Source organism: Mucilaginibacter pankratovii (genome assembly GCF_014773265.1).
Taxonomy (GTDB): Bacteria; Bacteroidota; Bacteroidia; order Sphingobacteriales; family Sphingobacteriaceae; genus Mucilaginibacter; species Mucilaginibacter pankratovii.
Map to the genome: position 1 here is coordinate 115,343 of NZ_JACWMY010000007.1, position 57,671 is coordinate 173,013.

The 57,671-nt window shown below is 47.1% G+C and carries 42 protein-coding genes and 3 tRNA genes (2 of these 45 running past the window's edge); 34 read left to right on the top strand and 11 right to left on the bottom strand.

The genetic code is table 11. From position 1 onward, the window contains the following. Window positions 1–403: the 5' portion of an NUDIX hydrolase gene (locus tag IDJ77_RS14765; RefSeq protein WP_191189741.1), read on the bottom strand. It extends 305 nt beyond the left edge of the window; 403 of the gene's 708 nt are visible here — the first part of the coding sequence; it begins with the start codon at window positions 401–403; its stop codon lies off the left edge, out of view. Between the two features lie 367 nt (window positions 404–770). On the opposite strand from IDJ77_RS14765, the gene IDJ77_RS14770 reads away from it, so the two are divergent. The 10 genes from IDJ77_RS14770 to IDJ77_RS14815 all read left to right on the top strand — a co-directional run bounded on the left by IDJ77_RS14770 (window position 771) and on the right by IDJ77_RS14815 (window position 17,026). Continuing rightward, window positions 771–1,946: an aldose epimerase family protein gene (locus tag IDJ77_RS14770; RefSeq protein ID WP_191189742.1), complete on the top strand. Its 1,176-nt coding sequence runs from the start codon at window positions 771–773 to the stop codon at window positions 1,944–1,946. 22 nt (window positions 1,947–1,968) lie between these two features. Beyond that, complete coding sequence (locus IDJ77_RS14775; RefSeq protein ID WP_191189743.1) at window positions 1,969–2,550, top strand: RNA polymerase sigma-70 factor; 582 nt, start codon at window positions 1,969–1,971, stop codon at window positions 2,548–2,550. A gap of 82 nt (window positions 2,551–2,632) precedes the next feature. Further along, on the top strand, window positions 2,633–4,351 hold the full coding sequence (locus IDJ77_RS14780; RefSeq protein WP_191189744.1) for a tetratricopeptide repeat protein: 1,719 nt from the start codon (window positions 2,633–2,635) through the stop codon (window positions 4,349–4,351). 405 nt (window positions 4,352–4,756) lie between these two features. Next, the gene (locus IDJ77_RS14785) at window positions 4,757–5,842 is read left to right on the top strand and encodes a FecR family protein (RefSeq protein ID WP_191189745.1); all 1,086 of its coding nucleotides are present in this window, start codon (window positions 4,757–4,759) and stop codon (window positions 5,840–5,842) included. A 155-nt stretch (window positions 5,843–5,997) separates the two neighbouring features. After that, window positions 5,998–9,357: a TonB-dependent receptor gene (locus IDJ77_RS14790; protein WP_191189746.1), complete on the top strand. Its 3,360-nt coding sequence runs from the start codon at window positions 5,998–6,000 to the stop codon at window positions 9,355–9,357. 31 nt (window positions 9,358–9,388) lie between these two features. Continuing rightward, window positions 9,389–10,954, top strand: coding sequence for a RagB/SusD family nutrient uptake outer membrane protein (locus IDJ77_RS14795; protein ID WP_191189747.1), 1,566 nt, complete (start codon window positions 9,389–9,391; stop codon window positions 10,952–10,954). A 112-nt stretch (window positions 10,955–11,066) separates the two neighbouring features. After that, window positions 11,067–12,557 carry an arabinan endo-1,5-alpha-L-arabinosidase gene (locus tag IDJ77_RS14800; protein ID WP_191189748.1) on the top strand — a complete coding sequence of 497 codons (1,491 nt, stop codon included), beginning with the start codon at window positions 11,067–11,069 and terminating at the stop codon, window positions 12,555–12,557. A gap of 67 nt (window positions 12,558–12,624) precedes the next feature. Beyond that, the gene (locus IDJ77_RS14805; RefSeq protein WP_191189749.1) at window positions 12,625–14,601 is read left to right on the top strand and encodes an alpha-L-arabinofuranosidase C-terminal domain-containing protein; all 1,977 of its coding nucleotides are present in this window, start codon (window positions 12,625–12,627) and stop codon (window positions 14,599–14,601) included. A 417-nt stretch (window positions 14,602–15,018) separates the two neighbouring features. Next, complete coding sequence (locus tag IDJ77_RS14810; protein ID WP_191189750.1) at window positions 15,019–16,053, top strand: family 43 glycosylhydrolase; 1,035 nt, start codon at window positions 15,019–15,021, stop codon at window positions 16,051–16,053. Window position 16,054: 1 nt separating this feature from the next. Further along, the gene (locus IDJ77_RS14815) at window positions 16,055–17,026 is read left to right on the top strand and encodes a glycoside hydrolase family 43 protein (RefSeq protein WP_191189751.1); all 972 of its coding nucleotides are present in this window, start codon (window positions 16,055–16,057) and stop codon (window positions 17,024–17,026) included. Between the two features lie 54 nt (window positions 17,027–17,080). Here the strand turns inward: IDJ77_RS14815 and IDJ77_RS14820 are convergent, their stop codons facing one another. Further along, complete coding sequence (locus IDJ77_RS14820) at window positions 17,081–17,335, bottom strand: hypothetical protein (protein ID WP_191189752.1); 255 nt, start codon at window positions 17,333–17,335, stop codon at window positions 17,081–17,083. A 68-nt stretch (window positions 17,336–17,403) separates the two neighbouring features. After that, window positions 17,404–18,204, bottom strand: a complete 801-nt coding sequence (locus IDJ77_RS14825; protein ID WP_191189753.1) for an NIPSNAP family protein — start codon at window positions 18,202–18,204, stop codon at window positions 17,404–17,406. A gap of 127 nt (window positions 18,205–18,331) precedes the next feature. Here IDJ77_RS14825 and IDJ77_RS14830 point away from each other — a divergent pair, with 127 nt between their 5' ends. Beyond that, entirely contained in the window at window positions 18,332–18,622 is a 291-nt protein-coding gene (locus IDJ77_RS14830; protein ID WP_191189754.1) for a hypothetical protein, read from the top strand. A 211-nt stretch (window positions 18,623–18,833) separates the two neighbouring features. On the opposite strand, the gene IDJ77_RS14835 is transcribed toward IDJ77_RS14830, so the two are convergent. Beyond that, window positions 18,834–19,640 (bottom strand): methyltransferase domain-containing protein, encoded by an 807-nt coding sequence (locus tag IDJ77_RS14835; protein ID WP_191189755.1) that lies wholly within the window; start codon window positions 19,638–19,640, stop codon window positions 18,834–18,836. 192 nt (window positions 19,641–19,832) lie between these two features. On the opposite strand from IDJ77_RS14835, the gene IDJ77_RS14840 reads away from it, so the two are divergent. After that, complete coding sequence (locus IDJ77_RS14840) at window positions 19,833–20,141, top strand: hypothetical protein (RefSeq protein WP_191189756.1); 309 nt, start codon at window positions 19,833–19,835, stop codon at window positions 20,139–20,141. Window positions 20,142–20,208: 67 nt separating this feature from the next. On the opposite strand, the gene IDJ77_RS14845 is transcribed toward IDJ77_RS14840, so the two are convergent. Together IDJ77_RS14845 and IDJ77_RS14850 are read right to left on the bottom strand one after the other, a co-directional pair. Then, window positions 20,209–21,300: an NHL repeat-containing protein gene (locus IDJ77_RS14845; RefSeq protein WP_191189757.1), complete on the bottom strand. Its 1,092-nt coding sequence runs from the start codon at window positions 21,298–21,300 to the stop codon at window positions 20,209–20,211. Between the two features lie 43 nt (window positions 21,301–21,343). After that, a complete protein-coding gene (locus IDJ77_RS14850) occupies window positions 21,344–21,625 on the bottom strand; it encodes a hypothetical protein (protein WP_191189758.1) in 282 nt (93 codons plus the stop codon). Window positions 21,626–21,637: 12 nt separating this feature from the next. Here IDJ77_RS14850 and IDJ77_RS14855 point away from each other — a divergent pair, with 12 nt between their 5' ends. The 13 genes from IDJ77_RS14855 (at window position 21,638) to IDJ77_RS14915 (ending at window position 34,392) form a co-directional block, all read left to right on the top strand. Further along, the gene (locus IDJ77_RS14855) at window positions 21,638–22,369 is read left to right on the top strand and encodes a DUF4386 domain-containing protein (RefSeq protein WP_224751110.1); all 732 of its coding nucleotides are present in this window, start codon (window positions 21,638–21,640) and stop codon (window positions 22,367–22,369) included. 7 nt (window positions 22,370–22,376) lie between these two features. Then, window positions 22,377–22,811 (top strand): DUF6326 family protein, encoded by a 435-nt coding sequence (locus IDJ77_RS14860; protein WP_191189759.1) that lies wholly within the window; start codon window positions 22,377–22,379, stop codon window positions 22,809–22,811. Between the two features lie 119 nt (window positions 22,812–22,930). Further along, window positions 22,931–23,617 carry a MarR family winged helix-turn-helix transcriptional regulator gene (locus tag IDJ77_RS14865; RefSeq protein WP_191189760.1) on the top strand — a complete coding sequence of 229 codons (687 nt, stop codon included), beginning with the start codon at window positions 22,931–22,933 and terminating at the stop codon, window positions 23,615–23,617. A 63-nt stretch (window positions 23,618–23,680) separates the two neighbouring features. After that, window positions 23,681–24,526 (top strand): 4-hydroxy-3-methylbut-2-enyl diphosphate reductase, encoded by an 846-nt coding sequence (locus tag IDJ77_RS14870; protein WP_191189761.1) that lies wholly within the window; start codon window positions 23,681–23,683, stop codon window positions 24,524–24,526. A 43-nt stretch (window positions 24,527–24,569) separates the two neighbouring features. Beyond that, window positions 24,570–26,933 (top strand): TonB-dependent receptor, encoded by a 2,364-nt coding sequence (locus IDJ77_RS14875; RefSeq protein ID WP_191189762.1) that lies wholly within the window; start codon window positions 24,570–24,572, stop codon window positions 26,931–26,933. Window positions 26,934–27,254: 321 nt separating this feature from the next. Next, window positions 27,255–27,893 carry an OmpA family protein gene (locus tag IDJ77_RS14880; protein ID WP_191189763.1) on the top strand — a complete coding sequence of 213 codons (639 nt, stop codon included), beginning with the start codon at window positions 27,255–27,257 and terminating at the stop codon, window positions 27,891–27,893. Between the two features lie 28 nt (window positions 27,894–27,921). Then, the gene (locus IDJ77_RS14885) at window positions 27,922–28,536 is read left to right on the top strand and encodes a PRC-barrel domain-containing protein (RefSeq protein WP_191189764.1); all 615 of its coding nucleotides are present in this window, start codon (window positions 27,922–27,924) and stop codon (window positions 28,534–28,536) included. 298 nt (window positions 28,537–28,834) lie between these two features. Next, the gene (locus IDJ77_RS14890) at window positions 28,835–30,280 is read left to right on the top strand and encodes a hypothetical protein (protein ID WP_191189765.1); all 1,446 of its coding nucleotides are present in this window, start codon (window positions 28,835–28,837) and stop codon (window positions 30,278–30,280) included. Between the two features lie 242 nt (window positions 30,281–30,522). After that, the gene (locus IDJ77_RS14895; protein WP_191189766.1) at window positions 30,523–31,383 is read left to right on the top strand and encodes an STAS domain-containing protein; all 861 of its coding nucleotides are present in this window, start codon (window positions 30,523–30,525) and stop codon (window positions 31,381–31,383) included. Between the two features lie 6 nt (window positions 31,384–31,389). Beyond that, window positions 31,390–31,803, top strand: a complete 414-nt coding sequence (locus IDJ77_RS14900) for an STAS domain-containing protein (RefSeq protein ID WP_191189767.1) — start codon at window positions 31,390–31,392, stop codon at window positions 31,801–31,803. Further along, window positions 31,763–32,197, top strand: a complete 435-nt coding sequence (locus tag IDJ77_RS14905; RefSeq protein ID WP_224751111.1) for an anti-sigma regulatory factor — start codon at window positions 31,763–31,765, stop codon at window positions 32,195–32,197. The genes IDJ77_RS14900 and IDJ77_RS14905 overlap by 41 nt, the downstream gene beginning before the upstream one ends. Beyond that, complete coding sequence (locus tag IDJ77_RS14910) at window positions 32,190–33,200, top strand: ATP-binding protein (protein ID WP_191189768.1); 1,011 nt, start codon at window positions 32,190–32,192, stop codon at window positions 33,198–33,200. The genes IDJ77_RS14905 and IDJ77_RS14910 overlap by 8 nt, the downstream gene beginning before the upstream one ends. Before the next feature lies 1 nt (window position 33,201). Then, window positions 33,202–34,392, top strand: a complete 1,191-nt coding sequence (locus tag IDJ77_RS14915) for a sensor histidine kinase (protein WP_191189769.1) — start codon at window positions 33,202–33,204, stop codon at window positions 34,390–34,392. A 71-nt stretch (window positions 34,393–34,463) separates the two neighbouring features. Here the strand turns inward: IDJ77_RS14915 and IDJ77_RS14920 are convergent, their stop codons facing one another. Both IDJ77_RS14920 and IDJ77_RS14925 read right to left on the bottom strand, forming a co-directional pair. Then, entirely contained in the window at window positions 34,464–34,829 is a 366-nt protein-coding gene (locus tag IDJ77_RS14920) for a response regulator (protein ID WP_191189770.1), read from the bottom strand. A 97-nt stretch (window positions 34,830–34,926) separates the two neighbouring features. Further along, the gene (locus IDJ77_RS14925) at window positions 34,927–38,127 is read right to left on the bottom strand and encodes a chemotaxis protein CheB (protein WP_191189771.1); all 3,201 of its coding nucleotides are present in this window, start codon (window positions 38,125–38,127) and stop codon (window positions 34,927–34,929) included. 673 nt (window positions 38,128–38,800) lie between these two features. Between IDJ77_RS14925 and IDJ77_RS14930 the strand changes: the two genes are divergently transcribed. The 3 genes from IDJ77_RS14930 (at window position 38,801) to IDJ77_RS14940 (ending at window position 43,582) form a co-directional block, all read left to right on the top strand. Continuing rightward, on the top strand, window positions 38,801–39,862 hold the full coding sequence (locus IDJ77_RS14930) for a hypothetical protein (protein ID WP_191189772.1): 1,062 nt from the start codon (window positions 38,801–38,803) through the stop codon (window positions 39,860–39,862). A 132-nt stretch (window positions 39,863–39,994) separates the two neighbouring features. Beyond that, complete coding sequence (locus IDJ77_RS14935) at window positions 39,995–40,942, top strand: NHL repeat-containing protein (RefSeq protein ID WP_191189773.1); 948 nt, start codon at window positions 39,995–39,997, stop codon at window positions 40,940–40,942. A gap of 651 nt (window positions 40,943–41,593) precedes the next feature. After that, a complete protein-coding gene (locus IDJ77_RS14940; protein WP_191189774.1) occupies window positions 41,594–43,582 on the top strand; it encodes a response regulator in 1,989 nt (662 codons plus the stop codon). 459 nt (window positions 43,583–44,041) lie between these two features. On the opposite strand, the gene IDJ77_RS14945 is transcribed toward IDJ77_RS14940, so the two are convergent. Then, on the bottom strand, window positions 44,042–47,092 hold the full coding sequence (locus IDJ77_RS14945) for a glycoside hydrolase domain-containing protein (protein ID WP_224751112.1): 3,051 nt from the start codon (window positions 47,090–47,092) through the stop codon (window positions 44,042–44,044). Window positions 47,093–47,246: 154 nt separating this feature from the next. On the opposite strand from IDJ77_RS14945, the gene IDJ77_RS14950 reads away from it, so the two are divergent. The 5 genes from IDJ77_RS14950 (at window position 47,247) to IDJ77_RS14970 (ending at window position 52,277) form a co-directional block, all read left to right on the top strand. Then, entirely contained in the window at window positions 47,247–47,843 is a 597-nt protein-coding gene (locus tag IDJ77_RS14950; protein WP_191189775.1) for an HD domain-containing protein, read from the top strand. A gap of 137 nt (window positions 47,844–47,980) precedes the next feature. Further along, window positions 47,981–51,829, top strand: coding sequence for a hybrid sensor histidine kinase/response regulator (locus tag IDJ77_RS14955; protein WP_191189776.1), 3,849 nt, complete (start codon window positions 47,981–47,983; stop codon window positions 51,827–51,829). Between the two features lie 208 nt (window positions 51,830–52,037). Beyond that, window positions 52,038–52,110: transfer RNA gene (locus tag IDJ77_RS14960), tRNA-Pro, on the top strand. Between the two features lie 11 nt (window positions 52,111–52,121). Continuing rightward, window positions 52,122–52,195 (top strand) — tRNA-Ile (locus IDJ77_RS14965). A 5-nt stretch (window positions 52,196–52,200) separates the two neighbouring features. After that, window positions 52,201–52,277, top strand: a tRNA-Asn gene (locus IDJ77_RS14970). Window positions 52,278–52,461: 184 nt separating this feature from the next. Here IDJ77_RS14970 and IDJ77_RS14975 read toward each other — a convergent pair. Together IDJ77_RS14975 and IDJ77_RS14980 are read right to left on the bottom strand one after the other, a co-directional pair. Further along, entirely contained in the window at window positions 52,462–53,868 is a 1,407-nt protein-coding gene (locus IDJ77_RS14975; protein ID WP_191189777.1) for a hypothetical protein, read from the bottom strand. 1,503 nt (window positions 53,869–55,371) lie between these two features. Continuing rightward, on the bottom strand, window positions 55,372–56,952 hold the full coding sequence (locus tag IDJ77_RS14980) for a TROVE domain-containing protein (protein ID WP_191189778.1): 1,581 nt from the start codon (window positions 56,950–56,952) through the stop codon (window positions 55,372–55,374). Between the two features lie 324 nt (window positions 56,953–57,276). Here IDJ77_RS14980 and IDJ77_RS14985 point away from each other — a divergent pair, with 324 nt between their 5' ends. Continuing rightward, on the top strand, window positions 57,277–57,671 hold the beginning of the coding sequence (locus IDJ77_RS14985) for a bestrophin family protein (RefSeq protein WP_191189779.1). Its footprint extends 499 nt past the window's final position; only the first 395 of its 894 coding nucleotides appear in the window; its start codon is at window positions 57,277–57,279; the stop codon falls past the right edge of the window.

Sequence of the window (57,671 nt, forward strand, 5' to 3'; positions counted from 1 at the left end):
CTACCATGTCCTGGTGATCGAAAATGAGCTTGGGGATACGTTTTAAGGGTACCCATTCCGCGTGGAAATCGGTGCTTATTTGTTTTTCGTACTTATGTATATCTACCAGCGCGAAGTAACTTACCGATATGGTTCGCTCTATCGGATCGCGGTTTGTTTCGCCGAAAGAGTACATTTGCTCCAGGTAAACACCCTCTAAACCAGTTAGTTGTTTTAATATGCGGTTAGCCGCTTGGTCCAGGCTTTCGCTGGCCTGCACAAAGCCGCCCATCAGGCTCCACTTATCCTTCTCGGGGTTAAAGCTGCGCTTGATCAGCAATAGTTTTAAGGTTTCTCCATCAAAACCAAAAACAATACAATCTACCGCTACTAAAAACCTGCTTTGTTTAGAATATTTAGTCATGATGGTGCTGGGTGGTTGTATAGTTGTTGCGGGCAAATATAGTTTACGGGAGTTGATAAAAAATAATTTATTTATTTAATGTTAAGAAATCCCCCTTTTTTGGCTATAAAGGCATATAACAATAGTGTATAAATCACACTAATATTTTGAAAATATTTTAAGTGTTTATTTCACAATTAATAAAATTTAATTTTACCTTCGATTTTAAATACACGCAGAAAATAAGAGAAAAACGGTGAAAACCGCCGGCAACAGCCCGAAGTTACTTGCAGAAATCGGCATGTATTTACAAAAAAACACCAATTATAACATAAAAAAGGGTTAAAAAGCGCTACGTTTTTAGCCGCAATTTCAGGAATTATTAGTTATGAGAGCAAAAAATAACACCCTTGTTTTTTTAAGCGGCTGCGCGATATTTTTATTCGCCGCATGCAAAGGCCCGGCCACAGGTACCGCCGATAGTAAGGATAGCGCTGCCGTTACCGCGGTTGCAGGTACCCTTAACCCAAAGAATTTTGAAGCGGTTATCAACGGCAAAAACACCAAATTGTATACACTTACCAATAAAAGCGGTGCCAGTGTTAGTATCACCAATTATGGTGGCAGGGTGGTTAGCCTGCTGGTGCCCGATAAGGCAGGTAAACTGGTTGATGTAGTATTAGGCTACGATAGCGTGCAAACCTATCAGAAAAAAGGGGAGCCTTATTTTGGTGCTATCATTGGCCGCTACGGTAACCGCATTGCCAAAGGCAAGTTTACGGTGGGAGGCAAGGCTTACCAGGCCGATGTGAACGACGGCGTTAATACCCTGCACGGGGGGCTTAAAGGCTTTTTTGGGCAGGTGTTTGATGCCGAGCAAAGCGGCCAAACACTAAACCTTACCTATACCTCGCCCGATGGCGAAGGCGGTTACCCCGGTAAACTAACCGTTAAGGTTACCTATACCCTTACAGATGATAACGCTTTGAAAATAGACTATACCGCCAATACGGATAAGGAAACCATCGTAAACTTAACTAACCACGCTTACTTTAACCTGAACGGCGAGGGCGACAGCACCATCCTGAATAATACGCTGATGATAGCTGCTGATGGCTTCACCCCGGTAAATACCACGCTGATACCGACCGGTAAAATTCAGCCGGTTAAGGGTACACCGTTCGATTTTACTACGGCAAAAGCTATTGGGAAAGACATCGGCGTTACCGACGAGCAGTTAACGAACGGTAAAGGCTACGATCATAATTTTGTACTGAACAAAAACGATGGCACTAAACCGGTTGCTATTGCAAGCAGCCCGGCAACAGGCATTACGATGGAGGTTTATACCGTTGAACCTGGTTTGCAGTTTTACAGTGGTAACTTTTTAACCGGTGCCACGCACGATGGTAAAGGCGGCAAGGCTTACCCGCTGCGCTCGGCATTTTGCCTGGAAACACAGCATTTCCCCGATTCGCCGAACCAGCCTGCGTTCCCCTCAACCGTGTTGAAACCGGGCCAAACTTACCATACCAGCACCACCTACAAGTTTTTAAACAAATAATAAACGGCACAGCCCTACAGCGATGTTGGAAACCGAACTGAAATATCTGCTTAACGATATTGCCGCAAGTAATAGCCGGGCATCTTTTAAAAGGGTGTACCTGTATTATTACGATAAGCTTTTTTGGCTGGCAAAATCGTATGTAAAGGCTGATGAGCTTGCAGAGGAGGTTACCAACGATGTTTTTATGAACCTTTGGACCCAGCGAGCAAGGCTGCCGGAGATCAATAATTTTTCGTACTACTGCTACACCGCTATTAAGAATAAGTCGCTTACTTCGCTCAGCAAAAAGCAGCCCGGGAAAGTTTGCCTGGATGATATGAAGACGGAAATTGCCGACACGGCGACCACCGACGACAGGCTAAACTGTGCCGACCTGAGCCGGGTGATCAGTAACGCAGTGAATAAACTTTCCGACCAATGTAAAGTGGTTTTTAAACTGGTGAAGGAAGATGGCTTGAAATACCGCGAAGTAGCCGACCTGCTGGATATCTCGGTAAAAACGGTAGAGTACCACATGGGTAACGCCCTGAAACAGGTGGCGCAGGCGATAGCAAGGGCGCAGAAACCGGCTATGGCTATAGTGCAGCGGGCGGAAGTGTAATAAATATTCATTGCTGCGGAGCCGGTGAATTTAATTGGGCTTTTTTTAAGTTTAGTTGTTAGCTTTATACAACATTACTGATATGAAAAAAGCCCTTTTTGCTTTTGTAGCGATACCGGTATTTTTTATGCTTGCGGCGACGCCTAAAAATGCTGCATGGCAGTTGCCCGCGCACGATTTAAAAAGCAACGTCGGCCTATGTGGCTCAAGTTCTTCTACGGCCAGCACTGCCCTAAACGGCAAATTTATTCCAATAATTTCGGGCCAGGCGAAGTACAGTTACCCGATACACACCACATCTGATAGTGCTCAGCTATATTTTAACCAGGGGTTGGCTTTTTACTACAGCTATCATTTCCCCGAGGCGCAGGCGTCTTTTAAAGAGGCAGCCCGTTTTGATGCCAGTTGCACTATGGCATATTGGGGCCAGGCGCTTGCTTTAGGGCCTTATTACAATGTTTACAGCTATAAAATGAACAAACAGGTGCCGGGCGTTCTGGCATCCCTGCAAAGAACAAATACCGGGGCGGTACCCAAAGAGAGTGCCCTTATTAACGCCATGATGCAGCGCTATTCGGCAGATACCACTAATGCCGACCGCAACCAGCTCGACCTGAATTACGCAGCTGCGATGAAGAAGCTCGTTACAGCTTATCCAGCCGATAACGACGCGAAAGCTTTATATATTGATGCCGTGATGCTTTGCCATAAATGGGATTTTTGGAATAATGACGGTACGCCAAAACCATGGACAATGGAGCTGGTGAATTTGGCGCAAGGCATTTTAAAGACAAACCCGCAGCATCCGGCAGCGCTTCATTATTATATCCATTTAACAGAGGCATCGCGCAATCCGGCCTCTATGTTAAAGTATGCCGACACCTTAAAAGAAATTATGCCGGGCGTTTCGCACATGGTACATATGGCCACACATGCATACCAGCGTAACGGGTTATTTGCCAAAGGCGTAACGGTTAACCAGGAAGCCAACGAGGTGAACAATAGGGTGGATGCTGCTGCCCCAAACCTTAATTTAGGCAGGGACAACCTTATCCATGTTTTTGCGGTTCAATCATACTGTGCCATGAACGCAGGTATGTACCAAAAAGGGCTGCCGGTTTATAACCGTGCACGGGAACGACTGGTAGCGCAAAGGCCGGCCTTTAAAACCGACCCTTATGCGCAGTTTGTTTACATGTTGCCACAGGTAGCTATGGTGCGGCTGGGTAAATGGCAGGAGGTATTGAGCCAGCCGCGACCCGATACCAATTGGAAGTTTGCCATGGTATTGGATGATTTTGCAAAGGGCATGGCTTATGTACGCAGTAACGACATAAGTAATGCAAAGCAATGCCTTAACGGCCTGCAGCGTAATCTTGCAGACAAGTTGCTTGCTATCCGGCGGCTGCCTTTTAACAAACCCGTACAGCCGGGCCTTATTGCCGCGGCAATATTAAACGGAGAAATATTGTATGCCGAAGGTAAACACGCCGCAGCTGTAGCGATGTTTAACAACGCCGTTGCCGAAGAAGACAGGCTGATCTACCGCGAGCCGCAGGATTGGTTCATCCCTGCGCGCCAGTATTTGGGCCACTACCTGTTAAAAACAAACAAGCCCGCCGACGCGGCAAAAGTTTACAAGGCAGATCTGCTGGCGAACCCAGGCAACGGTTGGTCGTTACGGGGGATGTATAATTGCATGGTAGCATTAAACAAGACCCGCGAGGCTGCTGCCTATAAAATAAAGTATCAAAGTGCTTTTGCGGAAGCAGATAGCGTGCCGGCAGGATCGGTTTTTTAGTGGGATAATGTCCTCGCGGTAAGTTTACTCGCCCCAGCCCCTGTTTACTTCGCAAAGTGGGCAGATCTTTTTTTCAACAGCGCTCGTCCGGGCGTCCACGCCCGGATGCGAAAATTGTAAGCGTCCACGCTTACATACATCAGCGATCTTGCAAAGCGACCTCGTAAGCGTGGACGCTTACAGATTTATATGTTCAGGCGTAGACGCCTGAACAGGCGGTTCCAAAATTTTCTTTTTTTCTCTTCACCCTCTTTGCGGAGCAGAGAGGGTCGAACAGCGGAGCGCATTCGGGGTGAGTAAAATAGCCCAGCAGAAATTATCCCCCCCCCCCCCAAAAAAAAATATTTTCAATCCCCACTGGGGTGTTTCCTTTTTTCATGGTCTTTAGGTGTAGAGGCGTGAATAATGATCAATAACATCTGGATACTTATTGGGAAAAAGCTAAATGGCGAAGCATCTGCAGAAGAACTGCAGGAGCTTGAAGAATTGCTGCAACAGGGCGGGGCAGACCAGTATCCGCTGGATATGCTGGAGCAGGTATGGAAAAACGAGCATCAAACCAAAACCAACGATAAGCTGGAAGCCAAATGGCTTGCATTTGAAAACCAGCTGGATATTGCAGAACAAAACGAAGCGGAGGAAACTGCCGCTGTACAGCAGGTGGCCTCCAAACAAAAAAGAGTAAGGATCATTCGCTTCATTTCAATCGGGATAGCTGCTTGTTTGGTTATCGGCTTTTTTTGGATAAGGGGCGACAGGGCCATCGGCACCGGTAAAGCCAACGAGATAAACGCGCCGAAATACGGCATCAGCAAAGTACAGCTGCCCGATGGTACCAAAGTTTGGCTAAACGGCAGCAGCAAGCTGGCCTACGGGGCCGATTATGGCGGCGAGTTTAGGAAGGTATCCTTAAGCGGCGAGGCCTTTTTTGATGTGGTGAAGGATGCCAAACGCCCCTTCATTGTAACCACACCAACCATCAGTATAAAAGTATTGGGTACCGCGTTCAACGTAAGGGCCTATAACAACGATAAAACCTCCGAAGCATCATTGGTGCGCGGGCGCATCGAACTTACCGTGTTAAAAAACCCGGAAAAGAAGATCATTCTTAAGGCATCCGAAAAGCTAACCGTTATTAATAATGAGCAGCCGGCAGGGAAAGGAGCCATAAGCAGCCAATCGGGTAGTATTACCCAGGAAGAACCGCTGATTGCCTTAAGCCGCATACACCAGGCCCGGCTGGATACTCTTCCATCAGAGGCACTGTGGATAGAGAACAAACTTGCTTTTGACGCCGAAGACTTCGAACGCATTGCCACAAAAATGGAGCGCAGGTACAACGTGCGTATCGAGTTTAAAACTGAGGCATTGAAAAAACTGCGCTTTACCGGCAAATTCCAAAAAGAAACCATTATTGAGGCGCTGAAAGCCTTACAGGGAACAACCTATTTCCATTATAAAACCAACAATCAACACATCCTGATCTATTAACCCAAAAAACCAATCAGCAGCCTATGAAAAAATAACTATGCAACCTGTAGTAAAAAAAGAAACGGGGAAATGTTGACGCATCCCCCCGTGTAATAGTACTACTTAACTACCAGCCCTTTAAAAACCAATTAGTTAAATAACCTTAATGCTAAATTATGAAAAAAAATGCAAACCGCATTACCAAGGTGCGGTTGAACCAATTTTTGAAAGTATTCCTTATGTTAAAATTTATCGTTATCCTCTTAGCAGCCACGTCTTTACAGGCGTTCTCAAAGGGGTATGCGCAGGCTAAAATAAACGTCAGTTTTCAAAATGTGCCGCTTAAAAAGGCATTACGGGAGATAGAGAAAAAGTCGGATTATCATTTTCTGTATAACGATGATGTATTGGCTAAGTATGATGTTGCCGCCAGCCTTAACGTAAGCAATGCCTCGCTTGATGAGGCCATGGCCGCTTTGCTGGCCAATACCAACTTAAGCTTTAGGCTGAGCGATAATAACCTCGTTATCCTGGCAGAAAAAGGCGGAACGGTTTCCTTGCTGAATGTATCGGGTAAAGTGGTGGACGAAACCAACTCGCCCATGCCTGGCGTTACTGTAAAGGTAAAAGGTACCGATATTGGTACCCAAACCGGTTTCGATGGTAAGTTTAGCCTGGGGATACCGGATGCGAACGCCAACAATGTGGTATTGGTGTTTTCGTTTTTAGGTTATGCCACGCAGGAGGTAATGCTAAACGGCAATGCCGATGTAAATGTGCAGCTAAAGGCAACATCCAACAACTTAAATGAGGTGGTTGTGGTGGGCTATGGCTCGGTAAAGCGTAAGGATATCACCGGCTCGGTGGGTATTGTTGACGCAAAGGAAGCCAAAAAGTTATCTACTAACGATCTTTCTCAATTACTGCAGGGCAGGGTGGCTGGTGTAACGGTAAACAGCGACGGGCAGCCCGGCGCGTTCCCTAATGTGCGCATCCGCGGTATCAGTACGTTTGGCGATAATGCGCCATTATATGTTATAGATGGTGTGCCGATGAGCAATTCGCCGCGCGACTTTAACCCGAACGACGTAGAATCGATGCAGGTGCTGAAGGATGCATCGGCTGGTGCTATCTACGGTTCGCGGGCGGCAAACGGCGTAGTGATCATCACTACCAAGCAGGGCAAAAAAGGTGCGCCTTTCAAGATAGAATACAGCGCTTATTACGGCATAGACAAAATATGGCAGAAGATCCCGGTATTAGACCGTGAGCAATATCAAATGATTGCCAACGAGGTAAACACCAATGCAGGTTTACCGCTGATACCGGGTAACGACCCAACTTCGCCGGTGTTTGTGAGCAACGTAAACACCAACTGGCAGCAGGTAGGCGAAAAAGATGGTAGCCGCCAAAACCACAACCTAAATTTTAGCGGTGGTGCCGAGCATTTTGCGTACAACGTATCCTTAGATTACTTTGGTAACAAAGGTACGTTTGTGGGCAAGGGTCCAACTTACGACCGCTACTCCACCCGTATCAACACCACGGGCGAAAAAGGCATCTTCAGGTTTGGCGAATCGGTATTTTACGCCCATTCGCACGAGAACGCTTTAACCTACCGGGGCGATATCCTTACCGGTAACAGGCCGCCGCTGATCATCGACTTGATAGAGGCTGTGCCTACCCAATCCTTATACGACCCTAACAAAGTTGGCGGTTACGGCGGTACCGAATCAAACATCCAAAATGTAATTTCGTTGAACGCAGTGGGCGTAAATTCGCTCATCACCAATTACACCGATGTGGACCGCATCCTGGCCAATGCTTTTGGCGAAATACAACTGTTGAAAACCAACGGGCACAGCTTAAAGTTTAAAACCAGCGTAAGCTACGATAAGGTGGTGGCCAATGATTTCTCGTACCAGCCACCGTTCGACCTGGGGTACTTTTTTAAACAAAGCATCTCCCGTTTAGATAATACCGAGCGCTTGTATACCACCAGTATCAACGAGAATACCTTAACCTATAACAAGGAGTTTGGTAAACACGCTGTTGATCTGTTGCTGGGCCAATCCTTTCAGCAGGACAACTTCCAGGTACTGGGCGGCCATTCCGAAAACGTGGTGGAGCCTTACCTGGTACTGGATAACGGTAACAACAAAACCGTTTCCGGTTCGCGCAGCAAATCAACGCTGGCATCATATTTCGGCAGGTTGAATTATAATTTCGATTCTAAATACTTATTAACCGCAACCCTGCGCCGCGATGGTTCATCCCGCTTTGCGCCCGATAACAGGTTCGGTTACTTTCCGTCTGCCGCAGTGGCCTGGCGTGTTACCAACGAGAAGTTTTTCCCGGTATCAAAAGATATCCTTACCGATCTGAAGATCCGTGCCAGCTACGGCCAGCTGGGTAATCAAAACATCGGTAATTACCTGTATACTTCTTATATCAACCCAAACATTGTTTATAATTTTAACAATACCAAAGTTACAGGCGGGCTGGTTACCAACTTAGTGTCGGAAAATATTAAGTGGGAAACCCGTACCACCACCAACGTTGGTTTCGATGCGGTTTTGTTTAATGGCATGTTCGATCTTACCGCTGAGTATTATAACAGCAAATCGGCAGATGTACTGGTGGGGGTGCCTATCCCGTCCTCAACCGGCTCGGTAAACCAAGCACCAACTATTAATGCCGCAACATTGCGCAACAGCGGGATAGAGATCTCGGTAGGGTACCACAAACGCAGCAAGGATTTTACCTTCGATGTAGCTGCAAACGTAGCCACCGTAAACAACAAAGTACTTGCCCTTGGCGGTAACAATGAGCCTATTTACGGCGTTGGTGCCAAAACAGCCGTAGGCGGCGAAGTAGGCGAGCATTTTGGTTACGTATCCGAAGGCATTTTTCAAACCCAGGCAGAAATAGCAGCACATGCGGTACAGTTCCCGGGTACTGCGCCGGGCGATATCAAGTTTAAAGATCTGGACGGCAATGGCATCATCGATGCAAACGACCGTACCTACCTGGGCAGCGCTATTCCCAAATTAAATTACGGTTTAAACATTACCGCGGCTTACAAAGGTGTCGATCTGTCCATCTTCGCTTCGGGCAGCTCCGGCTTTTTCATCAACAGCCGCATGTACCGCGACCTGATGGTAACTACCGATTACATCAACCGCAGCACCGAGATATTAAACCGCTGGACACCAACCAACACTAATACCGATATCCCGCGTGTGGTTGCCAACGATCCTAACCAAAATCAGCGCGATTCTGACCGTAAGGGATGGCTGCAAAACGGCAGGTATTTAAGAATCAACACCATATCGTTGGGCTACACCTTTAAAAAGAACCTCATCAAAGGCATCTCCAATTTAAGGGTGTACACCACCGCGCAAAACGTTTACTCGTTCCAGGGCTACAAAGGTTTCAACCCCGATTTTACTTCGGGTGTGTTTAACCCGGGTTTTGACGTGGGGTCGTTCCCTAAACCGCGCACATTGTTAGCGGGCGTACAGGTAGGTTTTTAACGAGGTGTTTTATACTATTAAATGAATCGACATGAAAAAAATTAAATATTTAATTATAGTACTCTCAATATCGTTATCATTTTTTGGATGCGATAAACGGTTGGAGCAGCAAAACCCCAACCTTCAAACTTCGGTACAGTATTGGAAAACCGCCGCCGATGCATCGGCAGGTGTGGTAGCTATTTACAACAGCATGATACAGGATGGCAGCTACCAGCGCATGTTCCCGGCCCTTACCGATGGCCGCGGCGACGATTTTAAAGGCGATAGCCCCTGGGGCGACCTGGTGCAGGTGGCCAACTTTACCATCCCAACAACATCCGGCCCTGTACAATGGGTTTGGGCGCAGCATTACCAATGGGTTTACCGCACCAACCAGGTGTTAACCTACGTGCCCGATATTACCATGGATGAGGCTTTGAAAAAACGCCTGCTTGGCCAGGCATACTTTTTAAGAGCGCTGGCTTATTTCAACCTTGCCCGTACTTACAAGCAAGTGCCGCTGATCATATCCTTACCAAAAGACCAGGCGGAGTATTACCCGCCAACCGCTACCGAAGACGAATTATGGAACCAGATCTTTGCCGATTTCCAGAAAGCGGCCGAGATGTTGCCCGTAAACTACAACAGCGTAAGCGGGGCCGACCAGGGCCAGGTAGGGCGTGCCACTAAAGGCGCTGCCGTAGGTTTGCTTGGCAAAGCTTATTTATACCGCCAAAAATGGCAGGAAGCGGCTAACCAGTTCAAGCTGATCATTGATGGTCCGGAATTGAATGTTTACAGCCTTGTGCCTGACTTCAGGGATAACTTTAAGCCAACCAATGAGAATAATACAGAATCGTTGTTCGAGATCCAGTTTGCAGATCCTTCTACTGTTGGCGGCACGGTTGGCAACTACGGCGGCGAGCCAAATGCCAACTGGAAACAGGTAAACTCTATTGGGCATACCTACGCCATGGAAGGTTTCGGCTATTCGGATTTCCTGCCAACCCGCTGGATCTACGATGAATTTAAAAAGGAAAAAACTGTCGACGGTAACCTCGATCCGCGTTTGCTGGCTACTATTGCCTCTTACGAGCCGGGCGTATCTGAGTTGGCCTACTTTGGTCCATGGAACAACCCTAAAACCAATATCTACCCGCGTAAATACACCCACGATGGCATCCCCGGTTTTGTGAACGAGAATAACGGGATAGAGAACTCGGGTATCAACTACCGTGTGCTGCGTTTCTCTGATGTGCTGCTGATGTACGCCGAGGCGCTAAACGAGCTGGGCCAAACCGCAAGCGCTTACCCGTATATCCAAAGGGTACGTAACCGCGCTAAGCTGCCCGACCTGGCAACCACCAAACCCGGTATGAGCCAGGCTGATATGCGCGAGCAGCTGGCCCACGAGCGTGCGCTGGAGTTTGCCATAGAGGCGCAGCGTATTAACGATATTATCCGTTGGGGCTGGTTATACAATGCCGGCAAACTGGCCGAATTAAAAACGCACGACAGCGATTTTAACACCTGGGCACCCGGTAACGAATACTTGCCCATCCCGCAAACAGAGCTGGATGTGAACAAGAACTTAAAGCCAAACCCGGCCAATTAACGGGCGAGATCAGTTGGTTTAAGCTGCACCAGGTTGTGGTGCAGCTTATTTTAAAACATTGATAATATGGGTGAGGCGCCACCAATGGCATTCATCTGCAAAAACATAAACCATGAATTGGAGGGAAGGGGAATATTTGATCATTATTGCGGCTTTTGCGCTGCTGGCATCGGCCTGCAGTAAAAAGGACGTTACGCCGGGCGATATCAAGCCTGTTGATACCACAAAGCCGGTTACCCCCGCTTTTGATATCAACACCATAAATGATACTTATGCCGATGTTGCGCCGTTCACGTTCTTTACAAAATGGACGGTTTATAACGTGCATGATCCATCGGTAAAAAAGTTTGGCGATTACTATTACAGCTACAGCACGGATGTAGGTTATGGGGTAGACGTGCGGCTGGGGCTGCAGATCCGCCGCTCTAAAGACCTGGTGAAATGGGAGTTTGTGGGCTGGGTATTTAACTCGCTGCCGGCGAAAGGGGCACAGTTCATCCAGAATTTGGGCGGTACGCCCTTTAATGCGCTTTGGGCACCTTACGTGTTAAAGGTTGGGTCGGAATATAGGTTATATTATTCGTTATCCTCTGCAGTAGCGCGTTTAAGTGTTATTGGTATGGCAACCGCTTCGTCGCCCGAAGGGCCATGGGTGGAGAAAGATCTGGTTGTAACATCCGCCAATGACGCCGCCGTACAAACCAACGCTATCGACCCTACAGTAGTGGTTACGCCCGCGGGCGAGCAGTACATGTACTACGGCTCGGCTTGGGATGGCATCTATATGCTGAAACTAAACGCTTCAACCGGGCTTGCCGCAGCATCGGGCGATAAGGGTAAAAGGATAGCCAACCGGGGCTTTACCGGCGGTAAATACAACGGCAATATCGAGGGCGCTGAAGTGATCTATAACCCAACGCTCAACAAGTATTTCATTTTTATAGCGTACGATTGGCTGCAAACCAAGTACAATGTGAGGGTGGGCAGGGGCGATAATCCCGAAGGGCCGTTTTACGATTACAACGGGAACGACCTGAACACCAACGAGGACCATGGCCCCATGATACTGGCGCCATACCAGTTTGCCGGCCACGGTGGCTGGCAGGGAACGGCCCATTGTGCCGTGTTTGATGATGGCAACGGCCAGTATTATATGGCCCACCAGGGCAGGCCGGCTGTAAATTCATTTTTTATGGATCTGCATGTGCGTAAAATATCGTTCACGCCGGATGGCTGGCCTGTGGTATCGCCGGAGCGCTATGCCAACGTAACGCAAACCGCTGTAGCGGCAACAGACCTTGCGGGTGATTGGGAAATGATCAACTTAAATTACCACATTGTGCCGGGCTATTCCGCCGAGCAGGTATCGGCAGATCTGCAGAGTTCGGTCGCCATTAAACTAAATACAGGTGGTACTATTACCGGCGCTGTTACAGGTACCTGGGCGTACACCGCGCCCTGGGTAGATATTGCATTAAGCGATGGCAGCACTGCCAAAATAAAAGTAGAGCGCGAGCGCGATTGGGAGAATAAGATAGCAACAACCCTTATATTTACAGGGCTGGATAATCACGGTACGGCCGTGTGGGGCAAAAAGAAATAAGCGTTTGCGGCAGGCAGAGTGAAGTAGATGCCGAACGTTTTAGAATGAAGAGAAACCAAATAGATCCATGATAATTAAAAGAGCAATTTTTACGGCCTGTGCTATGGCGGCCTTAGCAACGGCCCAGGCGCAAACACCCAAGGTTTACACTATCGAGGCTGATAAGGTAAAGGCGCACATCGAGCCAACCATGTACGGTATCTTTTTTGAGGATATTAACCTCGCTGCGGATGGCGGCGTGTATGCCGAACTGGTGAAGAACCGTTCGTTCGAGTTCAACAGTCATTTAGCGGGCTGGCAGGAACGGCAAAAAAATGGCGGCAAAGGCAGCGTGGAGGTAGTTGACCGTACCGCCCAACGCCCCGAGAACGCGCATACCATCAAAGTAAATATAGAAAGCAATACCGGTTCTTTCGGTTTGTCCAACGAGGGTTTCCGCGGAATGGGGATCAAAAAAGGGGAGACGTACAGCTTTACCGTTACCGCCCGCAAACCGGCAGGCAGCCTGATTAAGTTAATTGCCGAACTGCATAATGCAAGCGGCAATGTTATCGGCACAGGGACTTTAACGCCAACATCGGCCAATTGGAAGAAATACAACGTAAAGTTCACGGCTACGGCTACCGAGGATAAGGCATCGCTTTATGTATGGTTAAAGGGTAAAGGCGTGGTAGATCTGGATATGGTATCGCTGTTTCCGCAGCATACCTGGAAAAACCGCCCGGCGGGCCTGCGTGCCGACCTGGTGCAAAAACTGGCCGATATGAAGCCCGGTTTTCTGCGCTTCCCCGGCGGATGTATTGTGGAAGGCCGTGACCTGGTGAACCGTTACCAGTGGAAAAAGAGCATCGGCGATATTGATAAACGCGAAAACATTATCAACCGCTGGAACACGGAGTTCGCTCATCGCCTTACGCCCGATTATTACCAAACTTTTGGCCTGGGCTTTATGGAGTACTTTATGACGGCCGAGGATATCGGTGCATCGCCATTGCCTATTCTTAACTGCGGCATGGCCTGCCAGTTCAACACCGGGCAACTGGTGCCGATGGATCAGCTTGACCCCTATCTGCAGGATGCTTTGGATCTGATTGAGTTTGCCAACGGCGGCCCTAATACCAAATGGGGTAAGCTGCGTGCAAGCCTCGGCCACCCCAAACCATTTAACCTGAAAATGCTGGGTGTAGGTAACGAGCAGTGGGGCGAACAATACATCGAACGCTGGAAGGTGTTCACTAAAGCGATAAAAGATAAATACCCCTCCATCAAAATTATATCCAGCCTTGGCCCTTTTGCCGAGGGCAAAGAGTTTGAATTGCTTGATAAAACCTTCAGGGGTTTAGGCGCTGATATTTTGGATGAGCACTATTACAAGGCCCCGAAATGGTTTTTAGATAACGCCAAACGGTACGATAATTACGACCGCAAAGGCCCTAAGATCTTCGCGGGTGAATATGCGGCACAAAGTGTAGCCACCGGCAGCCCGGAGAATAAAAATAACTGGGAATGCGCATTGGCCGAGGCTGCCTTTATGACCGGCCTGGAACGTAACGCCGATGTGGTAAATATGGCATCCTACGCCCCGCTTTTTGCCCATGTGGATGGCTGGCAATGGACGCCGGATCTGATCTGGTTTGATAACCTGCGCTCGTACGGCACACCCAATTACTATGTGCAGCAGCTATATGCGCTTAATAAAGGTACCGATGTGGTGCCATTGTTGAACGATGGCGCAATGGTAAGCGGTGAGGAAGGTGCTTATGCTACCGCGAGTATCGATAAAAACACCAAAGAACTGATCATCAAATTTGTGAATACCACCGACAAGGCGAAGCCGGTTACTTTCAGTATCAACAGCACATCAACCTACCAAAAAACGGGCACGGTAATTACGCTTGGTAATTATAAAAAGGATGCGGTAAATTCATTGGATACACCAACAGCGGTATCCCCGGTAAAGAGCACGATAGGTTTGAGCGGCAAGTCGGTTACGGTAACCGTTGAGCCGGCTACGTTTAAAGTTATCAGGTTGAAAATGATTTAGCAGAAGATCAGTTCCCCTGTTTGGAGCATAGCCGTCAACTTAAGGTTTTGAATTTAAAAAGAGCCATCGGCTCGATAAATATTGTAGCGGCGGGTTTTAACCCGCCGATGCAGCCGAAAGTTTTGATGAGTGCCGTAGGTACGACCCATATTTGCGATTATATCGGCCGAACCGACGGTTCTTTACGCCGGTGCTATTTTGTGACAACGGATTGAAATCCGTTGCTACAAAATCGGTCGACGCCACGCGTCTGCTTTACTCCTTAAGTCGACGGCTATGCCTCTTGGGAGGGGCGCGCCGGGATTGCAGTAGCAGGGGTGGGTTCGCCGACATGCTGAAAACACACTGCTGCACCCCTCTCAAGAGGGGAATTGCACAAGGCCATCGCTTTTAAGTACAGCATATTTCAAATATCTAATGTTCAAAAAACTATTATTAACCGCCTTTATCCTGTTGCTGGGCTTCCATATAAAAGCCCAGGAACTGAAGACGGATATTTCCGTACACGACCCGGTGATTATAAAGCAGGATAGCGTTTATTATATTTTTTGCACGGGGATGGGGATCGGTAATTGGTCGGGTACCGACAAGGTGCATTGGAAACGCGAAAAGCAAATATTTGCAAAGGCGCCGCAATGGGTGCTTGATTTTTTGCCGGCGTTTAACAACCACATCTGGGCACCTGATATTTCGTACTACAAGGGCACTTATTATCTGTTCTATTCGGTATCGGCCTTCGGCAAAAACACTTCGGCTATCGGATTGGCAACTAATACTACACTGCATCCCAACGCCCCCAATTATAAATGGGTAGACCACGGGCAGATCATCCGTTCTATCCCAAATCAAACCAACTGGAACGCCATCGACCCCAACTTAATAACTGATGATAAAGGCACGCCCTATCTCGCGTTCGGCTCTTTTTGGGACGGGCTGAAACTGGTTAAGCTGAATAACGACAGGATGAGTGTTGCGGAAGATCTTGCAACTATCCCCACCATCGCCAGCCGGAAAAAAGAACCCTCGGCAGAAAATCCCCCGTCGGTAGATGGTAACCCGGCGGATGCAGGGGGCAACGCGATAGAGGCGCCATTTATCTTTAAGCACGATAAATATTACTACCTGTTCGCATCCATAGATTATTGCTGCAAAGGGCCAAAGAGTACTTATAAAATGATCATCGGCCGCGCCAAAAGTATCAAAGGACCATATTTAAATAAAGACGGCATCGCCATGAACCGCAGCGGCGGCAGTATTTTACTGGAAGGGGATAAGGACTGGTACGGTGTGGGCCATAATGGCGTTGGTACCTTTGATGGTGCCGATTACATTGTGTTCCACGGGTACGCTGCTGCCGACAAAGGGATCCCCAAGCTTCGCCTCGCCAAATTGAACTGGATTGATGGCTGGCCGGAAATTAATAAAGACGATCTAACAATCAATAAAAAATAATATGATTACCAAAAAGTACTTATTTGCTTTAGTCGCCTGCTGCCTGTTTGGGCTTGTTAAGGCGCAGGATACCGTTTTCCACGCTAACGGTAACCCCATCATCCGCCATAAATTCACCGCCGACCCGGCTGCAATGGTTTATAACGGCAAAGTGTACCTGTACACCGGGATAGACGAAGCGCCGGCCGGCAAAAACAATTATGTTATGCACCACTGGGCCAGCTTTACCACTACCGATATGAACACCTGGACGGAGCACCCATCGCCCCTGAATGTGAAAGATTTTAGCTGGGCGAAGGCCGATGCGTGGGCATCGCAGGTGATAGAACGCAATGGTAAATTTTACTGGTATGTTGCTGTTGAGCATGCCACCATACCCGGCAAGGCGATAGGGGTGGCGGTTGCTGATAATCCTTTAGGTCCGTTTAAGGATGCACGCGGCAGTGCGATCGTAACCAACGATATGACCAAAGCCGTAAAGCATTCCTGGGATGATATCGACCCCTCGGTAATTATTGATAAGGACGGGCAGGCCTACCTGTTTTGGGGTAACGGCATTTGCTATTACGCCAAACTAAAACCCAACATGACCGAACTGGACGGCCCTATCCAAACCATCACCTTACCGCATTTTACCGAGGCGCCATGGATCCATTACCGCAATGGCTGGTATTACCTGTCATACGCTTATGAGTTCCCCGAGAAAATAGCTTACGCCATGAGCAGGAGCGTTACCGGCCCCTGGGTGTACAAAGGTATTATTAACGAACTGGCGGGCAATTCCAACACCAACCACCAGGCCATTATTGATTTTAGAGGAAAATCGTACTTTATATATCATACAGGCGCATTAGCTGCGGATGCGGGGAGTTTTCACCGCTCGGTTTGTATAGATAGGCTGTATTACGATACGGATGGTACCATCAAACGCGTGGTGATGACCAGCGAAGGGGTGAAGAAGATCGGTAAATAGCAAAAACGGCCGCCGGTTTTATCGGTGGCCGTTTTTACTTGCTATGCATTTTTGTTATTCAAACTCTTCGTCCTCATCTTCTTCTTCGGGCACGTAGTTGGCAATGGCTTGCCCAATTTGGTTAGTTTCGGGGTCATTATCAAACATGGGCATCTCGGTTTCGGGGTTTAGCTTTAGCCAATGGTTTTCGGTGTCTTTTTCTATCTTGCCAAATTCCACCCCGGCTTTAAAAATGGTGTAAACGTTATCCTCCTCGGGGAACACGGAATAAACTATTCCATTCACTAATATGTCAAATGGGTCTTGCATGGGTATTTATGTTGTTGTAGCGGCAAAGCTATCAAAATAACCATTTGCCTGTAAACCGAATCCCCGGATTATATCTGCGAGTAAGCCGTTGGCACCAGTAGGGTTGATGTTATCTTGTTCACCAGCAGGGCGTCGGCATATTCGGGTACGGCGCTTATTTTTTTCCATTGGGCATCATCAACAAAGGCTTTCCAGTGCGCGTCTTTAGCGGCCAGGTCGTCAAAAGTTACCATATAAGTAAGGTTGGGCCGCAGCGGACCGATGATGGTTTCGCCCCAAAACACGGGCTTGAAGCCGAGGCGTTTAAATATGTCTATCTCGCCCTGGTCGTTAAACATTTCTATCTTCTTTTTGCCGGCGGCTTCGCTGGCGCTTTGGTACTGGCGCAGTTCAAATATCCTTGCGGTTTTAGGCGGAGCCACCAGTAGCGGGCTGTGCTTAAAAGCTTTCATCAGCGAGCTTTCTATCCGCTCATAAGCCGGTGCCGAAGCAGGTGCGTTAAGGTAGGCGGCGCCTTGTTTTTTCCATTCGGCATCCTTGCCGATGTTATCTGCAATATGGCTTAAATGGGCCAGTCCGTTGTAAGTGGTGAGCACAAATATTTTGGTTTGCCCTTCGGGTTTTAACTCGGTAAATACACCTACATGCCTTATGCCAATGCGGTTGAGGGCAGGGATTGCGGCATACTGAAAATAATCCTCTACCAGCTTTTGCTGGGTTTCATTCTTCAAAGTATAGGTACGCAGTTCATAGTAATCGGTGCTATGGGCAGGCGGATTATCGGTATCGGCAGCCATGGCTGCGGCAGGTATTATAGCAGCAGCGGCACCGCTTGCCAGGGCCGATTTCACAAAAGAACGTCTTTTCATAAAGGTGATGGTTTTTATAATTCACCCGCAATATAGGGCTTTTGGCTAAATAAATAGGGTGAAAAAGCACCGCCGATAGGGTGCTTCTACCCTGTTTTAGGCTAGGGCGTTTGCGTTACTTTACACCATGCAATTCGCTTTATACTATATGAGTTTATCAGATAACCGGCACATCTCTTTTTACAAGGGCGGCGAAACCTTACTGGTACCTGCCCAAAGCCAGGTAGAGCGCAACAAAGACAAAATAAAGGTGCGTTTCCAGTTTCAGGAAGGTAATGTTGCTACGGAAATAGATGAGGTGATAGCCGATAACGAGCAAGGCTATGTGCGCATGGTTACCTCCAAAGGCAAGGAGTTTAGCGCCGGCCCGCTTTTCGATCAATTGTACGTTTGGTACGATTATATTGTAAAGCGCTAAACTTTAGGCCTTAACACCTTGAGTATTCGAAATCCCTATAGTGTCCTGTCGCCCGCATATTTAACTCACCCCGAATGCACTCCGCTGTTCGACCCTCTCTGCTACGCAAAGAGGGTGAAGAAATAGAAAAAAACTCCCCTCTTTGCGTAGCAGAGAGGGGTTGGGGGTGAGTCAACTCGTGTTGCGGGCATTTGCACTACATTTCGAACACTCAAGCCTTAACACCCCACACCCTAAAGATGCGCGGCAGGCTGATAATGCTTTGTTCATCGGCAGTAAAAGCTGCCAGTTGGGATAAGATCTGCGCTACTTCATCTTCAGTGGCCAGCCCTTGGCTGATGACAGCCTTCTTTATCCTATCCATAGTTATATAGGCCATTTGCTTGCCTGCTCCGCTGCTGAAGGCGGGCTGTATCACATCGAAGCCTACGGCTGTTATCCCCGTCTGCTTAAGCATCCCGAATAGGGCTGGCCCGATCTCCGGGTTTTGCCCGCGTGTGGTGGCAAGTGCCGAGTACAGCTGCAGATACCTTTCAAAAGCCGCGTTGGCAGGGTAGCAAAAATGCCCGCTGAACTGTACATCCTCTACCACTATGCGCCCGCCGGGTTTGGCAGCCCTTACCATGTTTAACAGCACCTCCGCCGGCCGCTGCAGGTGCGAGAGGAGGAAACGCGCGTACACCACATCAAACTCGTTTTGGTTAGCAACATCATAGGCGCTGATGGCATGATACTTAAGGTTACCGATGCCCTGAGCGGCGGCGTCCTGCCGGTTGAGGGCGATAAGCGATTCATCAAAATCGAGGGCGGTAATATAGCCCTGCTTACCAACTATTTCGGCGGCCATGGTGGCTACGTTGCCTCCGCCACAGCCTACATCCAAAAATGCAGAGCCCTCTTTTAATCCATTGGCCAGCAATAAATTGCGGGTGCTGTTTTCCAGCACACTGGCCAGTACGTTCAGCCGGGATTTTCCCGCCTGCCCGCCGCTAATGATGTAATCGCCGGTTGTTGCCATAAGGTTGCATAATTGGTTTGCAGGGTAAAGATAAGGCTTTGCCGGAAGATGCGGAGCACAGCAAAATCGCCTGGAAAAATTGCATTTATTTCCATTTTCTGTCGCAAAAAGCGGTTGTTTGTGGCACTTTTGCCCCTTGCCTGGGAGGGTGTATTTTGGTATTATTGTAATAACCTTTTATCCTATACCACCATGAAAGTTGTACGCGTGCAATACACCACCCGGCCCGAATACGCGCCCATAAACCAGCAGAATATCGCCGCTGTTGTGGCCGAACTGAAAACCCTGAACCACCCCGGCATTAAGTACGGTGCCTGGCTGCTGCCCGATGGCAAAACCTTTATGCATTTCGACCAGCTGGAAAGCGAGGAGGCGCACCAGGAGTTGCAGCAACTCGCGTCCTTCAAAAAATTTGCCGACGAGCTTTGGGCCAGCGGGCTGGAGGTTGAGCCTAAGCTGGAGATATTGAGTTTAGTGGCCAGTACGGAAGCATATTATTAAATAAAAACTGTCAGTGGTCGAAGTTTCTGTTTCGACCACTAAGAGCGCTGGTGCGTAGAGGCGCAGATCAGAGTTTCCTGGAGACCTTACGGATGGCCGAATTGGCATCGGTTAGGTAAATTCCGTTATACACAATGGCAATACCGCTTGGCGCAGCTAATACAGCCTCATCTGCTGGGCCATCCTTGTATTCACCATGGTTATAGGGCACAATGGTTGTTTCTATCTTGCCCGAACTCAGGTGGCTTATTTTATATTCTATCACGCCATCATTTCTGAAATTAGTCGTGATCAGGAAGAAGTTTTCCTTCATCACCGGGTCGAAATTTTTGTCTTTTTTAGCCGGGGCAAAATCAATTATACTGGTTTGATTCCCAATTTTAGTGACCTTAAAAAACGTAGATACGGTGCCATCCGACGTAATCTTCCGGAGCGACTTGCCTGAAATATTCGATAAAGGGTCGGCATCTAACACATACACATTGTTATCTGCAGCGAAACGGATGTTAGTAATCCTTACAAAACGAGCGTTGCCGCCTTTGCCGTCGGCAGTTCCTTTAATGCCGGTTTTGCCTGCTAAAATAGTAGCCACACCGCTTTTTGTTACTTTTACGATACGATTGTTGCCTTCGTCGGCAATGTACAGTGTGCTATCGGGCCCAATGGCTACATCAGAGGGCTTGTTTAGCCCAATGCTTACAGGCACCGGTGTTTTATGGCCAAGCCTGTCTACCTTAACTATTTGGTTGGCATTATATACCGCTACATAAACCGATCCCTCTGCTCCGGCCTTTACACCAATCAGGTTACTCCCGGCCGGGAACGTTGTCAGATCCGACACCACGGCGGTAGTAGAGATTTTATAAACCTTGTTGGTGGCGGCCGACGTGGCGTAGAGGGTATTATCTGCCGACTTGCATAGCCTGAAAAGGTTATCAAGCGCAGGGTAGCCCTGAAAAAACGTGCTTACCTCGTACAGGCTGCTGGCAGAGGGTTCGCTTAAAGCACTTAATGAAATTGCACTTTTGTCGATTTTGTTGGGGGTAACCCTTTCGGCCTTTTGGCAGGCCTGCAACGTAATCAAACTAAAGGTAATGACCGCAATGGCTTTTAAGCCTGCCGGTGCCACCTGCCCAGTAATGGTTGGTTTTGTATTCATAATTACATTATTTAATAACTGGTTAGTTAAAAGTAGGGTATTGCTAAGTGGTTACCAGGCCCAAAGTGAGGTTGTTACCATAATGTGTAAACTGAGAAGATGTATGATAGAGCCTGAACCCCGGCCGGTAAGGTTGCCTTTTATGCGCTAATGGGTTTTGAAAAGGAGGGGCACTGGTGCTTCGGTTGGGTTCTGCCCCGCCCTGCCTGCCGGCAGGCAGGTGTTCGCTGCAAGCCGCTGATAGAAGCGGGCTTTCCGCTGCTATCGGGTTTAGCCGGGGCAGGGTTTTACCGGTAGAGTTGTTTTGTAAATCATCTTGTAACAAACCATCCCAACGATGGTCATATTGCTGAAAAACAGCAACATGGATACCAATAAAAAAACGGCAAGGATCGCCGGCCTCTTTTACCTCATTGTGGTGCTTAGCGGCCTATTTCATTTATTGTACGTGCCGGGCAAACTCATCAACTGGCAAAACCCGGCTATTACCCTGCAAAACATCATCGCTAACGAAACCATGTTCAGGCTGAGTTTACTGGCCGGCTGCATTTGCTACACCGCATTCCTGTTTTTGCCTCTTGTATTATATAAATTGCTATTGCCGGTTAACAAGACCCACGCCGTAGCAATGGCCGCCCTTGCGCTGCTGAGCGTGCCCATATCCTTTGTAAACCTCCTCAACAAATTTGCCGTGCTTACCCTCATCAGTAAACCGGAGTACGCAGCTGCGCCGCCGGACCTTGCCGCGCAGGTAATGCAGCAATTGCAATACTACAGCAACGGCAACCTGATAGCTTCGCTGTTTTGGGGATTATGGTTGCTGCCATTTGGGTGGCTGGTGTACCGGTCGGGGTTTTTGCCGAAAGCGCTTGGCGTGCTATTGATGGCGGGTTGTACGGGCTATGTCATGAATTTTGTAGGCGAGCTGGTGTTTCCCACCGGATATAAGCAAAGCGGCATCGACAGCTGGATCAGCATCCCCGGCGGGCTGGGCGAAATTGGCACCTGCCTGTGGCTGCTGGTTATGGGTGTAAAAGTTAATACAGCAACCGCTACCGTAACCAAATAAAAAAGGGATGGCAAATACTACTCAACTCCAAAATTTTAATATCAATATTAAGCTTAAACTCTCCGCTTTATGGGTAAGCGTAATGTTTTGCTATGTATATGGCGATTTTTTTTCGCTGTTTGTACCCGGCCGCATTCAAAAACTCATGAACGGTAACAGCGGCACCGGCCACACCACGCCGGCTATGCTACTGGTATACGCCATCCTGATGACCTTGCCGCCGCTCATGATATTTCTTTCTCTCATTCTTCGCCCCAAAGCGGGCAAGCTCGCCAACCTCATTACAGGCGCATTATTTACCGGGGTGATGATGCTGGTAGTAGCCACCTCCATCAGCAGGTGGATGCTGTTTTATACCTATTTAGGAATCGTGGAGATCATCATCACCTGCTTAATTATGGGATACGCCTGGAAATGGCCCAAAGAGGAAGGGAAGGGGTAGAGTTTAAGCCTTTAAAACGATGGAAATAACGTATAGCTTAAAACCCCAACAGCTATTTGCCCGGTACTTTATTAAATAAATGTTAGCGATAATAGGGTATATTTGAAACTTTTAAAAAAATGAAATCCTATAGGCTGATACACCAATTGTTGCACCTGGTTGAAAAACTGGAAAGCGAAACACCCGACAGGGAACTTACCTTGCAGGATTTCGCGGGCTTTTTGGTTAGTGAACATGCAGTCCAAACCGGCGCACCTGCCAATTCGGATATGCGCTTTGGCAGCGAAGAGCCTGTGGCGCAGGATATAGCATTCCAGCTGGATAATAACATTGGGCGGCTGGTGGTGTACATGAGCAGGTACGCTAAATTCTACATCAAAAAAGCACTGGAAGGCACCCCCCTGCAAACCGCCGAAGATTTTACCTGCCTGGCCATATTGCTTACCCATCCCAATCTTTCTAAAAAAGAACTTATAAGTTATAACCTGCAGGAGAAAACATCGGGCACCGAAGTGATCCGCCGCCTCATCAGCGCCGGGCTGGTGAATCAGGCCGACGACGAGAACGACAAGCGGGGCAAACGCATCTCTATCACCAATGAAGGAAGGGAGCTTTTATACCGCGTTTTTGTAGATATGAGTTACGTGGGCCGCATTGTTACCGGCGATCTATCTGAAGAGGAAAAGCTCACCCTAAACTACCTGCTGCAACGGCTGGAGAACTTTCATCACCATGTGTATGCCGGGAAGTTGGTACAAACCAAGGCTGATATTGCCGCAGTTGTTGAAGAACAGTCAAAAAAATAGTCCGAAATTATTTTTATTTTATATTTTTAGAACAATTTTGTACCTTTATAACAAAGGCACGATATGTTGGATCTGAAAATTGTTATCGACGGGAACTCGGGTTTTTGTTTCGGGGTAGTGTATGCCATAGAAATGGCAGAAGACCTGCTGGCCGAACAAGGCTACTTGTACTGCCTTGGCGATATTGTACACAATGATGAAGAGGTGCTGCGCCTGCAGGCCAAAGGGCTCCGTATTATCAATTACCAAGAATTTCTGAGCCTGCAAAACGAAACCGTGCTGATACGTGCCCACGGCGAACCGCCGTCTACTTACCAAACCGCGCTAAAGCAAAACATCCGCCTGATTGATGCCTCTTGCCCGGTGGTGCTGAAATTGCAGAACCGCATTAAACGCTCGTACGATAACGGCGATAACCTCTACATTTTCGGTAAAGAGGGACATGCCGAAGTTGTGGGGCTAAAAGGCCAGACTAACGGTGAGGCAGTTGTTTTTGGCAGCTACAATGAGCTGGATACCGTGATGCTGCCGCAGGATATTACCCTTTACAGCCAAACCACCAAAAGTACTACCGAGCTTTACGGAATACGGGAAAAACTACAGCAACGGGGCGTAAACGTAAACCTTAAGGATACCATTTGCCGGCAGGTATCTAACCGGGGCGACGAACTAACCGCCTTTGCCCGGCAGCAGGATATTATCCTGTTTGTATCCGGTTCCAAATCGTCTAACGGTAAAATGCTTTATCAGGTATGCAGGGAAGCTAACCCGCACTGCTACTTTGTATCGGGCACTAATGATATACAGGCAGGCTGGTTTAGTCCCGGCCAAAAGGTAGGCATCTGCGGGGCAACATCTACCCCCATGTGGCTGATGCAGCAGGTGCGCGATCGCCTTCAAATGCTATAAAACCTTCCCGTTTTACCCTCAAATAGCCATATTTGCAGCATCTATGAAAAAACTTTTACTCCTGCTTTTAGTACTGTTGCCTGCCATTGCTTTTGCCCAAACCGGTATCATCCGAGGGAAGGTGACCGCCGTATTGAATAACGATCCGCTCGCAGGCGTAAGCATTGCTATCACCGGGACCGATAAGGGTACCCTTACCGATTCGTTAGGTAATTATACCCTTGCGGGATTGCGCCCCGGTTATTATACGCTGCAATTTTCGTTAGTGGGTTACCGCCCTAAAACCCTTTTTGATATACAGGTTACTAATGCCAAAATAGCCGTTGCCGACTTAGGTATGGAGGACGACGCAAAAACCCTTAACGAGGTAAAGGTGGCCGCACCGCGCTTTTTTAAAACGCTGGAAAGCCCGGTATCGCTGCGTACTATTGGCTCTACCGAAATAAAGCGTAACCCCGGTGGTAACCGCGATATCAGTAAGGTGATCCAATCGTTGCCGGGTGTATCCTCGCCGGTAAGTTTCCGTAATGATATTATCATTCGCGGCGGCGCACCCAACGAGAACCGCTTTTATATCGACGGTATCGAGATCCCCAATATCAATCACTTTGCCACGCAGGGCTCTTCGGGCGGCCCGGTGGGGCTTATAAATGTCGATTTCATCAACGAGGTTGATTTTTATTCGGGCGCTTTCCCGGCAAACAGGGGCAATGCCCTCAGTTCGGTATTTGAATTTAAGCAAAAGGATGGACCGACAGATCGTACCAATGCCACGCTCACCCTTGGCTCCAGCGATTTCGCCGCTACACTTGCAGGCCCGCTCAGCAAAAAAACAACGTTCATATCCTCATACCGTTACTCATACCTGCAGGGTTTGTTCAAGCTCATTGGCTTGCCTTTTTTGCCTTCGTACCAGGATTTTCAGTTCAAGATAAAAACCAAGTTCAACACCAAAAACGAGTTAACCATATTGGGCCTCGGCGCGCTTGATCGTTTTAAATTGAACCTTGACGCCAAAAACACCGAGCTGAACCAGTATACGCTGGCCAATATTCCGGTTAATTCGCAAAATAACTATACCATCGGTGCTACCTACAAAAACTTCCGGTCTAATGGATACAGCCTGTTTGTTTTAAGCAGGGATTACCTGGATAACCGGGCCAAAAAGTTCCGGGATAATAACGAGGCCGGTACCAAAACACTCGATTATAATTCTAAAGAGATAGAGAACAAATTCAGGTTCGAGAATGTGAGCCGCGCCAATAATTACCGCATCAGCTTTGGTGCCGGTGCCGAAACCGCCCAATACACCACCAACACCTTTAACCTGCTGCCTTTCAACAGCAATATTTATACTTCCGAGATCAACTTTTTTAAGTACAGCCTTTTCGGGCAGCTGAGCCGGGCTTATTTGCAAGATAAGCTAAACCTTTCCGTTGGTATTCGCGCCGATGCCAACACCTATTCTGCGCAAATGAACAATCTTGCCAAAACGCTTTCGCCACGCTTTTCGGCCTCTTATAATATCAGCGAAAAACTGAGTATAAACTTCAACACCGGCATTTACTACCAGCTGCCTGCCTACACCGTTTTAGGCTACCGCGATAGCACGGGCGCGCTGGCCAACCGCGATGTGAAATACATATCTAACAAGCAGGTAGTTTTAGGGCTGGAATACAATACCCTCAAAAACACCCGTTTCACCATCGAAGGTTTTTATAAGCACTACAAAGATTATCCTGTTGAGCGCGTGCTGGGAGATAGCATCCCCCTGGCTAACCTTGGTGCCGATTTTGGCGTCGTGGGCAACCAGCAGGTGGTGGGCTACACCAAAGGCCGCAGTTATGGCGTAGAGTTTTTTGCACAGCAAAGGCTCCATAAAGGCTTTTACGGCATCTTCGCGCTTACGCTTTTCCGCAGCGAGTTTCAGGATAAGAAGGGACAGTATGTGCAATCGTCGTGGAATAACCGCTACATCCTGAGTATGACGGGCGGTAAAGTATTTAAACGCAACTGGGAAGTTGGCGCCAAGCTGCGCTTAACCGGCGGCGGGCCGTATACGCCATACAATATAGGCGCATCTACCCTAAAAAGCAATTATGCCATATTTCCGCAGGGCATACCCGATTGGCAGCAGTTGAACAGCCGCCAGCTGAACACTTTTTACCAGGTTGATATGCGGGTAGATAAAAAGTATCCCTTTAAAAAATTCACGCTGAACATATACCTGGATATTCAAAACCTTACCTACAACCAATACCAGCTGCAACCCTACCTGGTACCCGACCGCGATGCCGCCGGTAACCTGCAAGATGCCCCCGGCGATCCATCACGTTTCCGCTCTAAACTGCTGGATAATAAAGGCGGTAACGTGCTGCCTACCCTTGGGGTGATATTTGAGTTATAGGGGGGACGCTCTCCTTGTGCTCTACGGCCTGTGGTTGGTGGTATTTGCGAACTACTTGAAGGCACAGGCGTTACAACCCTAAACCCGATAGCAGCGTAAAGCCCGCTTCTACCAGCGGCTTGCAGCGTATACCTGCCTGCCGGCAGGCAGGGCGGGGCTACCGCAACCCAAACCCCACTGCCCCTGCTTTTCAAATCCTTCCCCTCACACCTAAACACATCAATTGTTTTTTCTAAATATGATTTATATTTAAAACATAGTTAATTATTGTTAGTTGTGGTTAATACATAAAACGAATTAATCACTCAACTAAAACAACAAATGGCACATTTAGAAGTAGAACCCAAAAAGTCGTCTCCATGGATCTGGATATTGCTGGCCCTTGTGGCACTGGCAGTATTGTTTTTCCTGTTTAAAGGTTGCGGAGGCTCAAAAGAAGTAGCAACAACCGATAGCACAAGTACCGGCAACGCGATAGCAGATACCGCCGCGAAAGCAGCAGCAGCAACCGCGCCCGACTGGAACGGCGTAGACTTTAACTCGCCCCGCAGTACCGACAGCGATATTGCCGATACCAGCATTTACGTAAGCGGTAACGATAAGTACACCATTTACAGCCTGGGAAGTAATATCCTGTTCGAAACGGATAAGAACACGCTTACAGGCAGCGCGGATGCCAAGCTAAAGACGATTGTAGAATCGCTTAACAAACGCTTTAAAGGCGGTACAGTTGGCGTGTATGGCAGTACAGATAGCAAAGGCGATGCCGACCATAACGCGCAATTAGGTGCCGACCGCGCCAACGCCGTGAAGGACTGGCTGACCAAAAACGGGCTGGATGCCGACAAAGTTTCGGTACAAAGCCTTGGCGAAACCGAACCGGTTGCCAGCAACAGTACTGCAGGCGGCAGGCAGCAAAATAGGAACGTGGCGATAGTTGCTTTCCCGGCTTCTAACTAATTAATTATTAAATATAAAATCAACGATCATGGCTTTTGAAGACGAAAATAGAACATACAATGGCGGGCTTAAGGCTTTAAGCGACAGTGATTACCAAATTGTAGACGGCGAACCAGATATCACCGGCTGGGACGTACTGGACCTAAGCGGCAATAAATTTGGCGAGGTTGACGACCTGCTGTTCGACCCGGAATCGCGCGCGGTGCGTTACCTGGTGGTAGAACTGAAGGCTAACGGCGATGATATTGTGGACGACCGCAACGTGCTTATCCCAATTGGTGTAGCAGAACTGCATACCGACGATGATGACGTGATAGTGCCCAACGTAAGCGCGCAGCAGCTTTACACCCTGCCCGTTTACGAACCTGGCGTGCTTACCCCGGAGAACGAGGTGGCCATCCGCAATATTTTCGACGGTGGCAGCGCTGTGCCTTATGAAGCAACTGGTTTTTACGAGCACGATCATTTTAACGAAGACCGTTTTTACGGCAGCGGAACCATCGCTACCGAGGAAACCGACCTTACCATCCCCGAAACCCCAGTAGATGAAGAGGCCCGCCAGGAAAAGGTGCGCCGCATCATTGCCAAAATTGAGGCTAAGGATGACAATGCGGGTACCAATACGGACCGCTCTGTATTCTAACTAAACTGATCTGAACTAAATAGGATGGGGCTGCCGCGAGGTGGTCCCATTTTTTTTGCTTGAAACTTTTTTTGCTGAACCCGTAGAAGCAAAAAAGGGTAGAATTACCCTGTCATCAACGGCTATTCCTGTAAGTTGTGCCGTAGAATTACCCTACATAAAAACTCTTTTAACCCTTATTTAAACTATTGCGCCAGGTTAAGGGTTGCGCGCTTGTTATTGTGGTTTTTAATTAACTAATTTTACTGATAATAAAGCTGTTAGCCAATTTAATTTATCTACACCTAACCTTCCTATTATGAAAAAATTTCTCGTTGTTGTTGTTATTTTCGGGATGCTGCTGGCCTGCAAATATTTCCAGAGCCATAATGCAAGCGGCCTTCCAAACGCTTTTTGCGACTCTACCGCGGCGGATAACCCATGCTCCATCATCCCTTACGATGTTAACGAAAGCTTTGGCCTCGGCTACGATAGCTTCCTCGATTCGCTGCACCAAACGCCTTTCGATATCTTCTCCTGGCAAACTTTTATCGCCCTCAACTGGCCCGCCAATGCCGCGGGTAACCCCATCGGTACTTCTATTACCGATTCTGTGAACGCACCCCGCGTGTGGGAACATTACCAGGACCCTGCCGAGGTTTTTGGCACCAGTATGCCCTTGCTCAACCTCCGCCTTGGCGAAACTAAAAAGAGCGGGCAGAAGTTTCTTTACCTCGATTCGAAGGCACCACATAATTTAGCACACGTAGCTTCCATCAACTCTAACGACATGGGCGGTTTCCAGGAAGCTGATGGCCACCCGCTGATCGACCGGAACCTCAACTTCGCCCTCTACGAAATAAAAATGAACCCGGTGGAAACCAAGTTCACGCTTGATAACCAGCTCACCACCACGCAGGGCATCTACAACGCGGGCATCAAAACCAACAACTCCATCGATCTGCCGCAGAGCAACCAAGCCACAAAAAATGTGGGGATGATAGAGATAAAAGCCTCCTGGCGCATTCTGCTGCCTGCCGCAGGCGACGATACCAGCCGCTACTATTGCCGCAAGGCCACCATTTTTATCGATAGCCTGCACACCCGCAACCACAAACCGCTCCTCATCACTAACGTAACCGTGGGTATGGTGGGGATGCACATTGTGCGCAAAACCGCGAAGGTGCACGTTAACCAGATTTGGACCACCTTCGAGCACATCGATAACACGCCCGATAATGCCCAGGAGGCACAGATGAATGGCAGGCAATGGTCGTTTTACAACCCGGATTGCCTTAACTGTACGCCAAACGCCCCGGCAGATACCATTAAAGGCGATAACCAGCAATACCTGTGGGAGCCCAACATGCCTTACGCCCGCGATTATGCTACAGGTTCGCCCGGTCAGCAAAGCAAGCGCGATTCGTTTGGTACGCAGGCCATGCGCGTTTACCCCGTTTACCGCTATACCGAACTGGTGAACCAGCAATGGCAAGCCAAGCTTAAAGGTACCGTTTGGGCCAATTACAAGCTCATAGGCACGCAGTGGGAGCAATCGGAGATCCACCCCGGGCCAACCGCGCCAAACTTTTTGGGCAACACCACGCTGGAAACCTTCCTCCAGGCCGATGCATCGTGCATCAGTTGCCACCGCGATGCCAGCATCCTGTACAATAACAAAAAAGACACCATAAAAACCGACTTCAGCTTTATTTTCCCCATCTACGCCAGGGTAAATACCAACGCCAGGCCGGCAAAGAAATAACTATTGATTGATTTAAGAGAGATGAGGCCGCCGGGAGGTGGCCTCATTTTTTTTTGAAAAGCAGGATAACAATGCAATACGTTTATATTCCGGCATTGCGTTACGAGTTGTATTATTTAATTATAAAGAACAAAATAATTTTATTTCTTAATATCAATTCTGATGTCTACCTTTCATCAATAAATTCAACTCGCCAGAAGTTTGAGTGTATAGCTTATTAAACCACTCTGTATATTTTAACCATGTCACAAATAACATATCAATTGCTGCAAAAAAAGAAAAAAACCATCCTCGAACTCTGGATGAAAAATCAACTGGCTGACGAAGGCTTACGCGAAGACCTGATCAGTAATGACGAACTGAGAAGCCAGTCGGAAGAGTTAGTAGATTCCCTGGTTGGCAACTTGTCGCTCGAGAGCTCCATAGATGTCGACTCCGACGCATGGAGCCCGGTTGTTGAAATTTTGGGCGGCATTGCCATTACCCGTGCAAGGCAGGGCTTTAGCCCGCGCGAAACCGGTAACTTCATCTTCTCGCTTAAAGAGGCCTTGCTGGAAGTGCTGCAGCAAGAATTTGCAGGCGACCTGCAAACCTTGTTTACCGAAAGCCTGAAGATAAATCGCATTATGGATGCCTTGAGCGTGGTTACTTTCGAAACTTTTATTAAGGGCCGCGAAGAAGTTATTTTACGCCAAACGGACGAGATTGCAGAGATATCTACCCCGGTTATCCGTGTTTGGAACGGCATATTGGCCTTGCCTATTATAGGCACTCTTGATAGCGCCCGCACCCAAATTGTGATGGAGAACCTGTTACAGGAAATTGTAGAAACTGGCTCGAGCATTGCTATACTGGATATCTCGGGCGTGCCTGCGGTAGACTCGCTTGTGGCGCAGCACCTTATAAAAACGGTTAGCGCTACAAGGCTGATGGGTGCCGAATGCATCATTAGCGGTATACGCCCCGAAATAGCGCAAACGGTTGTGCATCTGGGCATCGACCTATCCAACATCATTACCAAGGCAAGCCTGGCCAGTGCTTTGGCCCATGCCTTTAAAGTGATGCGTTTAGAAGTAAGAAAAGTAGGTACAGTTCAAAAATAATATACGATGGATAAAATTCCTATTCTCAGGATGGGATCCTACCTGTTGGTAACCATACAGGTAGATTTGTATGACCGCCTTGCCCTAAACCTGGAGGCCGACCTTGTGCAGATGGTGCAAAAAACAAGCGCCAAAGGCGTATTGATTGATATCTCGGCCGTATCGATAGTGGACTCGTTTATGGGCCGCATTATCGGCAATATTGCCGGCATGTGTAAAATATTAGATTCGGAAACGGTGGTTGTGGGCATGCAGCCTGCAGTAGCTATCACCTTGATAGAACTTGGCTTACCTTTAAAAGGCGTGCACACTGCTCTTGATGTAGAAAAAGGGATGGCCCTGCTAAAATCCATGATCGACGAAACCAATTACGACGACGATGATGATTATGAGGGTGCCGATGACCTTATCCTTGAGTAAAGATACCGTCCTGGTAGAAAAGGAGCAGGACGTGGTTTTTCTAAAAAACCGCGTTAAGGAGGTTGCCGTAAAAATAAAGATGGGCCTTGTTAATCAAACACGCCTGTTAACCGCCGCCAGCGAACTGGTACGTAATATGATGCGCTACGCTAACGGCGGTAAATGCCATATAGAGGTGGTATCCAGCGGGCGTGTTAATGGAGTGCGGCTTACCTTTATAGATAGAGGCCCGGGTATACCCGATATTGCTGCCGCCATGCGCGATGGCTTTAGCACGGGCAAAAGCCTGGGGCTGGGCCTGCCCGGAACAAAAAGGCTGGTAAATGAGTTTGATATAAAAAGTAAAGTTGGGGAGGGCACTACGGTGACGATATTAAAGTGGGCAAATGGTTGATGCAACGCATATAAGTTTTACAGCGAACGACAGGAGCTATTTTTCCCTGATAAAAAAAGAGATACACCGCGCAGCCACCGAGGCGGGCATGGGTGCCGCAAGGATAAATGAACTGGACCTGATAGTAGCTGAGATGACCTCGAACCTGTTTAAGTACAGCGACGATGGCGAGATACTGATGGGCACATTTGCCAATAACGGAGCACCGTACATTGAATTAATAAGCATAGATAACGGCCCGGGGATGATAAACCCGGCTAAAATGATGATTGACGGCGTATCTACCACAAATACTTTAGGGCACGGGCTGGGCAGTATGAAAAGGCTGTCGGATAATTTCGATCTCTACTCTCAGCCAGGCTGGGGAACCATTGTCATGAGCCGTGTTTACCATGAACCACAGCCTTATAAGCCCGAGCCGCCGGTTACCATGCGTGCCGTTGTAGTGGCCAAACCAGGCGAAACCAAGAGCGGCGACGGCTTTGTTTTTAAAAAGACAGACAAATATATAAAGATGATGCTGGCAGATGGTTTAGGGCACGGGCCCGAAGCTAACAAAGCCATAAACGAAGCGGCAGCAGCGTTTAAAGTTTTTCCGGATTACAGCCCTACCGAAACATTACGGTTTATGCATACGCAGATAAAAAAGACAAGAGGGGCGGTTATCAATGTTGTAGGGTATGATGTGGAAACCAAAACCTGGTGCAGCGCCGGCATAGGCAATATTGCAGCACGGATGTTTGGGCCGGTGAGTTTTCGTAACCATATGTCGTACAATGGTATTGTAGGGCACAATATCCCCAACACCATGAACGATCAGCAATACCCTGCCGATATCTATAACCAGGTAATGCTTTGTTCTGACGGGATAAAAACAAGGATAGACCTGGCCAAATATCCCCAGATAAATAAATATGATCTGACGGTGCTGGCAGCCGCAATCTATAAAGATCATGCCCGCCGAAGCGATGATATGTCGGTAGTGATAGCCAAAGTGAACTAAGATGATAAAAGTTGTAACTATTACGCTGGAAAACGAAATGGACCTTGTGCTGGCACACAAACGGTCGATGAAGGTTGCGGAAAAGCTCGGGCTTACCGTTGCTACGCAAACAACATTTGCCACAGCAGTATCAGAAATAGCCCGTACCGTTATTGAGCATACAGACGGTGGAATGCTGGAGATTGGGCTTTTACAAAATAAACAACGTTATTCCCTGGTATCGTTGGTTACCTTTGATAATGCCATCCGTTTCACCAATGCCGATTCGGGTTTTTATTATGCGCAGAAATTGGTGCCCGAATTTTCACTTATAGAAGATACCGGCACCAACACCATCGAAATGAAGATAGGCTTGCCGCGCTCGTTAAAGCTCGACCCATCTAAAATAACTGCGCTAAAAAAATCCTTTGAAGACGAAGCACCCCTAAATGCTTACGACGAGATAAAACAACGTAACCTTAGCCTTAACCGCCTGGCCGAAGAGCAGGAGGAAGAGCTGCGCCGCTCGAAGATTATTGATGAGAAAAAAACCGAGTTCATCTCCATCGCCAGTCACGAAATTAAAACACCTATAACTGTAATAAAGGCTTACACCCAGATCGCGAAAAAGCTGGAAGGCGAGTGCAGCGATAAGGTAAAAGATATCCTGAATAAGGTAGATACACAAACTACCAAGCTGCTATCGCTGGTGCAGCAATTGCTTGATGTATCAAAAATAGAGAACGGCAGTTTGCTTTACAATAAAGAACCGGTGGAGTTTAATGGCTTTGTAACCGAAATGGTGTCGATTTTACAGCATATATTGCCGCACCATGTTGTTATGGCCAACCTTTGTCAGGATGTAACGGTAATGATAGACCGCCTGCGGATGGAGCAGGTTTTTTCTAACCTTATTGGCAATGCAGCTAAGTATTCAAAAAAAAATACAGCGATTACTGTTACGTGTTCTGTCGCCCCCGACGGGCAGGCCCTGATAGCTATTGGTGACGAGGGCATAGGCATGTCTGCCAAAAGTATCGAATCCATCTTTAATAAATTCTACCGCGACAAAGACGTTATCCGTACGCATTCGGGGCTGGGTATGGGCCTCTACATCTCCTCTAAGATCATCGCCGACCATGGCGGCCGCATCTGGGTAGAAAGCAAGGAAGGCATAGGCTCAACCTTTTACTTTTCGCAACCGGCGGCGTAGAAGCATCTGCTTTGATGCTGTATACGTTTCGGGCGGTTACTTAAATAATTTCCGGTATAACTATATATAATCTACGCTCCTAACTGCCTTTTTATGGCATCAAGAAGCTGGTCCACATCGAATGGTTTTGCAATAAAATCATTTGGGGCACCGGGCAAATTAAGTGCTGTGGCAAGGTGGTGTGTGCCCGAGATGAGGATAACGGGCAAAAGCTGGGTAAGATGATTTTCTTTTATTTCTTTACAAATGGCGCGTCCGTCCATATCGGCAAGCATTACATCCATTAAAATAAGGTCGGGGGTAAAATCTTTTATGTGGTTAAATATGGCGTCGCCGCAGTTTAAGGTTTTCACCTCATACCCACTTTCGGTTAACAGATAGGAAACAACTTCTAAAATATCATCGTCATCATCTAAAACCAATATTTTTTTGCGCATAATCAGGGTGGAATAGTATCATTGCTATATAGCCAATTATAATGCCAGTATTTCCTTTTTTACCGTTTAAACATTTATTTACCAGGTATTTATTCAATTAGTTTAAAAACGGGGTTATCGCAATGGCTTCTGCCTCTATTTTTAGATAGATCATAAAATCAGAACCTATGCCCGGTTCGCTTTCCACTACAATTTTACCACCTGCGGCGTTCACTATTTTTTTGGCCAGGTACAGCCCTATGCCGTGCCCCTCTACATCCTGGTTCAGCCTGCCGTACATGTTAAAGATCTTATCAATACCACCCTTGGCGATGCCTTTCCCGTTATCCTTTACCGATAAAATAACCATATCACCTTCTTGCCAGGTGAGTATAGAGATCACCGGGGGTTCTTCGCCCCTGAATTTAATGGCGTTGGAGATGAGATTATAAACAATGCTCCTCAGGTTCTTTTTCGAAAAAAGGATCTGCTTTACGGCCAGGCTGCGGGTAATTACCGCACCCGAGGCGGCTATCTTATTTTCCAGGCTCCACTCAATATTGTTAAGGATCTCGTCGAGGCTTACCATTTCCGTCGCTATCATGTCATTCTCCACCTTGGCAATGGTAGCTATATCCGTTATCAGCTCGCGGAATTTTTTAACCGAGGCATTGATGATATTTAAAAAATCCATCAGCTTGGCATCTGTTAAAGTTATCCTGTTCATGATGTTGATGCTGGTTTCGATATTGCTTAGCGGGGCCAGCAGATCGTGCGAGGCTGCGTGGATAAAGTGGTCCAGGTCGGTATTAATGCGGAGCAGTGTTTTGTTCTTTTTATCAATTTCCAATTCGTTGCGCTTTAACTCGGTAATATCATTAAAGGTGATGATAGCGCCGCTGTTGGTATTATCAGCCAGCAGGTAGGGCATGGTCATGATCTGGTACCATTTGCCGTTGTTGGTTTCAATTTCTTTGGTGATGATAGAGCCATCCTGCAGCACCTGCCTGATATCATCTATAATCGTTTCGAACTTGATGTTGGTAGATATATTGCTCAGCGGCCTGCCGATATCGGTTTCCAGCAGGTTTATCTGCTTGGTTGTGCCGGGCGAAAACCGCATCAGCTGCAGGTCGTTATTGATGAACAGCTGCCCGTTAACATTGCTCCTGAAATAATTATTCAGGTCTTCGTTAATTTCAACCAGTTCTTTGTTTTTTAGTTGATAGTCGGCATTAATGGTATGCAGTTCTTCGTTTACAGATTGCATCTCTTCGTTAGTGCTCTGCATTTCCTCGTTGGCCGATATAAGCTCCTCGTTAAACGATTGCATGTTTTCGTTGGAGGCATCCAGCCTTTCGTAAGATAAACGCAGCTTATCCTTCAGGTCCCGTAATTCAATTTCGAGGTTTTTGGTGTACTGGTTAAGGTATACCGTTTCATCAAATACTTCATCAATTATTGGGGCCACGGTTTTATCTTTGGTAAAGGTTACCATCAGTAAAGCGTGCCCGCCGCTGGCCTCTAAGGGGCTAACAGCCAGGTTTACTTTAATTACATGCCCGCCATGTTTAATTTTAATACCCCGTACCTCATGCCGCTCGTTGTATTTTAGCACATTGGTTACCAGGGTGTTGTATGCCACTGTAAGCGGTTTGGGTAATAACTCCATCAGGTTGGATGTGAAGTGCTTTTGCAGCAGGTATTTGGTGGTATCGCCGTAGGAGGTTACCACATGGTTGCTTTCGTTAACGCATATGGCCAGGTAATCAAAATCGTTGGCGAGGCTGGTATGCATTGCCTCGGCCAATGCCGGGCCGCTGTGCCTTACCAGATCTTCGCTGGCCGAGCGGGATGGTGTGCGTTTGATCTCCAGCAGATCGGGCAACGCAAAGGCATCGAAATTTACACCGCGCTTTTTCTCCAGGTTTTTATAGATCTTCCATTTTTTGTGAATCACCTCCAGATTTTTAAGAATAGGCATGGGGTTTTCGCTGGAGCCTAAAAACAGGTATCCATCCATTTTTAGCCCAAAAAGCAGCATGGTGAAGATCTTTTTTTGCAGTACCGATGTCATATAGATGAGCAGGTTACGGCAGCTGATGAAGTGCATATTGCAGTACGGCGGGTTTTTAACCAGGTCGTGCTGGGCAAATATCACCATCTTACGAATGTTGGGGTTTACGCGAAAGCTTTCCCCCTCGGTAATAAAATATTTCTCCAGCCGCTCCTGCGAAACATCTTTGGCAATGCTTGAATTGTACAGCCCTTTGCCGGCATGCAGCAAAGCAGCGCTGTCAATATCCGTAGCAAATATTTTTACTGCCAGGCCTTCAAACTCATCCTTCAGCAGTTCGGCTATTAGTATGGCAAGGGAGTAAACCTCTTCGCCGGTAGCGCAGCCGGCAACCCATAGCTTTAATTCTTCGCCGGGCGAAAGTTTTTGCAGTATGGCAGGTAATACCTCCTTTTGGATAAACTCAAAAGCTTCCTTATCCCTAAAGAAGGCGGTAACGCTGATGAGGAAATCTTTGGCAAGGGCCTCCACTTCTTCGGGTGTGCTTTTTAAATGATTGAGGTAACTGCGCAGCGACGTAAAATTGGCGTACGATGCCCGGCGCTTTGTTCTGCGCAGTATGGTAGTTTGTTTATAATCAGAAAAATCGAGCGGCGAATTTTCCTTGATCAGGGCAATAATGGCCTTCAGGTTATCTTCATCGTCTTTTTCATCTGCCAGTAGTTCCCCGGCATTTTTTACATAATCTTCTATGGCGGCAGGCATTAGCGCAGGCTCTAAAACAAAATCTACCAGGCCTGTAGCAATAGCGCATGATGGCATACTGCCAAAATCGGTTGTTGCCGGGGTACGTGCCATGGCCATGCCACCGGCTTTTTTAATAGCCCTGATACCATCGGTACCGTCGCTGCCTAAGCCGGATAAGATAATGCCGATAGCTTTTTTACCAAAATCGGCAGCCAGCGATTCGAAAAAGTAATTGATGGTTAAGTGCGGGCCTTTAATATTTTCTTTATCGCTTAAATATAAACTGCCATCGCTGATGGTCATGAACTTATCGTGCGGAATGAGGTACACTTCATTGCACATAACACGCATTCCGTTTTCGGCCTCTTTTACAACAAGCTTACTATGCCGGGCCAGTAGCTCCACCATCCGGCTTTTAAAATCCGGCGATAAATGTTGGATGATAATATAAGAAACACCATCAAGCGGAGTATGATCGAAAAAGGAATTAATTTCATCCATACCACCCGCAGATGCGCCTATGGCAATAATGTGGTGGGGTTCTGCTAAAAGCATACAATAAGAAATTAGTAACGGTTTAAAGAGCAGGAAATGTGACAGGCAAGGATATCGAATATAACGTTAATTTTTTGGAAATCAAAAAGTTATTAATTGATGCTCGTCACATTAGTCAGCCTGTGGCCGGTGTTTTTACCGTAGCACTTTGAGATACAGGCATTCCCCTCTAAACCTGATAGGAGCGGAAGTCCGCATATAGTGAGGCTTACAGCGAATGCTTGTATGTTTCTCAAGAATACTTGATTCATTGTAGATTGATGTTGGAAACTCCGACCAGTGGAGGGCTTTATATCTCTTCCACAATCATTGCCGACCAACGCTGCCGCATTTGGGTAGAAGCCGTGAAGCATAGGAGGCAACTTTCTTTTTTGTGCAACCGGTAATAAGTTTGATTGGCCACCTGGCATAATCAATTCTTGGGTTTACTTTCTGACAAAAATTGCTACCAGCCAAAATTTTCCCGGGCTTAAGCCTTTAGCGATGCTAAAAAAACGGCCACTTCCGAGATTGCAAACTTTGACCAATTTGAAGACGTTGTTAATAAGGAAGATACGTGGTTCATCCTGTGTTCCCAATCTGAGCATTTTTCACATCTTTTTTTCATTTGGCGAAAACCTGGTGCTGGTTTGGTTTTTAAACCGTCTCTTTAATTAACCAAAACGAAAACCAAATGAACCGATTGAAATACGCGATGCTTTTTTGTGTTTTAGTATCCCTTAACACAGCTTGTAAAAAAAACAACGGAGACCTTAATGATAAGGCAAGTCGATTAAATGTACAAGATTCCAGCATCGACTTCCAGCCTAAGCTTGCTGTTATAAACAATGGTTATCAACCCAGGCAGGTGCTAACCATTGCTGGCAAAACTGGCGAATATGGTTACCAGGACGGCAAAGGCACACAGGCTTTATTTGAAAATCCCTGGGGTATCGAGATGACGCAAGAGGGGGATTTGCTGGTTCCCGACCCGTTAAATAACAAAATACGGAAAGTTACGACTGATGGGGTTGTTACTTCTTTGGATTTTCAGAACGCGGCAGATGGGTCGACGCTTAAGGCGCCATACTTTGTAAAACAGGGGAGGAATGGCACATTGGCCATAAAAGCGCTGGAAAACGCCGCAAAGTTTTGGATAGTGCAACCCAACGGGCAAGCAGCGGTAACTACCGTAACCAGGAATGGTTTCTATGGTTCGTTGGCTAAAGACCCGTATAACGATTTCTTTTATACTTTCGGCCTCAATATAGGCGGCAATAATGCGCTAACCGGGTTTATAGAGAAACTTTTACCAACGGGCCAACTGGTGGAACCTTATCTTATACCAGCTTCGGCACTGCCGGGCGAGCCTCAATATAGCCAGGGCACCGTATCAAGCATGTACATTGGGTACAATAAAGTAAAATACCTGGTTATCAACGGCAATCATATATATAAGTTAACGCCATCAGGCGAACTTACGCGGTTATTCACCAATTTTAATTTTGAACCTATTTCAGATATTATCGCCAATAAAGATAGCCGCACGCTTTACGTTGCAGCGGGCGGAAGCATTTACAGTATCTCGAACAATAAGTTAATGCGTTTGGTAGGGCCAAACGCTCCTGATGATGGGCACGATGGTATTGGGGGTGGGGCTAACGTGAGGGCCTTTAACCTGGCTTTATCAAAAGGCGAAAATATCATTTATTTTACCGATGTCCGCCATACGGTAAGGGAACTGATATTGAAGTAAGACGTTCGTGTCAGCGGCTGCTATCCAACCCGACAGTTGTACAGGCGAGGCGGTTGCAGATATACGGCCACTGTACCTGTATTGTGTGCCTTGTATAGCCTATTATTCCGTTTTAAGATAAATTAACTAAGCATGAAAAAGATTGTCCTTTGTTGCGTTGTAGCATTAACATGCTTATACTCCTGTAAAAAAGATCAGGTTCAGGCTATATCGTCAGGCTCGGAAGAAACTAAAATGTCAGATACCTTGAAGCTGGATTTAGTTGACGTTGCATTTTCACAACCGCTTGCGCGCGGTATGTACCGGGTTATTGCAGGCAAAGCGGGCAATAGCGCAGCGGTTGATGGCAATGGTTCGCAGGCGAGGTTTTTATCGCCATCGGGTATTTTTGTAAATACCGACGCATCATTATTGGTGGCAGATTTTCATGGTTACATCAGAAAAATCGTGCACGATAGTGTTGTAACTACAGTACCTTTTCCTGCTGATGGCGGCGGCAATCCTTTTAACGGAGCAACTGATGTTGCGGCAGCAGCGGATGGTACCATAGCCGCGGTAGACGGGCATGAAATATGGCTTGATAACCCACCAACGTCTTATTATGCCGAAAACCCAAGCGAGAACTACGGCGGTATTGACAGGGACCCCTCCGGTAAAACTTTTTGGTATACCGGCAAATCGTCCATATTTGAAACCAGTACCTTAGGCGGGGAGAGCCCTAAAGCCCTAACCGTAGGAGATGCAAAAAACTTTATAGCCATAAGCACCAGTAATAACGGTGTAAAATACTTTGCCACTGTAAATAAGATGTTTAAGTATACCAAGTCGGGTGTGTCGGCACTTATATTCCCCGATTTTTCGTTCACTAACATTACCAGTATTACCAGCAGCCGCGATGGGTTTAAAGTTTACGTAGCAGATGGCGGGAACATCAGGATGATCAGCAATAATTCGCAGTTCCCAAAAGTAATAACAACCATATTAACCGGGCAACAGGTGGTAGGCATAGCCTTATCCAACAGCGAGAAGTATATTTATTTTACTACAGCAAAAAATACTGTTAATAAGTTTGCGTTGTGAGAAATAGGCAGGTACATAGGCGCCAATACTTTTGCTTTCATACGGGCCTAAGTTAAATAGCTTAGACCTGAAATAGGTTAAGCTTTCAGCTTAACAAAATAACAGCTTTATTTTCCCCATCTAACGCCAGGGTAAATACCAACGCAAAGCCGGTAAAGAAATAAAATTGGACTATTGTTTTAAGAGAGATGAGGCTGCCGGGAGGTGGCCTCATTTTTTGTTGAAAATAACATTTCGTACGAAGAATGCTTGCTTCATTTTAGCTCGATTTAAAAACTTCAATCAGTGGGTGGTAAACCACAGCCATCCCATTCAAATCGGAATAAATACTTGAACCTTTAGTTGAATAAGCCACATGATAGTGTGTAAAGCTTTAGAAATCAGTCACATAAAATAACCAATTTCCCTGGCCGATCCACATCGCATTCGCATAAAGGAATGTACAACCTTCTAATAGCAATTGCGTAGAAATGATTGCTAATTATACCACTAAACCTGAATCGATAAATAACAGGAATTTCGCCGTCTGTTAATTTGTTGGTGTCTTTTGATAAAAAGTACGCAAAACACATTCCCGATGATGATTCCATTTCTGAAGAAGAAGCTACGAGATATTACGATAGCCAATAAGCTGTATTTCACGTTGGCATAATGGCTTTGCTGGTAACAATTGAGTTGTGTACCCTTTGGTTTGCAGTGGGTACGCTTTCTTCAGTCAGATCTTTTGTAAATGGCGAGGCTTTATGGTCAAAGGCACAAAAAGATGCCGTTTATAATTTATTTGCTTATTCGCATTCGCACGACGAAAAACACTTCCATGCATTCCGTGAATTTTTAAAGGTGCCGCTTGGTGATAACAAAACCCGCCTGGAACTGCAAAAAACGCATCCCGACTTTGACGTGGCGCGTAAGGGCTTTATCGAAGGACGTAATCACCCCGATAATGTTGACGGTATGATATCCCTCATTGTACGTTTTCATGACATTTCCTATCTTCAAAAGGCTATTGTTGCATGGGGCGACGCGGAGATGAAAATGGAGCAGCTAATTGCGCTTGGCGATAAACTGCACAACATGATAAGATCGGGAAAGGTTTCTCAGCAGGAAATTGATAAGCTGATGGTACAGGCCGAAGAGTTGAATAAAAAAGTAACGATATCTGAAGATGAATTTTCGTACACCCTGGATGAGGGCGCTCGATGGCTCGAAAACATCGTGTTGCGCGTTTTGTTAACCTTGTCGCTCACGATAGGCACAACAAGTATATTGATAACAATTTCGGTGAGCCGGGGCATTGAAAAGGGCGTTAATGCGATAATAAACGCAGCGAAATTGATTGGGCGGGGATTATTGCATACCAGGGTGGAAGTTTATTCGGGAGATGAGATTGGCATGCTTGCCACCTCTTTTAACCAGATGACCGATACTCTTGAACACAGCTTGCATGATATAAACGAACTAAAAGACAAAGAGGATAGACTTAAAATAGAAAAGGAGAAAGCCGAAACATCCGAAAAAACCAAACAGTTGTTTCTGGCTAAGATGAGCCATGAGATCCGTACCCCGATGAACGCGATCCTTGGTTTCGCGAAGCTGCTTGAAGAAACGATAAAAGGCGACGAGGAGCAGGAATACATTCATATAATTATTAAATCGGGTGATGACCTATTGGTTATTTTAAATGACATTTTGGATTTTTCCAGATTGGAGGCAGGTAAAATTGTTTTTGAAAGTATCCCTATCCGGATCAGGGACATCATTTACCTGAATGTGAAAATGATGCAGACCAGGAAAAAAGATATCGAAATTACCTATAGCATAGATGAGGCAATTCCGGAAATAGTACTTGGAGACTCTGTAAGGCTGAACCAGATAATGATAAACCTGATCTCGAACGCTATAAAATTCACCGAAAAAGGAGGTATATATATATCGGTGATTTGTGCCGAAGGCGACGCCGATAGCGTTTTATTGGATTTTAGCGTTAAGGACACTGGCATCGGTATCCCTAAAGAAAAACAGGCTAAAATTTTCGAAAGCTTTGAGCAGGCTACTAATGACACTGCGCGTAAATACGGAGGGGCTGGATTAGGGCTCAGTATTGTAAAGCAACTAATTGAATTACAGAATGGGTTGATTTTTGTAAATAGCGAACCCGGAATCGGTTCTGAATTCCATTTCAGGTTACAATTTTTAAAATTTAAGGCCGAAATACAAACCTCTGTGCCCGTTAAAACCTCAACGATAAACCAAAGTGGACGTGGTATAAAAATTTTAGTGGTAGAAGACAATTTGATAAATCAAAAGCTGGTGATAAAAGTGCTCAAAAATCAGGGGTTTGAAACTGAGGTGGCTGAAAATGGATTAATAGCTTTAAATAAATATGAGCATCAGGATTTCGATATTATCCTGATGGATATACAGATGCCTGAGATGGATGGTTATGAGGCTACCCGAAAAATCCGCGAACTAAGCTCATATAAAAAGAATATACCAATTATAGCTATGACCGCACACATCATTAAAGGAGAATTAGACCATTGTTTAGAAACAGGAATGAACGATTTTGTTTCGAAGCCATTTGATAAAAACGAGTTATACGCCAAAATATTTAAGCACTTAGAAGTTAGGACTCAGTAAACTTCGACCAGTGGGAGATGAGGCTGCCGGGAGGTGATCCCCCGCTGCCGCAAGCGTCCTCGCTTGTGGCCCACTTGCAAGGTAGCCGCTTTGCATATTCGCTAACCTGCTTATCGGGGATTGCTTCGTTCCTCGCAATGACGCGGTGGAGAGGGATGATTTGTTAGCTTCCATCGTCCTGATAGTGTCACTAAAATTCCGCTCCCTAAAACGGACGGACAAAGCAACCCTAAACCCGGGTGTACGGAAAGCCCGCTTCTACCGGCGGCTTGGAGGGAACACGGGGCTATCGGTACCTAAGTAGCAAGCCTTTGCTTTTCAAGTTATTACATGGTGGCTAAACCCCTCCCTGCCTTTGCGCGCTGTGGCAGCCGCACCCCTCCCCAAGGAGGGAAGTGAAAAAAGCAACGCTACACTACCCCCCCCCCATTCACAACTCCCTACTCACCACTCCCCAACCTACTCCACCACCAGCAACCAACCCTTACCCTTAGCTACGGGGATCTCGCCGCCTTCGGTAAAAATATTGGCCTGCTGGAAGTTTTTGATAGGCTGGGCGGTTATTTTGGCTTTTGTGGGATCGATGCCGAGGGCCTTCCAGTCGATGCTGAGTTTGATGCTGGTATCGGAGTCGGCCCAGCTGGCAATGGCTACGAGGGCCTTGTTGGCCTTTTTATACACGGTTGCCAGTACTTTGGGGTTGTTGGTTTTTACAGGGCTGTTGGGCACCCAGTAGCCTATCATTTTGCTGCCTTGCATGCCAAATTGGTCCCAGGCTTGCCAGATGGGGCGCGGGTCGGCGTTGTCGCTCCAGGGCATCCGGTTGGTCATGCCGTATACCATGCCGCGCCATGGGTTGCCGCCGTCCTGCAGCATTTCGCCCATCAGGCCGAAGGGGATGCCCGATACCTCGGTGAGGAAGAAATCGGGGGAGTTCTTTTCGTAATCGAAGTATTCGCCAAACCACAGGCGGTTGAGGTAGGGGAAGTGCTCCATATACAGGTTGGCGCTGTTGTTAAAGCCGTCGCTTTTGTTGTATTGGTTGGCGCTGTGGAGGTCGATAATGCCGGGGTGGCCATCCTGTGTAAGCACGCGTTTAATGCGCTTCATGGTAATCCGGTCGAAAGCCACATCGTCGAGGTAAATGCCGTCGATGCCTACGTTCTGTACCAGCCAGTTCATGCCTTCCACGTAGTAATTATGCCAGCGGCTCATGCCGCTGTTTACGATGGCGGCATCCTTAATTTCGGGCACGTACCATGCGGCAATGTAATCGTCGCCCAGGTGTTCCTGCAGCCAGGAGTAGCCGCCGCCCTTGCCGGGCGAGTAGATCTCGTGACCCAAACTGCGCATGGGGAAGGTTTCGTAGGCACTGTTGCTTAGCTCTCGCACGGTGTTGTAGATCTTAACTTTCAGCCCCAGTTGATGCGCCGAATCGATATAATGCTTCATGGCGTTGTGGGCGATGAAGGGGTAATTGATGGTAGGGTTGATGGGCGTAGCATGGTGGATGTTCACTACGGTAGCGCCGGTGGCTTTGATGCTATCCAGGTTGTTGTACTTGTGGTAAAAGCGCGTGCTCCACTGAAAATCGGAATTGATAGGGTGAAAGGGCGTGATCAGCAGCGTGAAGTTGTAGCACAGCACATCGCCCTTTTTCATACTACGCGGCCCACTGTAATTTTCCGACAGGATGTTGTTCCCCTTTTTAGCGATGAGGATACCGCCCTTGCCGCCGTTACCCCAGCTGTTTGGCAGCAGCAGCGGTTTTTGCAGGTAAAAGTTGGTGTTGAGGGGGCGCACGTAGTTCTCGTCGCGCAGGGAGTATTGCAGGCCGGCGTTCACTTCGCCAATCCAGGCGCCGTCCTGGTTCTTTTTAGCCACGTCCCATTTCCAATTGAGGGTATCGGGGCGCAGGCCGCCTTTTTGGTTCAGCCCCATCAGGTATTTGGCGGCGGCGGTATCAAAGGGGATGTGGAGTTTAATATCGTCGAGGGAGATATCTTGGTTGGCGGTAAACTTTACAGAGTAATTCATGTAGCCGTCGAATTCGATGCTGGCATCGACCTCCATGGTCATAGCTTCGGAGTAATTATAGCTATTCCAGCTTATTTTGCCCGGCGTAACGTAAGGGGCAGCATACCCGCCACCGATTATTTTCGCCCCTAATTTTTCGCCGGTTTTTGAGTCGAACGATTCAACCAAGTAACCGGGTTCAAATGCTATATCTTTGTGCGTTGCGGCATCGGTGATGTGGAAATGGATGCCCTCGCCCAGGATGTTTTTTGGAGTGGAGGACAGGTTAGTCATCTCGGGCGTAAAAAAGGTTTGTATCTGTTTGGGGAAACCGAATTTATCCAGCCTTACTTTGCGGCCAAGCAGGCTGATGGTATTGTCATCCACTTTTAGCGGTATGTAAGGCTTTATTACCTCATTTTGCTGCGCGAGGGTAGAGTTGAGCCAGGTAAGGCGGGTTTGCAGTTCGGGATGGTTTACGCCGCCGTTGAGGGCAGTTTGGTTTTTAACGGTTATGCTTATAGGTATAGTGGTTGTGGGGGCACCCTTGCTATAAACATCAACCTTGCCTGTATACGTGCCTGCTGTAGTTTTTTCCGGTACATCCACCAAACACCACATTGCCTGTATATCGCTTTTGGCTATATCCACCTTTTTTTCTAAAAAACTACCATCATAAGCTGTTCCCCTCGTATTGAGGCAGCTCATATTTCTGCTGTCGATTGTATGCCCCTTAGCATCCTTTAGGTCGTAAAAGAATACCTGTACATTCTTCAAATCTTTAGCCACCGCATAAACGCCCAACTGATAGCTATAATTCTCGCCTTTAGCCGCCGAACCGCTAAACTTCCGCGCAGCGCCTTTTTGGATCCAGCGCTGGGGCAGGTCGTGCGTCATTTTAATGGGATGCTCCCTATCTTCGGCAAAAACCAGGTAGGGCTTTTTGGATTTGCCGAGCGCGGTAACCTCGGCTTTGGTGGCTATCACCTCCATGGGGTAAAAGCTGTTCATGGCGTTTACGGCTTCTAAATAGAGCAGGGTGGCAGGTTTGGCTTTGCTTGTTTTGGCCAGCCATGCTTCCGAGGCTGTGTTTTTCAGCGGAAGGTAGGCCGCCTTGGGGTAATTGCTGCGTGCCGTTACCTTATAGGGCATGTAGTAAACATAGTATTTCCCCGCGCCGGATGTGGGCTCGAAGTAAATGGTACCGCTCTCGCGGGAGATATTTTCAGTCTTTACATTTAGGATGCGCTTACTGGTTTTGGCATCCACTACTATAATTTGCTTGCTCGTCGGGTCGTCGCGTCTGCGCCAGGGTATGACCACTTTGCTTGCCTGACTTGTTGCCGCCACGCTTATCGCCGCGCGGTGGTTACCCAGCGAATCGGGGTCCCAGCTGTTGTTGCCGTTTACATATTTTACATTTTGGGCGATGGCATTGCCGCCAAAAAACCATAATAAACAAAACAGGGCGAGGGCCTTTATTAAACGATGCATAAGCTTGATGTTGAATAGCGTTGACAGCCCAAATTAACAAAAAATTATGGAGAGGCCCGGGCATCCAATAAACGTTGCATAAGGTCGGGCCTGATTGAAAATCCAAATTTTCTACAGAATGTTTGGCTAATTAGCCGTAAAACTACACGCTTTTATGGCCAGGGCAGTATTAGTAACGGATGCCGAGAATTACGTACGAGAACTGCTAAGCGCCCAACTGTCGCCTGATATGTATTTCCACAATCTGCGGCATACCGAACGTGTGGTAAACGCTGCCAAAGAAATAGCCCAAAACTCCGGCCTCGGTAAAAAAGAAACTAATATTGTAGAGATAGCTGCCTGGTTTCACGATACCGGGTACTGCTACGCCTATGCCGGGCACGAGGACAACAGTATTGCCATAGCAGCCACCTTTTTAAAACAGCAGGGTGCCGACGAAAAATTCATCGCCAAGGTCTCCGGTTGCATCCTTGCTACGCAAATACCGCAAAGCCCCCAAAATTTAATGGAAGAGGTGCTTTGCGATGCCGACCTGTCGCACTTCTCACTTACCGACTACCCCGAGCGCGCCGCCCTGCTGCGCATGGAGTGGGCCGCCAGGTTAAAAAAGAACTATACCGACCGCGACTGGTGGCAATCCAACATCAGCCTGCTTACCCGGCATACTTATTTTACCCAATATGGCAAAACCATATTGCAAAAAAATAAGCTCAATAATATCGACGCATTGCTTGCTCAGTTTCCCAAATAAACAATATATAGCCTAAATTATGCGCTCATTTTCATAACTTTATCTGTCGCGTTTCGTACAATGTTTTAGAAGGTCCTTTCCGGATGTTAGACTTTGCCGACCAATTATTAAACCTAAAACTGCTACTTTAAAAATAAATGGGGGTAAAAAATATTCCTTTTTCTCGGGTTGATCTGTCGGCCGTAGTAGCTTTTAAGCAAGCTGTTGCTTATGCCTGTTTATTTGCCCTTGCCTTATTTTTTAAAACAACGGCGGCATACGGGCAATACCAAAACGCCTATAAAACCAGCCTCACCATTAATGATGGCTTATCGCACAGTAATGTGAAGTTTATTTTTAAAGATAAGCAGGGTTACATGTGGTTTGCTACCGACGACGGGCTTGACAGGTACGATGGCTATACCGTAAAAGTATACCGCCGTAACACCACCGATAAAACTTCTCTCAAAAGCAACAACATTACTACCATTGGCGAGGATAGCGCCGGTAACCTGTGGATAGGCACCGGCGGCGGCGTGAGCCTTTATAACCGCGATACCGAATCGTTCAGTAATTTTGGGATGGATAGCAAAAACGACGGCGCCATATCCAGTAACGACGTTAGCGCCATGTATACCGATAGCAAGGGTAATTTTTGGGTGGCTACCACCTCGGGTTTAAACCTGATGGATGCAAAAACGCACCGCTTTAAGCATTTTTTGTACCAGTCGTATATCGATTACACCCCCGAGCATCATATCTACGCTCTTACAGATGGCCCCGCCGGTACATTGTGGCTGGCTACCGATGGCGGGCTGCTTAATTTAAACACGGTAACCGGTAAGTTTACGCAGTATGCGCACCATGATGCTAACAGCAAGAGCCCCGGCAGCAACTATATGCGTGCTATTTATAAAGACAAACAAGGCAATTTATGGCTGGGCACCCAGGATAAGGGGCTCGATTTTTTTAATGTGCAAACCAAAACGTTCAGCCATTACACCAAGCAGTCGGGCAATAAAAATGCCATCGTAAACAATAATGTATTCGCGCTGGCAGGGGCAGGCAATAACAAATTGTGGGTATCTACCGAGGAGGGGTTGGAAAGCCTGGATCAAAACACCGGGGTGTTCGATCATACTTATAATAAGTTTTTAGATAAGGTAAATTCGGTAAACTATGTGCTCGAGAGCGATAATATCCTTTGGGTTGGCACCTTCGGATCGGGCGTTATCAGGTACAATAACAACATCTCCTCGTTCCCGCATTTCTATAGTGAAAAACCGGGGCCGGGGCAGCTATCTAACAACCACATCCTCTGCTTTGCCGATATGGGCAATGAGATATGGGTAGGCACCGATGGCGGCGGGATAAACTACTTTGATAAAGTCACCAAAGATTTTACGCACGACAATTTGGGCATAACCGGCGATAAGGTGCTGGCCATGGTAAAAGATAAGAACCAAAAAATATGGGTGGGCACTTATGGCAGCGGGCTCGATGTGCTGGATAGCAAAACAAAGCGGCTGGCCCACTACGATAAGGGGGATAAGCCCAACCAGGTGAGCAATGTGAACATTTTTGCGCTGATGATGGATAGGCTGGGTGATATTTGGGTAGGGGTGGATGAAGGCGGCGTAAATGTTATACATAACGGTGCTGTGGTAAAACGTTACCGGTACAACATCCGCGATACGGCCAATAGCCTTAGTAATGATGATGTGAGGTCGCTTTATCAAGACAAGGAGGGAAGGATATGGGTAGGCACTTTTAACGGGCTCAACCTTTTTAACCCTGCAACAAACACCTTTAAGCATTATAAATCATTTAATACCGGCCTAACGAATAATACCATATCCAGTATTTTTGAGGATAGTAAAGGCACCCTATGGATTGGCACGCTGGGCGGCGGTTTAAACCGCTTTGATAAAAAGAGCAACAAATTTGTGGCTTACCATTTCCCCAATGATGGCATTTATTCGATGATCGGCTCAATTCAGGAAGACAACCTTGGCTATATTTGGGTGAGCACAACCAACGGGCTTATCCGCTTTAAGCCCGGTACTGCCCAATTCAGGCATTTTACTACGCTCAACGGATTGCAGGCTGCCGCATTCAACACCGGCGCGGGCTTAAAAACAGGTACCGGCAGGTTGTTTTTTGGCGGGTTAAACGGCTTTAATATCATCAACCCGCATCGTTTACCGCTTAATACACATGCGCCTCAGGTAGTCATCAGCGGTTTTCAGCTTTTTAACAAAAACGTTGCTATCGGCCCAAAATCGCCGCTTAAACAGGCCATATCGCAGGCGAAGGAGATCCGGTTGGATTATAAGCAATCGGTATTTACTATTGAGTATACTGCGCTAAATTACACCCTCTCTGATTTTAACCAATACGCCTACCGGCTGGATGGCTTCGAAAACGAATGGAACTACGTTAACGGGCAGCGCGAAGCTACCTACACCAATTTAGACCCCGGCACCTACACCTTTAAAGTAAAGGCCGCCAATAACGACGGATTTTGGAACAATACACCCGCAACTATAAAAATTGTGATAGTAGCGCCTTTTTGGATGCAAACCTGGTTTAAAGTACTGCTCGGCGTTTTATTTATCGCTTCGTTTTATGGGTATTACCGCTTTAGGTTAATGGAGGTAAGCAAAAAGAAGATCATACTGGAGCGACTGGTACAACGGCGCACCGCCGAAATAAAAAAACAGGCGAACGAACTGCAGGACCAATCTGAAGAACTGAGCGCCATTAACGAGGAGCTGAAAGCGCAATCGGAAGAATTGCTGGAGCAGCGCGAGCAGGAACTTAATGCCCGGATGGATGCCGAGCGCGCCAACAAAGCCAAAGGTATTTTCCTGGCTACCATGAGCCACGAGATCCGTACGCCTATGAATGGCGTTATGGGTATGGCATCGCTGCTTTGCGAAACAAAACTGGACCCCGAACAGCGCGAATACGCCGAAACCATCCGCATCAGCGGCGAAAGCCTTATTAATGTAATTAATGATATCCTCGATTTCTCGAAGATCGAATCGGGCGAGATGGTGCTGGACAAGCACGAGTTTGACTTGAAGCAGTGTATTGCCGAGGTGATGAAACTTTTTAGCGGGCAGGCGGCCAAGAGCAATATCCGCTTACAACACACAATAGATAGCGCTATCCCGCAAAAAATAATAAGCGACAGGCTCCGGCTGAAACAGATATTGATAAACCTGGTGGGCAACGCCATTAAATTCACCAAAAAAGGCAATGTGGCCGTAAATGTAAAGCTGCTAAACCTGGAGGATGGCATCCTGAAGCTTGCTTTTGATGTGAAGGATACCGGCGTGGGTATCTCGCCCGATAAATTATCCCGCCTGTTTAAGCCCTTTTCGCAGGGAGATTCTTCCACCACCCGCAAATACGGCGGCACGGGGCTTGGGCTGGTAATTTGCGAGCGGCTTGTTGAACTGCTGGGCGGTTCGATGAATATCGAAAGCGTGCCGGATAAAGGTACCGATGTTTTGTTTAGCATATTATGCGAGGCAGGGCAGGAAGGACCCGCAACACCGGCTACAGCAGCACCCGAGGCTGTTAAGGTTTCGGCGGATTTCGCCGAAAAATTCCCGATGAACATCCTGGTTGCCGAGGATAACCTTATTAACCAGAAAGTGATAGGGCAGTTATTAAAAAAGTTTGGCTACAAGCCGGTTATCGTAAATAATGGCCGCGAGGCGCTGGAGCTTACGCAGGCAGAAAAATTCCATATGGTGCTGATGGACGTGCAAATGCCCGAAATGGACGGCCTGGAAGCCACTGCGCTCATCCGCAAACAAAATAGCCATCAGCCGGTTATCATCGCCATGACCGCCAGCGCCATGCCCGAGGATAAGTTGAACTGCCTGCAGGCGGGGATGAATTACTTTATCTCAAAACCCTTAGGCTTTGCCGAGTTGTTGGTGCATCTGGAAAAAGCCTTTAAAGACAGCGCCGGCCCGGCGGTGGAGCTGTAACCGGCGCCTCAAAAAAATAATTAAAGAATTTCTTGATTTATTAAAATTAATGTGTATCATTGTGCCATGAAAACAAGTGCAATACAATTCCCCATAGAGCGCCCGATGAGTCGGAGGTGATGGTGTACGTATTGTAAAAAATATTACAAGATACTGCAGATCCTCTTAGGCTTACCTAAGGGGATCTTTTGTTTTGTGGCGAAATTTCAGGGTAGTATATCAATTGGCAGATTACTCGGTTTGGAACCGAGAGGCTCCCGGTTCAAGTCCGGGTTACCCTACTTTTTATGATGGAAATGTAGCTCAATTGGTTAGAGCAACACCCTTATACGGTGACGGTTACAGGTTCAAGTCCTGTTATTTCCACAACTGGCCGGTTGCCTGAGTTTGGTAACAGGGGTTCAATATTGATGTATAACAGTCGCGGGTTCGAGTCCCGCACTGGCCGGTTTTATTTTCCTGTGGTGCAAGGGTAGCACACCCGGTTTTGAGCCGGGTGGTTGTGGTTCAAATCCATGCGGGAAAACGTGAGGTGTACCCATTTTTCGGGCGGGCTCTCGGGCTTGCTTTTTATAAAAAACTGCTTTTAGCGGGAGGGGAGGGGTATGGGGTTTTGTAAAGAAAAATCTGTATTAAAATATGGGGCGTGTTAATAGCAGATTCATTTTTGTTAAGTAGGTAGCTTGCTTCTTGGTCGCCAACATAATATAATGTAGTCCGTAATCCGGGCCTACAACGTTTAGCAAAGCATAATCCGGGTATTGCTCCGGAATGATTTCACTGGCTACGTATTGAAGCAGCCTGTGAGCGAAATAACTATTTGCCAGATGGCAGACCACATTGTGTTGCTGTCCATTTAGCATAAATGACACAGTAAACTCCATATCGGTTTCGTAGTCAAAATTTTCAGGCAAGCCATCAACTATATCAGTAAAGGTTAAAATACCATGCGAAATATCATTTAGCGCTTCTAAAAAGGCAAGATGTGGGTTTTGGCCCGGCGTAACGTATTGGTTGACTGCGGCAACAAGTCCTGGAAACGCGACCATCAGGTTTCCCGTGTGCTGATATGTGCTATTAAATAACGAGTTAGTTGTTGTTTCTAATTGTTCTGTATCCAGATGAGCCAATAGCCCACATTGGTTGAAATGATAAATAGCGTACTCGATATGTGTATACGATAAAGGCAGGTTATAAGATAAAAGTAAATGCGCCGGCTTGCTATGCAGATATTTCTGTTGCGCGTTTGTGAAGTCAAAAATTTGGTATTGTTCCCTGCTTAGCGGGCATATAACGTGCTTGTTTCGGTGAGCAGGAAATAATTCATGATTTAGTGTACTGGTAAAGCTTGCAAAACGGTAGTCGCAATTATAATCGGCCAACAGTTTATTTACAAGAACTAATATGTTTTCCAAAATAAAGGATGCGACATGTTTAACGCTAATTTCATTTACGGGGAACGTGTAGCTATGCTGGTGTTTTCGAGCGCCCGTATCGACGGTTATCGTTGTTTTTCTTTCGTAATTGTCGGCTTCCCCAGGATAGTTTTTTTCAAGTATTGTAACGCCCAGTATCTTGAAAGCCCCATAGCAGCGCTTATTAATTATGTTTTTGAGTTTTGTAAGAAGCTTTTTTGGTTGTTTTTGATATAGAGCCATATCAATAGCGTCACTACGATGAACGTAGTCAAAAAAATCGAAGTATGTTTCAACTTTGCCGGCTTGGATGTCTTGTTGCAATTGGTCATGTTTCACGTACCCGATCATGTCATCGTGCCCAAGGGGATTTTTACCCTTTAATTGCTTCATAAAGTCCAACTGATTATCGAGGGTAAAGTCGCGGTAGAAAGCGTCTATCTGCAAGGCCATATACATTGCACCCAGGTATGTATGTTTGTTTCCCGGTAATTTAAAAGGGTTTAATTTTTTATAAACCTGTTTTGTTATCACCCCATGTTTAAGTATGATATCAAGGAGGGTCTCGTACGTGCTGGGATCTTCTTTTGTTTTTAGACTATCATAATCAATGGATAGGTTCATACTATAAACAAAGCCGCCTTCGGTAGGGCGTGTAAAAACCTTGCTTTCAAAAAAATAGTGAAGCGCTCGTAACAGATTATCATTTTCCTGAAGTTTTGTGGTTAAGTAAACCTGATCTTCGGGGCTAACTATTCATGCGTTAATAAGGTCGGTTGCTAAGGTCATTATGAGGCTATAAATCTTAAAGTTAGCCAAAATAACTCAATGGTTAACTATTCAAGGAAGGATACACATTTAAATTATATTCTCAATAAAAAGCAAAAGAGCGACAAGCAGTGTATGCATGTAAGGATTCGAACCTTCCCGTTTTACACGGGTTCAACCGGCGAAGTATCACACACTTACGGCATCTTTTGTTAAAGGGCTAAAAGCAACCGGTGAGGTTTTTTTTCTGAACTACTACGTGAAATTAATCACTGGCTGAATTTGAACCAGCGTCCTTCCCTTCCGGGATGTTCTAACCGATGTATCACTGGTTTACGGCACCTTTAATTCTTCTAATTCCGTCCCGGCAACAATGCCGGGAGCTACAGGGCAAAAAACAATAAGTACTTGTATGCCCGGGGGAGATCTCATCCCCGCGGGCGCCTAACGAAGTATTACTTATTTACGGCACCATATCGCTCCCGGCGCAGCCAAAAAGCCTCCGAAATCAAATAGCAAAAGAGAGCAACATTCGATCTGCGTTTTTTGTGTTTGCGTGACTGGCGAAGTAACGCGGCGCTACGGCATCTCTTTATATTTTTTAGGGCTATGCCTCTATTTTTAATAATTTATAAAAAGGGTAAAAAACAATAAGTGTTGTTACGGCCTTGCGGCGTCCCATGCTCTACCAAATCTGAGCTACTGCGGGATGTGCTCACCGCAGACCGGATTCGAACCGGCCACCCCGGGGTTAAATCGAAGTATCACTTATTTACGACACCTTTTTATGTCTTTAATTTCTTTTTAAAAGAAGGGCAAAAATCAATGAGCGCACAATTCTGTGCTCTATCCAGTTGAGCTACCCTTTTGCAAGGGGCCGGATTCGAACCGGCAACCGCAGCGTCCCAAGCGAAGTAACGCTCATTTACGGCACCTTCTTTATTATTTTAAGCCCCCTAACCCCCTGAAGGGGGAATATATTTAAGGGTATGCAATACCAGGCTTTTCAAAAGCTCCCCCTTCAGGGGGCTGGGGGGCAAGAAGGGTTACAAGCAATAAGTGCCTTTTTTGCTCTGTGTTCTAACCATCTAAACTACCCTTACGGGGCCGGACTCGAACCGGCGTTCCAGTTTGGAATCGCGAAGTAACACTCGTTTACGACACCTTCTTTATTTTTTTATAAGGAGCAACAGGCGAACGCGGGAATGGGGACTGTCAAGCGAGGACTCGAACCTCCATCACAGCTTGCGCCACAATGCCCTCCCCTAAATGGCGACGAAGTAACCCGTTTCTACGGCATCCTTATGTTTTAAATTTCTTTTTAAAAGTATGGGGCGTTAGCAACCCCATACTTTGTTTTTATATTTCTGTTTGGTTTATTACATCCAGCGCGGTTTCGCCGTTTTCTAATGCTGCTAACACATCAAAAACCTTATCGCTCCAGCCGGCTATCAAATAAACATCCTTTTGCGGTACACGCAGCGGCGATTGACCGTAACCCGCCAAATCGAACAGGTACAGCTTTGCACCCGGTGCCACTTGTGCCTTATACTGGCCCCACAGGGTTTGTATGTTGGCCAGGCTGTTTGCATTGCTGTTCCACAGCTGGCAGTCGGTAAATAGCATCACCTTGTCTTTCTGTACGCGGTTACGCAGCAGGTCGTTTATTACCAGGTAGCCGTTGGTGCTATAACCCACCTCACCTTCGCGCTGGTAAAATGCCTGCACGTTGGCCAGCACATTGCTGCGCGGTACGGTGATGGTTTTCCAGGTATCGCCAAACATACCCACCTGCACGTTTTTACAACGCGATTGCAGCAGCATGGCCAACATCAAACCTATATCGAACAACAACACCTTAGAGCGTGCCGAAACCGGTTTCTGCATCGAACCCGATACATCGCAGGCCAGCAGCACGCTGGTATCGGCACCAAAGCCTTTTATGTTTACTGCGCTCGCCGCTACGGCTTTTTCCAGGGCATCCAGCAGTTCGCCGGTGTAACCCTTGTTGCCGCTTAGCAGGTAGCTTATTTTATTGCCCAGTGCCTTCACCGGCGATGCATTATCTGTTGCCAGCAACTCACGGTATGCCGCCAGGTAACGGAACGGAAACTGCTTTGCCTTTGCCACTTTATCGGCATCTGCCAATGTAGCGCAAACCTGCTCAAACGATGCGTAGCTTACGCCCGCTTCCATTATATTGCGCAGGTTACGCAGCAGCGCCATGTAACCCAGCTTGCCGCTAAAGATCAGTTCTTCCCACTTGTTGCGGAAAGCCGCTGCCTTTGCTTCCTGGCTATCGTAATTCAGCTGACCGAGGGCAGATAACTCCGTTTCCCAGGTGTAGGGCGTTTGCAGGGTACCGGCAACTATTTTGTTGAACAGTTCCTGCTGCGCGGTATCCTTTGCCTTAGGGTGAACCAAAAACAAAGCATCCTTTAACTTAATAGCGCCATCGCGGTTGTACTTGGCAAACTGGTACTCGTCGAAGCTGTTGAACGCTGCCGACAAACCTTTTTGCAATTGCTTGCTCAGGCGGTTCAGCTTTTTAGTGCCGGTACGCTGGTTCATCATTTCGTAGCAAGCCAATAGCTCGGTTATTTCGTCGGCACGGTTTACCACGCCGGCGGTAACACGTGCTACCAGGTCATCACCACTGTGCAGGTTAGCCAGTTCGGTAACCAGCACCAACGGTACCGATCGCATGTACATCTTCTGCCTTGCATAAACCGCCAGCTTACCCACAAACTCGGGCTTGCATTGGTTCATCAGCTGGCGCAGTCGGGTTAAACGCTCATCGTTCTTTTCGTAGAACGAATCGTTCAGGCTCCAGGTAACCACGGCCGCGTAAAGCTCCATTTCGGGGCTTAGCACGTACGCCGCTGCGCCTGCATGGTTTGTTACCTGTTTTGTTAGCCTGTTTATTAAGTTAAATTTCATTGTGGGAACCTCCCTTCTTTTGTTTTTGTGATACAAAGGTTGATACCCACTGCGCAGTGTATTTGCGCAGTAGAAATTTATTTTAATTTTTTTGAAAATAGTTTAGTTTATTGGTTCATTAGTTTCACTTGTTCATTAGTTTATTGGTGGGGATAATGTAGTGAGACAACGTTTTTAGAGCCTCTCTTAGGTTAATGTGTCGTGGTAAATAACTACCTGTTTGTAGCAAATCTGAAAATTCTTCACCGCTTCACCGAAATTTTGGCATTTGGCAGATTTTGGCATTTGGCTTGATAAGGCAGTGACGAATAAAAATGAAATGTTATGCTTTTAAATAAACGACCACCTCTTTCCTATCTATTCAATAAGATCAAGCTCGAACTCATCTACGTAGCAACCATTACCCTCATTGTATACTTTTTAACAACCAGGTTTGAGCACCTGCTTCCCGAAATGCCGCTTACCATACCCACATTTATTGGTACGGCTATTTCAGTTATCCTGTCGTTTAAACTCTCGCAATCGTACGATCGCTGGTGGGAAGCCCGTAAGATCTGGGGCGGCATTGTAAACGACTCGCGTAACTTTGTTTTGCAGCTGCAATCGTTTTTGGGGGCAGGGAATGAACAAACCATCAAACAAATGGCTTTACGGCAAATTGCCTGGTGCTATTGCCTGGGTCGCAGCCTGAGAGGGCTGGAGCCCGTTGACAGCATCGG

What these genes read in the sequence shown, in the direction of transcription:
- IDJ77_RS14780 (WP_191189744.1), top strand. Translation starts at nt 2,633, where the DNA reads ATGAAAAAAGCCCTTTTTGCTTTTGTAGCGATACCGGTATTTTTTATG.
- IDJ77_RS14875 (WP_191189762.1), top strand. Translation starts at nt 24,570, where the DNA reads ATGAAAAAACTTTTACTCCTGCTTTTAGTACTGTTGCCTGCCATTGCT.
- IDJ77_RS14880 (WP_191189763.1), top strand. Translation starts at nt 27,255, where the DNA reads ATGGCACATTTAGAAGTAGAACCCAAAAAGTCGTCTCCATGGATCTGG.
- IDJ77_RS14865 (WP_191189760.1), top strand. Translation starts at nt 22,931, where the DNA reads ATGAAATCCTATAGGCTGATACACCAATTGTTGCACCTGGTTGAAAAA.
- IDJ77_RS14980 (WP_191189778.1), bottom strand. Translation starts at nt 56,952, where the DNA reads ATGAAATTTAACTTAATAAACAGGCTAACAAAACAGGTAACAAACCAT.
- IDJ77_RS14955 (WP_191189776.1), top strand. Translation starts at nt 47,981, where the DNA reads ATGGGGGTAAAAAATATTCCTTTTTCTCGGGTTGATCTGTCGGCCGTA.
- IDJ77_RS14785 (WP_191189745.1), top strand. Translation starts at nt 4,757, where the DNA reads ATGATCAATAACATCTGGATACTTATTGGGAAAAAGCTAAATGGCGAA.
- IDJ77_RS14820 (WP_191189752.1), bottom strand. Translation starts at nt 17,335, where the DNA reads ATGCAAGACCCATTTGACATATTAGTGAATGGAATAGTTTATTCCGTG.
- IDJ77_RS14860 (WP_191189759.1), top strand. Translation starts at nt 22,377, where the DNA reads ATGGCAAATACTACTCAACTCCAAAATTTTAATATCAATATTAAGCTT.
- IDJ77_RS14810 (WP_191189750.1), top strand. Translation starts at nt 15,019, where the DNA reads ATGTTCAAAAAACTATTATTAACCGCCTTTATCCTGTTGCTGGGCTTC.
- IDJ77_RS14950 (WP_191189775.1), top strand. Translation starts at nt 47,247, where the DNA reads ATGGCCAGGGCAGTATTAGTAACGGATGCCGAGAATTACGTACGAGAA.
- IDJ77_RS14870 (WP_191189761.1), top strand. Translation starts at nt 23,681, where the DNA reads ATGTTGGATCTGAAAATTGTTATCGACGGGAACTCGGGTTTTTGTTTC.
- IDJ77_RS14925 (WP_191189771.1), bottom strand. Translation starts at nt 38,127, where the DNA reads ATGCTTTTAGCAGAACCCCACCACATTATTGCCATAGGCGCATCTGCG.
- IDJ77_RS14790 (WP_191189746.1), top strand. Translation starts at nt 5,998, where the DNA reads ATGAAAAAAAATGCAAACCGCATTACCAAGGTGCGGTTGAACCAATTT.
- IDJ77_RS14920 (WP_191189770.1), bottom strand. Translation starts at nt 34,829, where the DNA reads ATGCGCAAAAAAATATTGGTTTTAGATGATGACGATGATATTTTAGAA.
- IDJ77_RS14775 (WP_191189743.1), top strand. Translation starts at nt 1,969, where the DNA reads ATGTTGGAAACCGAACTGAAATATCTGCTTAACGATATTGCCGCAAGT.
- IDJ77_RS14895 (WP_191189766.1), top strand. Translation starts at nt 30,523, where the DNA reads ATGTCACAAATAACATATCAATTGCTGCAAAAAAAGAAAAAAACCATC.
- IDJ77_RS14915 (WP_191189769.1), top strand. Translation starts at nt 33,202, where the DNA reads ATGATAAAAGTTGTAACTATTACGCTGGAAAACGAAATGGACCTTGTG.
- IDJ77_RS14890 (WP_191189765.1), top strand. Translation starts at nt 28,835, where the DNA reads ATGAAAAAATTTCTCGTTGTTGTTGTTATTTTCGGGATGCTGCTGGCC.
- IDJ77_RS14975 (WP_191189777.1), bottom strand. Translation starts at nt 53,868, where the DNA reads ATGAACCTATCCATTGATTATGATAGTCTAAAAACAAAAGAAGATCCC.
- IDJ77_RS14830 (WP_191189754.1), top strand. Translation starts at nt 18,332, where the DNA reads ATGCAATTCGCTTTATACTATATGAGTTTATCAGATAACCGGCACATC.
- IDJ77_RS14910 (WP_191189768.1), top strand. Translation starts at nt 32,190, where the DNA reads ATGGTTGATGCAACGCATATAAGTTTTACAGCGAACGACAGGAGCTAT.
- IDJ77_RS14905 (WP_224751111.1), top strand. Translation starts at nt 31,763, where the DNA reads ATGATGATTATGAGGGTGCCGATGACCTTATCCTTGAGTAAAGATACC.
- IDJ77_RS14815 (WP_191189751.1), top strand. Translation starts at nt 16,055, where the DNA reads ATGATTACCAAAAAGTACTTATTTGCTTTAGTCGCCTGCTGCCTGTTT.
- IDJ77_RS14855 (WP_224751110.1), top strand. Translation starts at nt 21,638, where the DNA reads ATGGTCATATTGCTGAAAAACAGCAACATGGATACCAATAAAAAAACG.
- IDJ77_RS14900 (WP_191189767.1), top strand. Translation starts at nt 31,390, where the DNA reads ATGGATAAAATTCCTATTCTCAGGATGGGATCCTACCTGTTGGTAACC.
- IDJ77_RS14835 (WP_191189755.1), bottom strand. Translation starts at nt 19,640, where the DNA reads ATGGCAACAACCGGCGATTACATCATTAGCGGCGGGCAGGCGGGAAAA.
- IDJ77_RS14840 (WP_191189756.1), top strand. Translation starts at nt 19,833, where the DNA reads ATGAAAGTTGTACGCGTGCAATACACCACCCGGCCCGAATACGCGCCC.
- IDJ77_RS14945 (WP_224751112.1), bottom strand. Translation starts at nt 47,092, where the DNA reads ATGCATCGTTTAATAAAGGCCCTCGCCCTGTTTTGTTTATTATGGTTT.
- IDJ77_RS14770 (WP_191189742.1), top strand. Translation starts at nt 771, where the DNA reads ATGAGAGCAAAAAATAACACCCTTGTTTTTTTAAGCGGCTGCGCGATA.
- IDJ77_RS14885 (WP_191189764.1), top strand. Translation starts at nt 27,922, where the DNA reads ATGGCTTTTGAAGACGAAAATAGAACATACAATGGCGGGCTTAAGGCT.
- IDJ77_RS14795 (WP_191189747.1), top strand. Translation starts at nt 9,389, where the DNA reads ATGAAAAAAATTAAATATTTAATTATAGTACTCTCAATATCGTTATCA.
- IDJ77_RS14825 (WP_191189753.1), bottom strand. Translation starts at nt 18,204, where the DNA reads ATGAAAAGACGTTCTTTTGTGAAATCGGCCCTGGCAAGCGGTGCCGCT.
- IDJ77_RS14845 (WP_191189757.1), bottom strand. Translation starts at nt 21,300, where the DNA reads ATGAATACAAAACCAACCATTACTGGGCAGGTGGCACCGGCAGGCTTA.
- IDJ77_RS14940 (WP_191189774.1), top strand. Translation starts at nt 41,594, where the DNA reads ATGGCTTTGCTGGTAACAATTGAGTTGTGTACCCTTTGGTTTGCAGTG.
- IDJ77_RS14800 (WP_191189748.1), top strand. Translation starts at nt 11,067, where the DNA reads ATGAATTGGAGGGAAGGGGAATATTTGATCATTATTGCGGCTTTTGCG.
- IDJ77_RS14805 (WP_191189749.1), top strand. Translation starts at nt 12,625, where the DNA reads ATGATAATTAAAAGAGCAATTTTTACGGCCTGTGCTATGGCGGCCTTA.
- IDJ77_RS14930 (WP_191189772.1), top strand. Translation starts at nt 38,801, where the DNA reads ATGAACCGATTGAAATACGCGATGCTTTTTTGTGTTTTAGTATCCCTT.
- IDJ77_RS14935 (WP_191189773.1), top strand. Translation starts at nt 39,995, where the DNA reads ATGAAAAAGATTGTCCTTTGTTGCGTTGTAGCATTAACATGCTTATAC.